At 35.3% G+C, this 57,671-nt stretch carries 56 protein-coding genes, 5 tRNA genes and 1 pseudogene; 23 read left to right on the top strand and 39 right to left on the bottom strand.

Going from position 1 to position 57,671, the window contains the following annotated elements; genetic code table 11:
- From H8B04_RS17420 to H8B04_RS04745, 11 genes are all read right to left on the bottom strand, one after another.
- On the bottom strand, nucleotides 1-96 hold a 96-nt coding region (locus H8B04_RS17420; RefSeq protein ID WP_149914989.1), incomplete at its 3' end, for a helix-turn-helix domain-containing protein.
- A 226-nt stretch (nucleotides 97-322) separates the two neighbouring features.
- Nucleotides 323-478, bottom strand: coding sequence for a hypothetical protein (locus H8B04_RS04700; protein ID WP_165290664.1), 156 nt, complete (start codon nucleotides 476-478; stop codon nucleotides 323-325).
- 327 nt (nucleotides 479-805) lie between these two features.
- The gene (locus tag H8B04_RS04705) at nucleotides 806-2,290 is read right to left on the bottom strand and encodes a calcineurin-like phosphoesterase C-terminal domain-containing protein (protein WP_190301620.1); all 1,485 of its coding nucleotides are present in this window, start codon (nucleotides 2,288-2,290) and stop codon (nucleotides 806-808) included.
- Between the two features lie 64 nt (nucleotides 2,291-2,354).
- Nucleotides 2,355-4,124, bottom strand: a complete 1,770-nt coding sequence (locus tag H8B04_RS04710; protein WP_190301621.1) for a hypothetical protein — start codon at nucleotides 4,122-4,124, stop codon at nucleotides 2,355-2,357.
- Nucleotides 4,125-4,129: 5 nt separating this feature from the next.
- Nucleotides 4,130-6,943 carry a M16 family metallopeptidase gene (locus H8B04_RS04715; protein ID WP_223815275.1) on the bottom strand — a complete coding sequence of 938 codons (2,814 nt, stop codon included), beginning with the start codon at nucleotides 6,941-6,943 and terminating at the stop codon, nucleotides 4,130-4,132.
- A gap of 1 nt (nucleotide 6,944) precedes the next feature.
- Nucleotides 6,945-7,406, bottom strand: a complete 462-nt coding sequence (locus tag H8B04_RS04720) for a hypothetical protein (RefSeq protein WP_190301622.1) — start codon at nucleotides 7,404-7,406, stop codon at nucleotides 6,945-6,947.
- A gap of 3 nt (nucleotides 7,407-7,409) precedes the next feature.
- On the bottom strand, nucleotides 7,410-8,855 hold the full coding sequence (locus H8B04_RS04725) for a RagB/SusD family nutrient uptake outer membrane protein (protein ID WP_190301623.1): 1,446 nt from the start codon (nucleotides 8,853-8,855) through the stop codon (nucleotides 7,410-7,412).
- A gap of 11 nt (nucleotides 8,856-8,866) precedes the next feature.
- Nucleotides 8,867-12,175, bottom strand: a complete 3,309-nt coding sequence (locus H8B04_RS04730) for a SusC/RagA family TonB-linked outer membrane protein (RefSeq protein WP_190301624.1) — start codon at nucleotides 12,173-12,175, stop codon at nucleotides 8,867-8,869.
- Nucleotides 12,176-12,189: 14 nt separating this feature from the next.
- Nucleotides 12,190-13,245, bottom strand: a complete 1,056-nt coding sequence (locus H8B04_RS04735; protein ID WP_190301625.1) for a FecR family protein — start codon at nucleotides 13,243-13,245, stop codon at nucleotides 12,190-12,192.
- A 51-nt stretch (nucleotides 13,246-13,296) separates the two neighbouring features.
- Nucleotides 13,297-13,869 (bottom strand): RNA polymerase sigma-70 factor, encoded by a 573-nt coding sequence (locus H8B04_RS04740; protein ID WP_190301626.1) that lies wholly within the window; start codon nucleotides 13,867-13,869, stop codon nucleotides 13,297-13,299.
- Between the two features lie 245 nt (nucleotides 13,870-14,114).
- The gene (locus tag H8B04_RS04745; RefSeq protein WP_190301627.1) at nucleotides 14,115-14,636 is read right to left on the bottom strand and encodes a DUF4372 domain-containing protein; all 522 of its coding nucleotides are present in this window, start codon (nucleotides 14,634-14,636) and stop codon (nucleotides 14,115-14,117) included.
- A 91-nt stretch (nucleotides 14,637-14,727) separates the two neighbouring features.
- Here H8B04_RS04745 and H8B04_RS17425 point away from each other — a divergent pair, with 91 nt between their 5' ends.
- The gene (locus H8B04_RS17425) at nucleotides 14,728-14,910 is read left to right on the top strand and encodes a PLDc N-terminal domain-containing protein (protein WP_190301628.1); all 183 of its coding nucleotides are present in this window, start codon (nucleotides 14,728-14,730) and stop codon (nucleotides 14,908-14,910) included.
- A gap of 125 nt (nucleotides 14,911-15,035) precedes the next feature.
- Here H8B04_RS17425 and H8B04_RS04755 read toward each other — a convergent pair whose 3' ends face one another.
- From H8B04_RS04755 to H8B04_RS04765, 3 genes are read right to left on the bottom strand one after another with little or no spacing between them, the layout of a single operon-like run.
- Nucleotides 15,036-15,512, bottom strand: coding sequence for a hypothetical protein (locus tag H8B04_RS04755; protein ID WP_190301629.1), 477 nt, complete (start codon nucleotides 15,510-15,512; stop codon nucleotides 15,036-15,038).
- A gap of 50 nt (nucleotides 15,513-15,562) precedes the next feature.
- Nucleotides 15,563-15,865 carry a winged helix-turn-helix domain-containing protein gene (locus H8B04_RS04760; RefSeq protein WP_190301630.1) on the bottom strand — a complete coding sequence of 101 codons (303 nt, stop codon included), beginning with the start codon at nucleotides 15,863-15,865 and terminating at the stop codon, nucleotides 15,563-15,565.
- The gene (locus tag H8B04_RS04765; protein WP_223815277.1) at nucleotides 15,862-16,518 is read right to left on the bottom strand and encodes a hypothetical protein; all 657 of its coding nucleotides are present in this window, start codon (nucleotides 16,516-16,518) and stop codon (nucleotides 15,862-15,864) included. Before H8B04_RS04765 ends, H8B04_RS04760 begins: the two co-directional genes overlap by 4 nt.
- A gap of 159 nt (nucleotides 16,519-16,677) precedes the next feature.
- Between H8B04_RS04765 and H8B04_RS04770 the strand changes: the two genes are divergently transcribed.
- The 3 genes from H8B04_RS04770 to H8B04_RS04780 all read left to right on the top strand — a co-directional run bounded on the left by H8B04_RS04770 (nucleotide 16,678) and on the right by H8B04_RS04780 (nucleotide 18,794).
- Nucleotides 16,678-16,759, top strand: a tRNA-Leu gene (locus tag H8B04_RS04770).
- Nucleotides 16,760-16,829: 70 nt separating this feature from the next.
- Nucleotides 16,830-18,164, top strand: coding sequence for a trigger factor (locus tag H8B04_RS04775; protein WP_165290652.1), 1,335 nt, complete (start codon nucleotides 16,830-16,832; stop codon nucleotides 18,162-18,164).
- Nucleotides 18,165-18,236: 72 nt separating this feature from the next.
- Nucleotides 18,237-18,794, top strand: coding sequence for a GNAT family N-acetyltransferase (locus H8B04_RS04780; RefSeq protein ID WP_165290651.1), 558 nt, complete (start codon nucleotides 18,237-18,239; stop codon nucleotides 18,792-18,794).
- 11 nt (nucleotides 18,795-18,805) lie between these two features.
- On the opposite strand, the gene H8B04_RS04785 is transcribed toward H8B04_RS04780, so the two are convergent.
- The 14 genes and pseudogenes from H8B04_RS04785 to H8B04_RS04845 all read right to left on the bottom strand — a co-directional run bounded on the left by H8B04_RS04785 (nucleotide 18,806) and on the right by H8B04_RS04845 (nucleotide 28,724).
- Nucleotides 18,806-20,278, bottom strand: coding sequence for a DUF3943 domain-containing protein (locus H8B04_RS04785; protein ID WP_165290650.1), 1,473 nt, complete (start codon nucleotides 20,276-20,278; stop codon nucleotides 18,806-18,808).
- Between the two features lie 138 nt (nucleotides 20,279-20,416).
- Entirely contained in the window at nucleotides 20,417-21,127 is a 711-nt protein-coding gene (locus tag H8B04_RS04790; protein WP_165290649.1) for a pirin family protein, read from the bottom strand.
- A 150-nt stretch (nucleotides 21,128-21,277) separates the two neighbouring features.
- Entirely contained in the window at nucleotides 21,278-21,886 is a 609-nt protein-coding gene (locus H8B04_RS04795; RefSeq protein ID WP_190301631.1) for a GNAT family N-acetyltransferase, read from the bottom strand.
- 101 nt (nucleotides 21,887-21,987) lie between these two features.
- A complete protein-coding gene (locus tag H8B04_RS04800) occupies nucleotides 21,988-22,404 on the bottom strand; it encodes a DinB family protein (protein ID WP_190301632.1) in 417 nt (138 codons plus the stop codon).
- Complete coding sequence (locus tag H8B04_RS04805; RefSeq protein ID WP_165290646.1) at nucleotides 22,401-22,874, bottom strand: GNAT family N-acetyltransferase; 474 nt, start codon at nucleotides 22,872-22,874, stop codon at nucleotides 22,401-22,403. The genes H8B04_RS04800 and H8B04_RS04805 overlap by 4 nt, the downstream gene beginning before the upstream one ends.
- Nucleotides 22,875-22,887: 13 nt before the next feature.
- A complete protein-coding gene (locus H8B04_RS17010; RefSeq protein ID WP_223815278.1) occupies nucleotides 22,888-23,076 on the bottom strand; it encodes a hypothetical protein in 189 nt (62 codons plus the stop codon).
- A 347-nt stretch (nucleotides 23,077-23,423) separates the two neighbouring features.
- Nucleotides 23,424-24,176: pseudogene (locus tag H8B04_RS04815) on the bottom strand (SDR family oxidoreductase).
- Nucleotides 24,177-24,190: 14 nt separating this feature from the next.
- Nucleotides 24,191-24,385: a YbhB/YbcL family Raf kinase inhibitor-like protein gene (locus tag H8B04_RS17320; protein ID WP_317170643.1), complete on the bottom strand. Its 195-nt coding sequence runs from the start codon at nucleotides 24,383-24,385 to the stop codon at nucleotides 24,191-24,193.
- Nucleotides 24,378-24,731 (bottom strand): YbhB/YbcL family Raf kinase inhibitor-like protein, encoded by a 354-nt coding sequence (locus tag H8B04_RS17255; protein ID WP_262886427.1) that lies wholly within the window; start codon nucleotides 24,729-24,731, stop codon nucleotides 24,378-24,380. The genes H8B04_RS17320 and H8B04_RS17255 overlap by 8 nt, the downstream gene beginning before the upstream one ends.
- Before the next feature lie 4 nt (nucleotides 24,732-24,735).
- The gene (locus tag H8B04_RS04825) at nucleotides 24,736-25,068 is read right to left on the bottom strand and encodes an acyl-CoA thioesterase (protein ID WP_165290666.1); all 333 of its coding nucleotides are present in this window, start codon (nucleotides 25,066-25,068) and stop codon (nucleotides 24,736-24,738) included.
- A gap of 42 nt (nucleotides 25,069-25,110) precedes the next feature.
- Nucleotides 25,111-25,224: an acyl-CoA thioesterase family protein gene (locus H8B04_RS17430; protein WP_165290645.1), complete on the bottom strand. Its 114-nt coding sequence runs from the start codon at nucleotides 25,222-25,224 to the stop codon at nucleotides 25,111-25,113.
- A gap of 58 nt (nucleotides 25,225-25,282) precedes the next feature.
- Complete coding sequence (locus H8B04_RS04835) at nucleotides 25,283-25,885, bottom strand: TetR/AcrR family transcriptional regulator (protein ID WP_165290644.1); 603 nt, start codon at nucleotides 25,883-25,885, stop codon at nucleotides 25,283-25,285.
- Nucleotides 25,886-25,967: 82 nt separating this feature from the next.
- Nucleotides 25,968-26,540 carry a Crp/Fnr family transcriptional regulator gene (locus H8B04_RS04840; protein ID WP_165290643.1) on the bottom strand — a complete coding sequence of 191 codons (573 nt, stop codon included), beginning with the start codon at nucleotides 26,538-26,540 and terminating at the stop codon, nucleotides 25,968-25,970.
- 33 nt (nucleotides 26,541-26,573) lie between these two features.
- Complete coding sequence (locus H8B04_RS04845) at nucleotides 26,574-28,724, bottom strand: prolyl oligopeptidase family serine peptidase (RefSeq protein WP_190301633.1); 2,151 nt, start codon at nucleotides 28,722-28,724, stop codon at nucleotides 26,574-26,576.
- 93 nt (nucleotides 28,725-28,817) lie between these two features.
- Between H8B04_RS04845 and H8B04_RS04850 the strand changes: the two genes are divergently transcribed.
- The 8 genes from H8B04_RS04850 (at nucleotide 28,818) to H8B04_RS04885 (ending at nucleotide 32,338) form a co-directional block, all read left to right on the top strand.
- Nucleotides 28,818-29,564, top strand: coding sequence for a UDP-2,3-diacylglucosamine diphosphatase (locus H8B04_RS04850; RefSeq protein ID WP_190301634.1), 747 nt, complete (start codon nucleotides 28,818-28,820; stop codon nucleotides 29,562-29,564).
- Entirely contained in the window at nucleotides 29,525-30,118 is a 594-nt protein-coding gene (locus H8B04_RS04855; RefSeq protein WP_190301635.1) for a Crp/Fnr family transcriptional regulator, read from the top strand. The genes H8B04_RS04850 and H8B04_RS04855 overlap by 40 nt, the downstream gene beginning before the upstream one ends.
- A 68-nt stretch (nucleotides 30,119-30,186) precedes the next feature.
- Nucleotides 30,187-30,516, top strand: coding sequence for a DMT family transporter (locus H8B04_RS04860; protein ID WP_165290639.1), 330 nt, complete (start codon nucleotides 30,187-30,189; stop codon nucleotides 30,514-30,516).
- A gap of 79 nt (nucleotides 30,517-30,595) precedes the next feature.
- Entirely contained in the window at nucleotides 30,596-31,669 is a 1,074-nt protein-coding gene (gene prfA, locus H8B04_RS04865) for a peptide chain release factor 1 (RefSeq protein WP_165290638.1), read from the top strand.
- Nucleotides 31,670-31,818: 149 nt separating this feature from the next.
- Nucleotides 31,819-31,892, top strand: a tRNA-Asp gene (locus H8B04_RS04870).
- 53 nt (nucleotides 31,893-31,945) lie between these two features.
- Nucleotides 31,946-32,022: transfer RNA gene (locus H8B04_RS04875), tRNA-Asp, on the top strand.
- 52 nt (nucleotides 32,023-32,074) lie between these two features.
- A tRNA-Asp gene (locus H8B04_RS04880) sits at nucleotides 32,075-32,148 on the top strand.
- Between the two features lie 116 nt (nucleotides 32,149-32,264).
- Nucleotides 32,265-32,338: transfer RNA gene (locus H8B04_RS04885), tRNA-Asp, on the top strand.
- Nucleotides 32,339-32,435: 97 nt separating this feature from the next.
- On the opposite strand, the gene H8B04_RS04890 is transcribed toward H8B04_RS04885, so the two are convergent.
- Nucleotides 32,436-32,678: a (4Fe-4S)-binding protein gene (locus H8B04_RS04890; protein WP_190301636.1), complete on the bottom strand. Its 243-nt coding sequence runs from the start codon at nucleotides 32,676-32,678 to the stop codon at nucleotides 32,436-32,438.
- 103 nt (nucleotides 32,679-32,781) lie between these two features.
- Nucleotides 32,782-36,843: a glycoside hydrolase family 2 TIM barrel-domain containing protein gene (locus H8B04_RS04895; RefSeq protein WP_190301637.1), complete on the bottom strand. Its 4,062-nt coding sequence runs from the start codon at nucleotides 36,841-36,843 to the stop codon at nucleotides 32,782-32,784.
- Nucleotides 36,844-37,131: 288 nt separating this feature from the next.
- Between H8B04_RS04895 and H8B04_RS04900 the strand changes: the two genes are divergently transcribed.
- Nucleotides 37,132-37,722 (top strand): RNA polymerase sigma factor, encoded by a 591-nt coding sequence (locus tag H8B04_RS04900; protein WP_317170642.1) that lies wholly within the window; start codon nucleotides 37,132-37,134, stop codon nucleotides 37,720-37,722.
- A 12-nt stretch (nucleotides 37,723-37,734) separates the two neighbouring features.
- Nucleotides 37,735-38,835: a S1C family serine protease gene (locus tag H8B04_RS04905; RefSeq protein ID WP_223815279.1), complete on the top strand. Its 1,101-nt coding sequence runs from the start codon at nucleotides 37,735-37,737 to the stop codon at nucleotides 38,833-38,835.
- A gap of 358 nt (nucleotides 38,836-39,193) precedes the next feature.
- Here H8B04_RS04905 and H8B04_RS04910 read toward each other — a convergent pair whose 3' ends face one another.
- On the bottom strand, nucleotides 39,194-39,829 hold the full coding sequence (locus tag H8B04_RS04910) for a peroxiredoxin (RefSeq protein WP_165290634.1): 636 nt from the start codon (nucleotides 39,827-39,829) through the stop codon (nucleotides 39,194-39,196).
- A 247-nt stretch (nucleotides 39,830-40,076) separates the two neighbouring features.
- Here H8B04_RS04910 and H8B04_RS04915 point away from each other — a divergent pair, with 247 nt between their 5' ends.
- Nucleotides 40,077-41,213 (top strand): acyl-CoA dehydrogenase, encoded by a 1,137-nt coding sequence (locus H8B04_RS04915; protein ID WP_165290633.1) that lies wholly within the window; start codon nucleotides 40,077-40,079, stop codon nucleotides 41,211-41,213.
- Between the two features lie 23 nt (nucleotides 41,214-41,236).
- Here H8B04_RS04915 and H8B04_RS04920 read toward each other — a convergent pair whose 3' ends face one another.
- From H8B04_RS04920 to proB, 3 genes are read right to left on the bottom strand one after another with little or no spacing between them, the layout of a single operon-like run.
- The gene (locus tag H8B04_RS04920) at nucleotides 41,237-41,623 is read right to left on the bottom strand and encodes a hypothetical protein (protein WP_190301639.1); all 387 of its coding nucleotides are present in this window, start codon (nucleotides 41,621-41,623) and stop codon (nucleotides 41,237-41,239) included.
- 3 nt (nucleotides 41,624-41,626) lie between these two features.
- Nucleotides 41,627-42,874 (bottom strand): glutamate-5-semialdehyde dehydrogenase, encoded by a 1,248-nt coding sequence (locus tag H8B04_RS04925; protein WP_190301640.1) that lies wholly within the window; start codon nucleotides 42,872-42,874, stop codon nucleotides 41,627-41,629.
- Nucleotides 42,875-42,883: 9 nt separating this feature from the next.
- A complete protein-coding gene (proB, locus tag H8B04_RS04930; RefSeq protein WP_190301641.1) occupies nucleotides 42,884-43,915 on the bottom strand; it encodes a glutamate 5-kinase in 1,032 nt (343 codons plus the stop codon).
- 156 nt (nucleotides 43,916-44,071) lie between these two features.
- Between proB and H8B04_RS04935 the strand changes: the two genes are divergently transcribed.
- Nucleotides 44,072-44,512 carry a hypothetical protein gene (locus tag H8B04_RS04935; protein ID WP_190301642.1) on the top strand — a complete coding sequence of 147 codons (441 nt, stop codon included), beginning with the start codon at nucleotides 44,072-44,074 and terminating at the stop codon, nucleotides 44,510-44,512.
- 12 nt (nucleotides 44,513-44,524) lie between these two features.
- Here the strand turns inward: H8B04_RS04935 and uvrB are convergent, their stop codons facing one another.
- On the bottom strand, nucleotides 44,525-46,555 hold the full coding sequence (gene uvrB, locus H8B04_RS04940; protein ID WP_165290628.1) for an excinuclease ABC subunit UvrB: 2,031 nt from the start codon (nucleotides 46,553-46,555) through the stop codon (nucleotides 44,525-44,527).
- Between the two features lie 122 nt (nucleotides 46,556-46,677).
- Between uvrB and upp the strand changes: the two genes are divergently transcribed.
- The 3 genes from upp (at nucleotide 46,678) to H8B04_RS04955 (ending at nucleotide 48,558) form a co-directional block, all read left to right on the top strand.
- Nucleotides 46,678-47,328, top strand: a complete 651-nt coding sequence (gene upp / locus H8B04_RS04945; RefSeq protein WP_190301643.1) for a uracil phosphoribosyltransferase — start codon at nucleotides 46,678-46,680, stop codon at nucleotides 47,326-47,328.
- A gap of 70 nt (nucleotides 47,329-47,398) precedes the next feature.
- Nucleotides 47,399-47,872: a ribonuclease H-like YkuK family protein gene (locus H8B04_RS04950; protein WP_190301644.1), complete on the top strand. Its 474-nt coding sequence runs from the start codon at nucleotides 47,399-47,401 to the stop codon at nucleotides 47,870-47,872.
- A 146-nt stretch (nucleotides 47,873-48,018) separates the two neighbouring features.
- On the top strand, nucleotides 48,019-48,558 hold the full coding sequence (locus H8B04_RS04955) for an AAA family ATPase (RefSeq protein ID WP_190301645.1): 540 nt from the start codon (nucleotides 48,019-48,021) through the stop codon (nucleotides 48,556-48,558).
- 583 nt (nucleotides 48,559-49,141) lie between these two features.
- Here H8B04_RS04955 and H8B04_RS04960 read toward each other — a convergent pair.
- A complete protein-coding gene (locus H8B04_RS04960; protein WP_190301646.1) occupies nucleotides 49,142-49,756 on the bottom strand; it encodes a S24 family peptidase in 615 nt (204 codons plus the stop codon).
- Nucleotides 49,757-49,954: 198 nt separating this feature from the next.
- On the opposite strand from H8B04_RS04960, the gene H8B04_RS04965 reads away from it, so the two are divergent.
- From H8B04_RS04965 to H8B04_RS04980, 4 genes are all read left to right on the top strand, one after another.
- Nucleotides 49,955-50,197, top strand: a complete 243-nt coding sequence (locus H8B04_RS04965) for a hypothetical protein (RefSeq protein WP_165290623.1) — start codon at nucleotides 49,955-49,957, stop codon at nucleotides 50,195-50,197.
- Between the two features lie 115 nt (nucleotides 50,198-50,312).
- Entirely contained in the window at nucleotides 50,313-53,288 is a 2,976-nt protein-coding gene (locus H8B04_RS04970) for a hypothetical protein (protein WP_190301647.1), read from the top strand.
- A 144-nt stretch (nucleotides 53,289-53,432) separates the two neighbouring features.
- On the top strand, nucleotides 53,433-54,557 hold the full coding sequence (locus tag H8B04_RS04975; RefSeq protein ID WP_190301648.1) for a clostripain-related cysteine peptidase: 1,125 nt from the start codon (nucleotides 53,433-53,435) through the stop codon (nucleotides 54,555-54,557).
- 593 nt (nucleotides 54,558-55,150) lie between these two features.
- Nucleotides 55,151-55,561, top strand: a complete 411-nt coding sequence (locus H8B04_RS04980; RefSeq protein WP_190301649.1) for a BrxA/BrxB family bacilliredoxin — start codon at nucleotides 55,151-55,153, stop codon at nucleotides 55,559-55,561.
- A gap of 59 nt (nucleotides 55,562-55,620) precedes the next feature.
- Here H8B04_RS04980 and H8B04_RS04985 read toward each other — a convergent pair whose 3' ends face one another.
- From H8B04_RS04985 to H8B04_RS04995, 3 genes are all read right to left on the bottom strand, one after another.
- Nucleotides 55,621-55,857 carry a quinol oxidase subunit 4 gene (locus H8B04_RS04985; RefSeq protein WP_190301650.1) on the bottom strand — a complete coding sequence of 79 codons (237 nt, stop codon included), beginning with the start codon at nucleotides 55,855-55,857 and terminating at the stop codon, nucleotides 55,621-55,623.
- An 86-nt stretch (nucleotides 55,858-55,943) separates the two neighbouring features.
- Complete coding sequence (locus H8B04_RS04990; protein WP_190301651.1) at nucleotides 55,944-56,777, bottom strand: glycoside hydrolase family 16 protein; 834 nt, start codon at nucleotides 56,775-56,777, stop codon at nucleotides 55,944-55,946.
- Nucleotides 56,778-57,000: 223 nt separating this feature from the next.
- On the bottom strand, nucleotides 57,001-57,435 hold the full coding sequence (locus H8B04_RS04995) for a DUF4345 domain-containing protein (protein ID WP_190301652.1): 435 nt from the start codon (nucleotides 57,433-57,435) through the stop codon (nucleotides 57,001-57,003).
- Nucleotides 57,436-57,671 lie beyond the last annotated feature (236 nt).

Raw genomic sequence — 57,671 nt, forward strand, 5'->3', positions numbered from 1 at the left:
AACGTAACGGATACATCCAAAATGCTTATCCAACAACACTTTTTGCTCTTGTGTTGGCTGCAATTCAAATTGATATGTCCGAAAAATTATCTTCATTCTACTATTAAATAGTTTTATTTTATGCAAAAAAACATTTTATTTATGCAGTCCGATACGTCTTTTGTAAATATCTCCATTTTGATTGAGAAACATTCACAAAAAACTTCGCTACTGTGTCTAAAAAAAGTAAGTACATCAGCACAAATCGTTCAAAACACTACTTAAAGTGTCATTTAATCTTCGTTTGCAAACATCAAAAATTGGCCTTTACAACCGCTTTAAGCTACTTTTGGAAATTAACCGCACAAAACAGGAGAGGCAACTTCTTTATTTGTGCAATTTTTCCTTCAGTGTCTTTTAACTGCTCTTTTGCCTGCGCAGTATCCAAATACGATGATGTCTTAATTAACTCTCCCGATTGTTGTTCTAGATTTCTCATCCAAGAGTTTACATCCATATATAACTTTTCATCTTTTGGATCATGAACTTAGGCGTGTGAAAAACTTAGTAAAGCACAAAATAAAACACTAAAAAAAAGTTTGTATTTAATTGTTTCAATCATAATAATTATCGTTTTCAAGGTAAATTCCAATAAAAATACTGATTATACTATTATTTAACAGATAACCTATTGAAAAATAAATGATAGATTTACCTAATGTCGAAATATTCAAAAGTGGTTATTTTGAATAATTTTCGCACATCATTTTCACATTGGTACATAACCTAAATAATAAGGTTAAAAAATGTGCTTTAGCTAAAAATTTTATTGAAATAAAACAAACTGCTCTTCTACCGAAAAACCAAACTTATCATAAGCTTTTATCCTTAATGTATATGGAAGTTGGCTGTTTGTGTTTGGCTTTTTAGCAGTCCAGATATGCGAAGAATTACGTTCCCTCAACGGAATAGCAGTATTTCCTTCCGTAGGATATATTTTAACTTTATACTTTTGCACGAGGCTCGAAACGTACGGGTCTGCTTTTCTTGTTTTTTTCATCATTTGCCATTCTCCATTGTTGATTTGATACTTTACCAATGTACTATCGCTACCTCCAAAAATATTAGCTATAATATCATTACTATCCAATGTAAGGCGCATTTGCTTTGATTCATCGATTCCTACAGCTTTATATTTAAAAGAATAGTTGTTCTGGTCAAAATCTATAATAAAATAACCTCTAGGACTACCACATTGCATCAAAGCATCCGGAATTCCATCGCTGTTCTTCTCCCCTCTCCACCAAGTTCCGCAAGTCGCACCAGCCCCAATCTCATGGATTGCACCATTTTTGAAAATATGTCTACTCACCACATGTGTATGTCCTGATAGAATTAATACATTCTCATATCCTTCCAACAATTGAAAAAAATCCTCACGGTTTCTAGTTCCATACATTGGGATATGCTGATTAATTACTATGGTAGTTTTTTTATCTACATGGGATAAGTCATTTTTAATAAACTGCAGTTGATCAGCAGTGATTCGCCCTTCATAAGTACGTTTACCCGTAGCAAACACATTGTTGAGTACTATAAAATGGACTTTACCATAATTGAAAGAATAAGTGTCAGCTCCAAAATGCGTATTAAATGCATGATTCATTGCATATTCCTTATCAAAATCTCTATCGTGATTGCCTGGTAATGTCCATGAAGGAATAGGAATATTTTCCAACATTTCTTTCACAGGAGTTAGCAACTTAATTTTATCATTGACTAAATCTCCCAGAAAAATATTAAAATCAATATCCTTTGCATTGGCCAATTCAGAGGCGATACTTTTGGAGGCATAAGCTAATTCGTCTTCATTGTCAATCTGTACATCCCCAATTGCTCCCACTCTAAATTTATCCGATGAAGCTTTATTATGGACTAGAAAATTAAATGGATTATTGGTATTAACTGTACTATCCGGATGAAAATAATAGTAATTAGCATTTAATATATACCGACTTTTACGCCCTGCTATTTTATAGTTTGATGGCAAAATAGGGAATAAAGACTGTCCTTTTTTTAATGGAATTTGATAGGCTCCTTTGCTGTCTGTTTTGACAATATCAACCCCATTGGATATCAAAATATTTTTTAAACCACGCTCATTTTTATCGACAATTCCATTCTTATTTTTATCCAAAAATACGTGTCCACGGATGCTGTGTATGCTGGTTAAGTCTTGCGCATATCCATTTACCAAAACAGAAAAGCCAAGAATTAGACCAATATATTTTAATAGATCACTTTTAATCATATTCAAAAATTTCAACTATACTAAAAGAGCGCAAGTAATGCGCTCTTTTAAATATAAAATTAGTTTATTGTCCTGGAATATCGTATTTGAATAAAACAGGTTTACTATCTATTACAGTAGCCAAATAAACTACCCCTTCGTCAGAAATACGCATTTCGTATTTATTACCGTTTAAAGGAGTTAATTGAGTGGCAGGATTCCAGTTACCAGTTGTTTCATTAAACGTGGTCACTTTGATACCATTATTCGCATCTCCGTACGCTAGGAATATTCTTCCATCTGGGTGTATTTTAATAGCTACATTATCTCTATTAGCAGAACTATTTGTTGTTTGTGCAAAACCATCCCCTAATTGCTTCCAAGAGGTACCATCCCAATGCATCACATAAGTAGCATAGCTTGGGCTATTAGACTGATAAGTCAAGTACAATTGACCGTCTTCTGAGGCATCTAAATCTATATTTAAGTTACCTGAATTAGAAGTTGATGGTCCTACATTCATTTGACCAACAAGCGACCAACCACCATTTACTTGTTTGTAAACAGATGGCTTACGAACACCAGAACCACTGGTTAAGTCCATTGTTAAGTAATATAATACACCATCTCTCCCTTTTACCAATTTCGACCAGAAACCTGTTGTAGAAGGATTAAGAGTTGTACCAGTCCAAGCCGAGTTAGAGAAGCTTTCCACATAAGTACCTCTATTTGGATAAGGAGCTGCTGCCCGTGCAAATATATATCCTATATAAGGAATATTATTTTTATCTACTTTAATGACCATATAATTGACACGATTGAATGAAGCTTGTTGCTCACCCACAAAAGACCAATAGCCGTTAGAATATTTCATAACCGAACCATACTGCTCTTTTCCTGTTACTTCATAATCTTTGTAAGCAGCATATAAGTCACCATTTGAGGCAAAATCCATAGAAATAGCATCTACACGTGTAGGAGAAAATCCAGTTTCAGCTCCAACTGGAACCCATGTTTTCGTTTCTGGATCATATTTACCAATTACGGCTTTACGATCAAGGTCAGCACTTCCCGAACGTTGAATCATAAAATAAGGTTGGTTAGTCAATGGATTAATCTCTATCCATGACGCTGCAGAATTAACAGTTAAGAAATCTGCCAATACTACTTCCGACCAAACTGGCGCAGTCAAGCGACCAACCGTAACTGTAAAAATTTCCTCTTCTGACATTTCGCTATCCGAAAGATTTAATTTCACTGGAATTGAATAATCTACTTTCGTTTGTTTTGATACAAAAGCAGCACCATTAAATTTCACAGTTGCGCCATCTGAAGTCGTGTAACGCGCTACCAATTCTGTGATGTCAGCATCAACTGGCAATTCTACACTAATATCCAATTTGGTTATTTTTGCCGAATAATCTCTGAATAAAACTCCAGGATTATCTTCAGCATAAAATCCAAATGACAAGATAGAAGCGCTTTGCAATCCTACTAAATTGTATTCAGACAAAGAAGATTCTGCGCTAAAGCGAATAGTAGTAGGAGCAGAAAGATCAATTACTGTAACACCCGACTCTACTACCTGATTTCCGATGAAAGCAACAAATTTGTCGTAATTTAATCTAAAGCTAGGAACCGCAGCTTTAATATCTACAGCGTTAGGCACACGGATATAAATAGTTTTGCCTTCTACTGTAGCATTTATAGTTTTAGTAAGTCCTTCATTACTGGAAGGCTCAAAACTGAAAGATTCCAAAACCATGTCATCTGTAAATGCTTCTTCTTTTTTACACGATGTAAAAACTGAAGTCACTAACAGGAACAACGTCATTGCTGTTAATAATCTTTTCATAATAATTAGTTCTTAGATTTTTCAGGCATTAAAACAGCCTTTATTTTTTTTGCTTTTAATATTTTATTCTCTACAAAATGGCTAACATCTTTAGCCGTCAATGCATCCAACATCGAATTGTACTTCGTGAAATAATCCCAAGATTTGAATCCAAAATAGATATGATTTCTTAGTTCAGCACTCCAATATGAATTTTTATCAAATTGCTTGTTGTAGTCCTGCAGCATAGCCAATTTAGCATCTTTCAATTCTTTCTCGAAATAAGCTGGATCTTTGGCAATCTTATTCAATTCTACAAATGCTTGTTCAATCAAAAAGTCCTTACGTTGAGGTTCACAAGTGAAATTGATACGCGAACGAAGTAGTGTAATAGGCTCCGAAGTTGCACTAATAGACATTCCCACGCCATATACTCCAGACTGCTCCTCACGTAAATTCTTACGCAATTTCACTTTGATAATGTTTTCTGCTAAATCTTGCAATAAAATCTGCGGATAATCATACGTATAATCTGTTGTTTGGAAAAACAAGTTTACTGTCGCTTTGTCCGCTTCACCAGCATAAAGAAGAATATCCTTATTTTCTACATTAGAATAATTTGGCACACGTTGTTGAGCTTTATACTCACCGCCTGGAATTGAAGCCATATATTTCTCTACAAAATTTTGCAACGTATCCATATTGAAATCTCCAATGATTACAAAATTGAAATCCTTCGCAGAACCGAATCTTTCCTTAAATACAGGAACAATGCCATCAGCAGTCAATTGACTTTCAATTCTATCTGCGGGCAATTCTTCACTTTCTGTAGCGTCAGAACCAATTGCTTTACTTATTTGATCCGAATATGCAGAAGTTACACTATATTGTTTGTTCTTAGCAGCATCAATCGCTTTCTTTTTGATTACATCAAACATCGCTGTGTCCACACGCGGATCAGTCCACTTCAAATGCAATAACTCAAACATCGTCTGTGCATCTTTCATGTAGGCACTAGCCGACAAACCTTCACGATGTGAAGAGATGATGAAAGAAGCAGAAGCCGTATTTCCATTCAGAAATTTTGTTAAGGAATGTCTATCAAATTCACCAGCACCACTTACTGCCAATACATTTTTAACAAATACACCGTTCACAAATTGAGCTGTATCCAGAGCTAAAAACCCTCCTTCACGGAACCCTGTTAGTTGAATATGATTTCTACGTTCCGTAGAAGGTTTGATATAAAGCGTAGCACCATTCGAAAGCTCCCATTTCTCTACATTAATACCAGCTATAGTGCTTTTACGGACTACTTTACCAGCTAAGGGCTGTTTGGATAATAATTGAGTAGGGATATTTTGTTTTTCCTGCCACTTTTCTAGAGGTGCATTTTTAGCTACCGCAAACATGGTTTTCAACTCGCTTTCGGTTGGCAAATCTTTAGCTACTCGTTCAGGTGCAGATAATAAAACCACGGTATTTCCTTCTTCGAAATAGGATCTAATGTGATTCAATATAGTCAACGAATCCAACTTCTCCACTATAGCATAAGATTTATTTCTTTTGTCTATCTTATCCATCAACACATCCCCATTGAAGAAATGATCTTTCAATTGACCTAATAGCATAGATGTATTCAGATTAGATTCAGAAGCTTCTGCTCTTTTCATTTGAGACAAAACTTGCTTTTTATAATCTGCTATTTCTGATGAATTGAAGCCATATTTCAAAATGCGTTCTTTTTCAACCAAAAATTCCTGAATACCTCTGTTGATATTATCATCATATAATGTAGCACCTCCAATAGAAAGTCCATTATTTAATAATAAATCCGAAAAGGAGATACTTGAGCTTTTGTAATGCAATTGTTTTTGAGCAATCTTCTCTAAACGTTTTTGAATTAACGAGTTGGATGAACTACGTACTAATCTTTTTTCTAAATCTTGCTCTGTACGTAAAGCAGACATAGCAGGCAATTTGGTGATATACGAAAAATCAATACTTGTTGCTTCCTTATCCGTATAGATCTTTACCAAGGTGTCCTTATGTATAGCTAACGCATAACGCTCGCGTGCGGGGGCTTTTGAGTTCTTTTTACGCTTAGAAAACAACTTCTTCACTACTTTTTCTGTTTTCTTAACATCCTGATTCGTAATAATGGCAATTCCCATCAAATCTGGTCTATACCAAGTATTGTAAAAATCTAGAATTGTAGGACGCGAAAAACTGCGCAAGATTTCCAAGGTACCAATAGGTTTACGATTCGCGTAACGGGAATTGTAGAATATCAACGGTAAGGTCTGATCACTCATACGTGCAGAAGCACCTTGTTTGGTACGCCACTCTTCAATAATGATTCCACGCTCCTTTTCGATTTCTTCAGGATCAAAACTCAAGTTGTAAGCCCAATCGTACACAATATCCAACGCCTTATACAGATTTTCTTCTGTTTTGGTTTCTAAAGTAATCTTGTAAACCGTCTCATCGTAAGAGGTATGCGCATTCAAATCAGCACCAAACTTCACACCCAATGATTCTAAGTAGGTAATAACCTCATTCTTTGGATAGTTTTTGCTACCATTGAAAGCCATATGCTCTACAAAATGAGCCAGTCCTAATTGATTTTCGTTTTCTTGTAGACTTCCAGCATTAACAAATAATTGTAACGCTGTCTGTTCTTTGCTTGCTGTATTTGGATAAATATAATATTTAAAACCATTCTTCAATACCCCCGACACCAGCCTAGCATCCTGCTTCAATGGCTGAGCGGTCAATCCGCTCCACGCCATTAAAAAGCCTAATGCCATCAACCAACCTATATGTGATGATTTCTGCATATTAAATTTTTACAATTTTAAATTCGGATTGATTTTTATCTGGACCCGGCAAACCTATCGTAATGTTTTTATCATTAGAAATCAACTTGATAGTTACGGTATTATCCTTTGCAGGATCAATTGGGTTACTTTTCCATCTAATAGAAATCGGCATCTCAAAATATCCTGGTTTGAAAACCAATTCTTTTGTAGTACTTACCAATTCAAAATCTACTCCTTCTTGTAATCCATTACCAACGATTACATCATACTTTAATGTAATAGGATCATACTGCATTTTCGTACTGAAATATACATTGTAATCAACAGTTTCATTACGTGTTGATTGTATGTTCACGCTCGATGCCTGATTGAGGTGTATATAAAAAAATGGATTATCATAAGGTGTAATCAACTCTTTATTACACGAAGTAATAAACAGTGATAAAACACTTAAGCATATTATGTTTATTATACGTTTCATATGTTAATTATTTACTGTTGGATTTGGTTTAATAAGCTCGTTTGCATCTAATTCATTCTTTGGAATAGGCATTACGAAGATATCATTGGGATAAGTGATTAAACAAGCTGTAGCATTACAGTTCTCACCTCTATTTACGGATTCTTTATATCGTAAAATATCATAGATACGGTGAGCTTCGAAACCTAATTCCTTACGACGCTCATCTTTGATTTGCTTAAATAAATCTTGTGGTGAAGTATATGTAACGGTAATAGCCTCTGGTGAAACATTATAAGCACGTGCACGTACAACTTTCAAATCCTGAACGGCTAAGTCATATTTTTGTTGCTGGTAATATGCTTCTGCTCTATTCAAATATAACTCGGCAGAGCGTACTACTTTAAATGTAATTGGCATTACTGTTCCTGCACTACCAGAACCATAATATTTCAAAGTCATGTTACCAGAATTCGTTGTAGCTATTAATGACTTTCTAACATCGTTATTTTCAAATAAAGAGAAGTAAGCAGAATTAGTCGTTCCTAAGAAATTAGTAGAACTATAGAATGAAGCCATATAAGGCGTAGATAAATTTGTCAAATTTAACTGCCACAAAACTTCACCCTTAATTGTTTTAAAATCAACAATCTGAGTACTGCTTCTATACATCTCTTGATATTCACTGGCTGGTACTAAACTATATTTACCTGTAGATAATACTTCCGTAGCATAGTTTTCAGCATTTGCATAATCACCCATGTATAAATAAATACGTGACAAAAGAGCTTTAGCGGCATCCGATGAAGCATATATCTTTTCATTAGCAACAGATGATAATATGGTTATACTTGATTTTAAATCTGATATAATCTGTGCATATGTTTCTTTCATTGTAGCACGGGGCATCTTAACACCTGGTGCTGGAGTTTTAGTAGGAATTGGAATACCCAAATGAGATCCATCAGCTGTGTAAGTATAATGCTGTGCATATACATTTGATAAAGCAAAAAACACCAACGCTCTTAATACACGCGCTTCACCCTCGTATTTGTTAAGCTGCTCTTTTTCCAATAAATTTAATGAGCTCGCACGTAATTCTTCTATACCTTCTAATACATTGTTAATATTATTTAAAGTAGCGTAGCCATCAGCCCATATATTGAAGGTTGCCCCCACTTGGTCTTCTTGATTATAGCTATAATTATATTCATTTAACATATAATTACTACCTGGAGTAACCATACGTACTACATCTTCTCCACGGATATCGCTATATATACCATATTCCGATTGTATAAATTTAGCAGTCAAATTGTAACTGCCATATAAAGCATCACGAACACCATTAGGATCTGCAAATAATTGCTCTCGCCCAAGTTGTCCAATTGGTTCTACCTCTAAGAAACCTTTACCACAGGAACCGAATAAAAGTGCGGTAGATAATAATGTATATTTAAAAAATTTCATTTTTCTTCTGATTAAAACATTACACTAATTGCAAATGAATAGTTTGCTGTTCTTACATTGGATTCTAATACCATATCATATGTATTCATCACAATAGAATTATCGTTGATAATATTAGCATTACTTCCATTTACAAAATTCTTAGCTGTACCTTTTTTATTACTATACGGTGTCCACATTCCTAGTTTTGAACCCATCGCTGTCAATGTAAGATTTGACAAATGCAATTTCTTAACTAGGTTATCATCTAACCTATAGCTAAAACTGATATTTTCCAAGGCTAAGTATGTTCTATCCTTCAAATAGCGTGTGGAGTTCATAATTGAAGAAGTCGACACATTAGATAATCTTGGGAAAGTAGCCAAATAGCCAGGATATTGCCATGCATTCAAAACATCAACACCTTGGTTTCCGTCCAAAATATTCAGACCATCCTGTCCGATATTTCTACTGATCTGGTCAAAGTAATACCCGCCTTTATTATATTTTAGAAATACGGACAAACCAAAATTCTTATAACTAAAATTATTAGTGATACCTCCATAGAAGTCAGGAGTTGGATTACCCACAATAACGCGATTAGCCGTATTGTAAACTTTAGTTATATTTCCATTTATATCATACCACATTGGATCTCCTGTAGAAGGATCGACACCTGCCCAACGTACTAGATAGTGAGACCTAGAATTATATCCTTCGCGCATAATCGTATTACCAGTTGATCTATCCAGTCCTTCGGATAATTCTAATACTTTGTTACGGTTTAGAGACAAAATCCAAGTTGTATTCCATTTAAAATTTTCTTTCTGAATATTATATGAGTTTACTGTAAGCTCAAAGCCTGAGTTCTGAAGTTTACCCACATTTTGGTAAATACGTCTGAAACCACCTACCATTGATACATAGGAATCATCAATTAAATCGTGCGTAATATTACGATAGTATTCCGCAGCAATATTCACACGTCTGAAGATATCGAAATCAATACCCGTATTTAACATATTGGTAGTTTCCCATTTTAATTTATCGTTCATACCACGTGACATTACAGCACCGGCATTACCTCCATAGGCATTATCGTCGGCATATGAATACACCCCTTTGGCATAATTTGATGAGAAACGTGAGTTACCCGTTGTACCATATGATACTTTGAATTTCAAGAAATTCATTACATCATTCTCTGGCCAAAAAGACTCATTACTTACTGTCCAAGCTGCACCTATAGAGCTAAATGTTCCCCATTTTACGTCCTTACCAAAGTTTGAACTTCCATCTTTACGGTAAGTATAATTCACATTATAGCGGTCATCAAAATTATAGCCAGCTCTTCCAAAATATGAGAGTAATGTTTGTTTAGCTCTGGATCCTATCCCAGTTCTATTTGTAGAGGACACAAATGAGATTTCACGGATATTGTCATTAGGGAAATTCCAACCGCCCGCGGATACAGAATGTCTATTCTCACGTCTAGCTTCTGTACCTACCATAATATCAAATTTACCCGAAAAGATATCCCGCATGTAATTCAACGTATTCGAAGACACCAAATTGACCACCTGATTTTGTGCCCTTGAAGCATAACCATTACTTGATCTACCTGTATAGTTATTCATAGACTCGTACTGATTCTCATTGATACTCGAAATATCAAAACCGTTATTCGTATTGAAATTTAATCCATCAATAATGCTATAATTAAATCCAGCATTACCCAATATCCAAATCGCATTTTGGTTATGATCATTTTGCTCAGCTAATCCAGGCATATTCTGTAGTAAACGACCATTTGGATCACGCTCTATATATTCACCTTTGGTGCCGTATGGACTTATAAGTGGAGAATATTGGTAATAAGCATTTCCTGGATTAAAAAGGTCATTCAAATTATAAGAACCATTAATTCCTCCAAAAACAGTCATGCGTTTACTTACATTTGCACGGAGGTTAGAATTCATCGAGTAACGCTTTGTTGTATTGCCTATAGTAATTAATTTATCGTCATAGACATTTCCAGACAAATAATAAGATATATTATCAGTACTACCACTAATACTAAGGCTATGCATCGTATTAAATCCATTTCTAAAGTAATGATCTGGCCAGTAGGTATTGACAGTAGTATCAATATTTCCTAGTCCATCCAGCATTCCCATTCTTTTCACAATAGAAAGGTATTGTGGACCATCCAAGTAGGTAAAGTTATTGCCTACTCGTTTATTCAAACCCGCTCGTAGAGAATAACTTATCTTTGGCTTTCCCTTTCCTTTTTTAGTCGTAACTAAAATTACCCCATTAGAGCCGTTTGCACCGTATATAGTCGTGGCGCTGGCATCTTTCAACACCGTTAAAGATTCTATATCATTTACATCCAAATACGTAAGGGGACTTACACTAACATCTGTTCCCGGAATAGAGTTCGTAGTACCACCTGTATACAATGGAACTCCATCCACAATCCATAAAGGCTCATTTGAAGTCGTTCCACCTAAGGTAGATGATTCACCGCGGACCCTGGTACTAAAACGAGGACGTGCAGATGCATTGGAACCTCCGTCCTGCGATTGAAATTCAACCCCCGGTACCAAACCTTCCAACAACGCATCGATACGTAAAGCCGGACGGTTTTCTATATCTTTAGCTGTAATGGTAAATGCACTACCTGTCTGGTTTTCTTTAGTCTCTTTCCGACCATATGCCATTACAACTACTTCATCGATATATTCGTTACTCAACTCCAAAACGACATTACGATTTACAGCCAAATCATTTGTGTTGACCTCTTTCTTCTTATAACCAATCAGACTAAAAACTATTTGAGAATTTAAAGGTGCATTGAGTTTATATTCCCCCGCATTATTCGTCATTACCGATTTAGATGTTCCTTTAATAGTCACACTCACCCCAGTAGCAGGTCTTGTTACTCCGTCTTCATCAAGTAAACTAACTTTTCCCGACAATTCTACTGTTTGTTGGATGGTTTTTAGGGTTACGGTCTTGTTTACAATACTGTACTCAAAACCTAATTCTTTAGACAACTTTACAAGAGAAGTCTCCACAGACGACTCATCCAAATTCAGATTAAAAATTTGAGAAGTACATAATTTTGAATCGTAAATAAACGAATACCCACTTTGTTTTTCCAACTGAGCCAAAACCGTTCTCAGATTTTGGTTCTTTACGTTCAACTGAATACGTTGAGCAAATGTATGCGCAGAGGCTATTGTTATCATCCCCGCAGTCATCAGCGTTGTCATCTTTAAGGACAACAACTCCGATTTACTTTTCGCCAAACGCTTCTTAAGACATTTGTGTTTCATATGATAAGGTTAAATTATTTCGAAAATTGAATTGTTAAAATATTATTAGAAAGCTGACACTTAGCTCCACTTAGATTTTCTAATACCAGCAAGACATCTTTTAGTTTCATTCCTTGCTCTAATTCGCCAGAGATACGCTGAACAGGAATTTCGCCCTGATACTGGATCTGAAAACCATACCAATTGGATAGTTGTTCTATAACGTCTTGGATCAGCTCTTCTTCAAATGAGAACTTCATTTGACGCCAACTTGTCGTATGTTTGACATCTTTTGCTACCTTAATCAAGTCTTCACCATCATTGGTAACAACTTCATTTGGAGCTACCATTACAGCCTTTTGTTCATTCCTTAGCTTTATTTTACCCTCATATAGAACAGTAACTGTTTCAGCTAATTTGGCGTAAGATTTCACGTTAAACTTTGTACCAAGCACTTCAATAGATTGATCCTTAGTTCGTACAATAAATTTTTGATTGTTATGTTTTTTTACATCGAAAAAAGCCTCACCATCGAGGTATACAATACGATTACCTTCCTCTCCAAAATTCTTTTTCAATTGAATTTTTGTATTACTGTTCATCGCTACCTTACTTCCATCAGGAAGGATTACTTTAATAAACTCTCCATGGCCAGTTTGAAGTACGCGGACATTTAAATCAGTGGAGTTTCCTGCAAGACCTACATATTTAGTAGAATCCAGAAAATCTTCCAAACTAGAATTTATAACACTACCATTGCCATTTTCATCAAATAATCGTACCCCAGAGGTAAGCTTATTATTTTCAGCATGACTTGGATAAAAGAAAAATCCTGCAGCGACCACAGCGGCCGCTGCAGCACTTGCTATATAAAGCTTTCTAAACTTTTTGATTTTCTCGTTAAATAACTGACCAGACACCCGGTGCCAAATAGATTCCTTTATTTGGTCAGGTGAAAATGTAGAATAAATAGTACTTTGCGTATCATCAAAACTATTGTACCAAGCTTCTAATTTATCTTTATCAGACTCCGATGCAATACCTTGGTTGATACGCTGGATTATTTCGTTAATCTCTTGATTAGGGTGCATAAAATGTTAGTTACTACTATATAGTACTACAACTAACTACCTACGCACGGTCTAAAATAAAAAAATTATAAAATTTTGAGTATTTCGTAGAATTTTTCGCAACACTTTTAGGGCTTTGCTTATTTGATTTTCAACAGTACGAGGCGAAATTTCTAATTTCTCCGCAATTTCTTTACTGTTCAAATGATCTATTCGACTATATCTAAAAATCAATTTAGTTTGCGGAGGCAACTGTTCTACGCCCTGCATTAGTATATAATGCATCTCTTTATAATTTAACGCTTCGTTCAAATCCATTTGATCTAACCTATCCAATACGCCAAACTCAAGCGGATTGATAGAATCATAACGCGAAATACGATTCAAATATTTAATTACTGAAAACTTAGTAGCTTGGAATAAATAAGCGGATAAATTTTGGATTTGTGGTAAATTAGGGTGTTGCCAAAGAGAAATAAAAATATCTTGCACAATATCTTCTGCGGCCTCCACATCTTGCAGCCTATTATTACAAGAAGCAAATATCTTATCCCAATATCTATTATACAATTCTTGAAATGCAGATTGATTTCTATCGTTGCTAATGAGGAGTTGAAGGTCGTAGTCCGATATTGAACTGTACATATAAGCAGATATTTACTAGAAATTTACTTTTCGTTAAGAAGTATATTTTCTTCACCAAAGTTATAAAAAATATCTAACTCTATTAAGAACGAAAGTCTTACATTAAATAATTATAAGCTAATTTAGAATGTATATCTCTAGTATGGCTACCTCAATAATAAATATTACTATATTCAAGAAATAAATTATACAATGACGATCTCGGGTAAAGATATAACATTGATTATCACAGCTTCTATCCACAATCACCACACAACTGTGATATGCACAAAACTGGGCATACAGCCATCATAATCAAGTATAGTATGAAGTTTCACCGCTCCCTTAGCACTGCGGAATTTACCCCAATCAAATACACTTAAGCATAAAGGAATAATAGTAGCATCCATGAGATATACTTTCCGCTTAAGTCTATTAAGCTCAGCTCGTCTAGGAGAATTTCTATTCCACAAATGTTCCAAAAGTTTGTAATAAAGATCTCGAAATAGGCGATGATCGCGATGTTTGTTGATGTAGGATAAATTGGACTTGCTGGGTGTCCGAGAGATGCCCATGTGGCTCATGTTACCTGTAGTACTACGCAGACCATTAGAAATATCACGAACGGAATCCGCAGATGAAAGATAGCAGAAAAGCATACTAACAAAGTGTGTCCAACTGTTAATTCCTTTATGATGCTTGTCGCTTTGGTACTTTTGAACCAATTTATTAAAAATGTCACGGTCAACTAGACTTAATATCTGAGAAAATACGTTTATATTTACCATGGCGGTTGGTTAATTTTAGCAAATTAAATATAGCAAACCCTGCTATATAAATCTACCGCCATTTTTTCCTTATTTACGCTTCTGATTGATTATGTATATCCTTTTAATCATAATTGCAATAAGCCTTTGGGCAAGTGCCATTTATCAGGTAGTGAAAAATCAAAATCTTTCATTCTCCCAAAAATTACTCTGGATAATTGCTTTATTGATTTTTAATGTGCTAGGAATTATTGTGTATTTTGCTATGCAATATCATCCACGAAGTTGGTATTAAGAAGAGCTAATTTAATTGCAAATTCTGTCAAAGATTTCTCTTTAAAATAAGCATCAAGATATATGTCAAATATATCTTAACACCTTCAAATCCTAACTTTATCAATTCGTTATTTGTTTCCATAGTTATATAGTCTGAAAAGTTGTTTTCCTGTAAAGCACATGTTGAATTTCAATTAAAGGTCTAGCCAAATAATCTTTGAATTCTATATGATGAAAAGTGCTTAACGATTTTCCTTTTTGGTAGCTAAACATATAATAGCGTATAAATTCGGGATAAATGAATGTTCCAATAGTAATCATAGCATACATATATAGACTGCGTTTGCCATTTCCCATCAAAAGATATTGCATCGCCACCTCGTCTTCTATTTCGGTATTGGTTTGTGTAATCACGTGAAAGACATCATGATTTTCTAGTTTGGGCATAATATCAAAACCTTTAGATCGATAAAATTCTCCCAAAGCATAGCCTAACGAATTTTCCGAATACCTCAAAAAATCATTAACCGATAATCCCCAAGCTTTTTTATTACGTTTGAAAACTTGTGCATACAGCTTAGAAGAACCATTATAAAGGAATAACATAAATTTAAGTCTCATATTAAAATTTTAAAAGTACTTTGAATTTCAAAGTTTATAGATAAAAAAATTTATTTGTACTGTTGTTTGATTAGATTTTCTAGTGCTACTAAGTGATTTTCAAAAGCTTTCTGACCTTTATCAGTCTTTCTATACTTGGTATTAGGTTTACGATCTACAAAAGACTTCTCCACGGTGATATAACCTTCTTTTTCCAAACTTTTTAGATTCGAAGCTAAATTGCCATCCGTTACTTCCAAAAGTTCCTTCAGCGAATTGAAATCGTAGTGTTCGTTTGCCACCAATACACTCATGATTTGCAAACGCACACGATTCTCTAATACTTTGTCATATAGTGATAGATCCAAACTCACTTTTCGTAACGTTGATGAACGATTAAACCATATATAATATGTAATACTCCGAACCCTACTGCCCAAAAGTAGATACCATATCCAGGAAGGCACAAAGCTAACAAACCTAAAATAATATCCAAAACGCCCAACCAACGCAATTCTTTAAAAGTAAAACTTGACGCAGCACTCAACGCCAAACCATAAAAAATCAACATCGAAGAAGCAATCATTCCATAGTTTTCTTTATATAATAATATAAATGAAAGTATCCCACCCGTTAGCAATGGAACTGCCATCGCTTTGAATAAAGCCTTACTGGTAGGATTCCAAACAGACTGACTTGATTTTTTTGCTTTCTGCTTAGCCATATAATATCCCGTACCTACTGATACCACCAATACAGCTGCAGCAATAAATATTAAAGTTGGAACGAGTTCACTATTTACATAATTATCTCTATAGCCAAATACACTATCAAATCCATATATTAATGTATATCCTACAAATGCACCTACAAGTGCATAACTACCGATTAAAACACCCGAAAGTCCACTAATCGACATAAACTTGGATGATTTTTCCATCAATGAGCGAATTTGCCCGATCTGATTAATTAAGTCTTTTTGATCCATAAAAGTACTTTGATATTCAAAGTTATAGATATTATTCATACCTGCAAATTATTTTTGAATAAAATTGCTAAAAATTAATAGTCTTGCTTTTAGTCATTTAGAAAATAAGGGACAAAATAAATGCAGTTTTTTCAAAACAAGACTTGACAAATATGGAAAATGATTCTATCTTTGTGTCACAATAAAAAAATCCTAACTGCGGAAGTGGCGTAATTGGTAGCCGCACCAGACTTAGGATCTGGCGCCGCGAGGCGTGGGGGTTCGAGTCCCTTCTTCCGCACTTGATATCCTCCCGAACAAAATGAATCGGGAGGATTTTTTTTATAATGCGAAAATAACGCTTAAAAAGTATGAATATTTCACATCAGAAAATCGACGACATCAACGCTAAAATTACCGTTGATTTAGCACCAGAAGATTATAATCCGGCAGTTGACAAAGCGATTAAAGATCAAGCTAAAAAAGCAAAATTACCTGGATTCCGTCCTGGAATGGTTCCAGTAGGTCATATCAGACGTACATTTGGTAAATCAATCCTTTTTGACGAAATCAATCGCGTAGTAAACGAAAAAATTTCAGCATATATCACAGAACAAAAATTGGAAGTATTGGGTCAACCTCTTCCTGTGGATGGGGAAGAAGATGCTAAATATAACTGGGATTTCAAAGATAACTTTAGCTTCAACTATGAAATTGGTTTAGCTCCAGAATTCGAAATTCCTTTCACAGCTGAATCAGAATTCACTGAATACGATATCAAAGCTGACGAAGCTACTTTGGCTGAACGTATCAAAAACTTACGTCGTAGCTACGGTAAAATGACTAATCCTGAGGTTTCTGAAGAAGGTGACGTATTATACGCTACATTGAAACAAGCTAAAGAAGAAGGTATTGAGCAAACAACTTCAGTTCGTACGGACATCATCGAAGACGCTGAGATTAAAAAATCATTGGCTGGTCTTAAAAAAGATGACGTAGTGAAAATCGACGTTAAAAAAGCATTTCAAGTTGCTGACTTAGCGCGTATCTTAGGTATCAACGAAGAAGAAGCTACTAATTTGGACGTTACTGAGTTCGAATTGACAGTTAAAAATATCAACCGTCTTGAGGAAGCTGACTTGAACCAAGAGTTCTTCGACAAATTATTCAATGCGGAAGAAGTTACTACTGAAGAGCAATTCAACGCTAAAGTAAAAGAAGAAGTTGAAAACTTATTCAAACAAAATTCAGCTCAAAAATTACGTAACGATATGTATACTTTCGGTATGGATAAAGTTGACGTAAAATTCCCTGAAGACTTCTTAAAAAGATGGTTAAAAGCTACAAACCCTAACTTGTCTGCTGAAGAAATCGAAGAAGGTTTCGCTGATTTCATCAATAACTTGAAATGGACTATCATCGAAAACCGTATCGTTACTGCTAACAACTTAGAAGTTAAATACGACGAGGTAGTAGATTTAGCGAAAGAACGTATCTACGCACAAATCAAAATGTACAACATCAACGAAGAGCCTACTGATGAGCAATTAGGTCAATTTGCACTTCAATTATTATCTGATAGAGAACAAGCTAACCGTTTATTCGAAGAAGTAAAAGCTTTGAAAGTATACGAACACTTGAAATCTGCTGTGAAAATCAACACAGAAGCTATCGATTACGATAAATTTCAAGAATTAGAAAAATAATATTTTTATTGATTTTTAGAATGTAAAAAGGTTAGCAAATGATTTGCTAACCTTTTTTTATTTTCACTTATTATGTTCATACGTCCTGCAAAGAAAACAGAAGCTACGCAGATAGCGGAATTGATAAATCTGGCCATGCTAGAAATCACCTATCAATTTATAGGCGAAGAAAATCGAGATAAAGCAAATGCATTTTTAGCCCATTTCGTAGCGCAAGAAAACAATCAATATTCCTATCAAAATATCTTTGTTGCAACCGAAGAAAATGGATCTATTATTGGTCAAATTTCGATTTATGACGGTGCAAAACTTCAAGAATTACGAAAACCCATTTGGGATAAAATAAAAGCGGATCGTGATGTAAAATATTGGGCAGAAGATGAAACACAAGCAGGGGAATTTTATATTGATACTTTTGCCGTTAGTCCATTAGCCCAAGGAAAAGGTGTAGGTAAGCAATTATTGCAATATGCCATTGATGAAATTGTTCATAAACAGCATCATACCTTAGGTCTTCTAGTGGATAAAGATAATCCAAATGCGAAAAGACTTTACGAAAGAATAGGTTTTAAAGTCGTGAACGATATCCACATTTTTGGAAAAGATATGGAGCATATGCAATATGCTTAATTCACATGTCCTTAAAATTGAATATTATAACCTACAGATATACGTCCAAAAGGAAATTCTCGTTGAAAATCTGGGTATTGTTGATCTCTAAAATGTCCTTGTAATCCGAAATATCCAGAAGCGACATTTAGCGAAAAGCGCTTAAATAATCGCAGACTTCCTTCCAAAGTGGCAGTATGTAGAATATAATATGATTTTGTTCCGCTGATTGTATGAAAATAACCACCATTATAATCTGCGGTAACCATTAAGCGATTTAGCAAACTTAATGCTCCTCTAAACCGATAAGAAGCTCCTGAACCATAATTGTAATTACGGCTAGCACCATATAATAAATACGGATCCGGCACCGCAGCTAATACAACAGCACCAGCTCCTATGGAAAGATTCAAGCGATTTTCTTTTTTGTATCGAAATTCCGAATTCCAATTATAAACTAAGCTTTGCGCGCCATAGAAAAAAGCATCATTATTATAAAAATCATAATGTGCATTCAAAGTTCCAAAGTGCTCGCCTTTTTTAGATTTGAAAAATTTAGCTCCAGATAATAAGGCATGCACATTCACGGATTGAATTGTCGTACTATCGCCATTAGCCAATTCAAAGTTCACGTGAAACTCATCAAAAGGCCTCTTATAATTGTGATCGCCATTGCTATAATGAAAACGCAATCTCGTATAAATAGAGTTTTTACCCTTCTGTAAAAAGTCTCCCTCTTTTGCATCAAATCGACGTAACCCCATATCAAATTCCGCACTGATATGCGAAGAATCGACGGCGTAGTAATCGTCAATTTTCTTTCCCCATTTACCGTCCAACAGACGATTCAAACTATTTACAGGATTTACCAGCAAGGCAACAATTTCATTTCCGATCATATTTTGACCGTTTTTACTGCGAGCCAAAATATTACGGGATACACGATGCGTCATTTCCCCTAAAATAATCCCTCCAAAGGTTGTATTCACTAAATCATTAATCGAAGGATGTTGCGTCTCCCCTGCCGTTTCCCAGATATAGCTACCTGCTAAAGTCGCGATACTAGACTCGTAAAAATTGTAACCGTTACTGCGGAACGAGTTAAAATACAATTGTCCATGGTAGGGATGATCAAATTGATTGGTTGTAAACTGATTATCGTCCCAGTCCCAAGCACTGAATTTTTGGTGATCAATAAAATTTTTGAAAGTGATAAAAGAATACGGATCTACAGTGATAAAGCGATTAAATGTTGCGGGAAAGGCTTGTGCTAAAAACCATTCTGTACCTGCACGCCAAAAATGTTTCTTACGCGTAGGAATCAATTCACGCTCAACACTATCTTGCCCAATGATATTAATAGGTTTCCAAAAATTACGAGGGAATCTTTGGGTTGAATCAACAGAAAACAATATGGAGTCACTTTCCAAAACTAAAGATTCATTTGCCTTTAATAATGATGGTAATAAAAGAACGAGGATTAATAATTGAATATATTTTAGCATAACGCAAAAATATGCATTTTAAGATAATTTACTTTTTCAAAAATATCTTTGTACATTCTCATTACAAAAGTGTCCTAGAAATAGAGTAGCCCTATCTTTTACAAGATAGATAGGGCTAGCCTATTTAAATATTCTATTTTATACCATCGGAACTTCCATGATCAAAACAGAAGCATTTTCTTTAGCAGTCAATGCAACTTCTGTAGTATCTGTGATTCCAATAGCGTCTCTTCTTTCCAATATTTCACCAGCAACCTCTAATTGTCCTTCCAATAAGAAAATATACACGCCTGTACCCTCACCTTTTAACGTATATTCCACAGAATTTCCTGTGTCCAAGTCCGTCAAGTGAAACCACGCATCTTGATGAATCCACGTTCCCTCGTCGTTTGGATTTGGTGAAATCACTTGCTGCAATTTATTCTTTCTATCCGCAGGATCAATTTTTATTTGATCATATCGAGGCGTTACATTTTCTTTATTCGGAAATAACCAAATTTGCAAAAACCGAACATGATCAACTTCACTTCCATTGAATTCACTATGTGCTACACCAGTTCCAGCACTCATCACTTGAATTTCATTGGGCTGAATAGTTCCTTCATTGCCCATGCTGTCGCCATGTGCTAAAGTTCCTTCCAACGGAATCGAAATAATTTCCATATTATCATGTGGATGACGACCAAAACCATTACCACCTGCAACAAAGTCATCGTTCAACACGCGCAATGCACCAAAATGCATACGTGATGGGTTATGATAACCTGCAAAACTAAACGTATGGTAGCTTTTTAACCAGCCATGATCTGCATATCCTCTGCTATCTGCTTTATGAATTATTGTTCTCATTTTATCCTCCTTAATGATTTATACAACAAAGTTATCTCCTAATCGCGGTAGAATTCTTAACCTAGATTAATAAATATTCTTTCTAGATTTCAGATCTAAATAATGATTCAATAGATAAAATTCAATCCTTTATGGCACCGAATCTTTATTTTAGCATTTACTATTGGTTCCAATCAATATTTCTAGTCTGCTTTTTACAGCTTCCCATTCGCTTTTAATAATACTGTAACAACATGTTTTCCTTCTAAATCCGTCATACATCAAAGTATGCTCTCTCAAAATCCCTTCCAATTTACCACCGATTTTTTCTACAGCTTTTCTGGATCGTATGTTGCGCTCATCCACTGAAAATTCTACGCGATGCGCTTGAAGTGTTTCAAAAGCATATTGCAGCAAAAGGTATTTACATTCGCTATTTAAACCTGTTCCCTGAAATTTTTTATCAATCCATGTAGCTCCAATTTGAAGTCTATCATCCGCATTCACAATATTTAAATAAGAGGTGCTGCCAACATAGCAATTATCAGATTTCGAAAAGATACTAAATGCATACCTTTTGTGATTTCTCCTCATATCCAAAGCATTTTCTATATATGTAGTCAATAAGGCTTTTGTATAAATCTGCTTTGGTGAATATTGAATTAATGTTTTATCAGAAGTAGCAATATATAATAGATTGTCAATATCTGACAAAGTAATGGGTTTCAGAAGCAAGTTTGAACTTTCTAAAACAATATACTTTTCAAATGCTAAATGCATTGCAACAATTTAAGATATTTTTTAAATGGGCCAACCTCATTTTTATATTGTTTTGCCAAAACCCTTGAAATCTGGTTAATATGAGTCAAATCGTGGATAGCCTAGGTCGATATAAGCTGTTTAAGATTGACTTCTTGGATTTCTGGGTGGAAGGCTGATTTTATAAAATCTAAATCATTGAGATGATAACTTTTTAGCGCTTCTATTCCATTTTTTCTGAGGGTTTCAAAATCATGAAGCAAGGAATCCAACGTATGGTGCACTGCCACATCAAAATGCGAAGTCATGCTAATTGGTTCCAATGTTTTATTTGTATTATCGAACAATATAATCTTTACTCTGGGTAACCAATTCGTTTCTTCGCAGACTATTAAATGGGCAACCGCTTGCTTGGCAGACCAAGTATTTTGACCTTCATTTCCGTTTATCCATTCTTCAGACAAACCAGAAAGTAGATTTGAAAGCACGCTAGGTGTCCTTTCAAGTATTTCTAAGGATTTTGATAAGGTAAATGTCATAGCGTGCTATTTAATGTGTTGAGAATTAATTCCATTTTTATATTGGCTCTTTTAAATTTTTGCCCATCAAGAGGAGTATTTTTAAAACCAAACTTGCGATAGATATTGATTGCTGTTTCCAATCTTGAATTGGTATACAAAATCACTTTTTCTGCATTTCGCTTTTTTGCTTCTTTAATGGCTGATGTACACAAAAATTTCCCTGCCCCTAAACCGTGATACGCTTCATCAACAGTCATTTTTGCCAATTCATAAACATTTTGCTTTACAACAACTAAAGCAACTGTACCAATAATATATCCTTGATATTCTGCAAATAAAATAGTTCCACCATCTTTAAGAATAAACTCTTCGGGATTCGATAGAAACTGAATATCAAGCGGTTCAATATCAAAATACTTACTCAACCATGCTTTATTAAGCCTTTCAAAATCATATTGATGTTCTTTCTTGTAATAAATGATTTTCATAACGAAGGTTCTTTTAGGTTTTATAATTGCAAAGCACTCGTTTTGCTTTGTTATTTTCATTGAGTTCAAAAACTTCTGCAGCAAGTCTTCCTTTTACAGATGTGTAATAAATTACAAAAGAATCTACCCCCACAAAGCAATGATGAAGTTGAAAATGCAAATCTGGATAAGCATTTAGACCTATTTCAAAATAGGTTTTCAAATCCGCTTTATTTTGGATTACGCCATCCTTATTGAAGTTAAACAAGGAAATTAAAGGAGAAACTCTACATTGTTGTCGTAATGTTCAAGTATGCTATTGATGTCGTGGCTATTCCATGCATTCAACCTTGCTCTGCAAATTCTTTTGCTGTTTCTTATGTTATCATTTTTCTTCATCTTTTGGATTTAAAAACTCATCGGTAAAATGAGCGATATCATCGTTGTACTCCTAAAACAATTTTTCATCTGGTACTTGGGCGAATGTTTTTTCACCGAGCATCTTGTATTACGCAAATTGTTTGCGGACGCTCTCTAAATATTTTGTTTTCATGAGACCACTTTTTCAAATTATCTCCCTCCTGAAACGTCAATAAACGTTCCTGTGCAATACGACGATTCATCGGAAGCAAGCCATAATATCGCTTCAGCCACTTCCTTCGCCAATCCACCTCTTCTTAATGGAATAGAATTTTTAATTCTTTCAATTCTGTCAGGTTCTCCACCAGTTTTATGAATATCTGTATAAATAAATGCTGGACGTACGGCGTTCACCCGAATACCTTCTGTAGCAACCTCTTTGGATAATCCGATAGTAAAAGTGTCTAGTGCACCTTTGCTAGAAGCATAATCAATATATTCGTCTGGCGCTCCCAATTTCGAAGCCAAAGAAGATACATTGACAATTACACCACCATTACCGCCACGGCTAAATGCCATTTGCTTAATAGCCTCCTGCGCACAAAGAAACTAGGCAAAAACATTGGTTTTGAAAACATTAACAATCCGCTCCATACTCATTTTTTCAAATCGCATTTGAGGTTTGAGTATACCGGCGTTATTTATCAATACATTTATATTACCAAATGCTTTCTTTGTTTCTCTGAACATATTTAATACCTACTTTTCTTTGGTAATATCTGCCGGAAGAGCTACTGCGACTCCTCCATCTTTTTTTATTTGCGAAACAACTCTCTCTGCTTCCGATTTATTTTTACAGTAATTCACGACTACAGCATAACCTTTTTTTGCAGCCAATATTGCTGTAGCCGCTCCGATGCCTCGACTTCCTCCAGTAATAAGTATTGTTTTCATATTTTCCATCTCTACTTTGTCAACTATCGTTTGTAAAAAAAAACTAATGAAGCCTTTTCAATAAAATTTTGCTCTAACATAAAACCAACTAAAGCAGGATTTGCCATTGCATCTAATCCCAGCTTTTCGGTTTTCAAAGCATAAATTGTAATAGTATATTTATGAGGCTTATTTCCTTCGGGAGGGCATGGTCCTCCATAACCTTGTGTTTTAAAAATCGGTCATACTTTGTATCGATCCGATTGGTGCAAGTCTCAAAGCTGTGTTGCCAGCATTTGATTTTAATTCAGTAATGTTCGCCGGAATATCAAAAATCAGCCAGTGCCACCACCCACTTCCCGTGGGTGCATCTGCATCATGAATTGTTACTGCAAGACTTTTAGTTCCTCCAGGTTGATTTTCCCAATACAGTTGTGGCGAAATGTTTTGTCCATTGCAGCCCATACTGTTTAACGCTTGTTTGTGGGTGGCTTGTCCACCGAGTTCATTACTTTTCAGCGTGAATGTTTGCGCGTTGACCAAGACAGTAGCAAACATTATTGAAATTAACAGTAATCGTTTCATAAAATTATTGGCTTAGTTGTTTTAATATTTTTACGCGATCATTAAAGTTTTTAGCGTTCTCTATTGGATAATGTATCTGTTCAAATAGATTCATGAATTCTGGCGAATGTTTGTGACTGCGTTGGGTTTTAATATTGAAGTGTACCAATTTCCCCCACATAATCGCTTTAATTTGTGATTTACTATCGTTCCACATAATCCCTTCTACTAATAAGCTGAACTCCGAAAAAGCAATAAGTCTTGTTTCTACAATCACATTTTCAAGCCATATTGCTGGACATATGTATGAAATCTGTGTTTGCGCAGCCACCCAGCCGACACCATGTTTTTGGAGTATGTCTGCCGTATTGAAATTATAATTATCTAGTAACTGCTCTGTTCATGCAGCGACAATGCAATCAATATATTTGGAGTTATTCAGGTGATTGAAAGGATCACAATCCTGATATTGGATCCGAATTTTACTTTCTACAATCTTTCTTAATGTATTCATTGTTATGTATTTAAATTTTATAAAAATATACCGAATGGTATATTTTTGAATAAAAAAATTATGTTTTTAGATTATTAATAAGTTGTGTCAAAAAATTCATGGCAATTCGTAATTCTGTTGATTTTCCAGTCACCTTAGCTTGCATTATGGCTCCTTCAATTAGCGATATTAAAATAACCGCAAATTCAGTCGGGTCGGTGTCTTGTTTAATTTCTTCTCGTTTTATACCTCTTTTAATTTGGTTTTCAATAGATGTTTTCCAAAAGGAAAGTGCATTAGTAGCGCGTTCCCTTAATTTTGGGTGTGTATCATCTGCTTCGGTAGACGTATTCAAAATGGGACAACCCGGTTGTAAAAACGGAATAATCAAAAAATCCCTATATACCTTCGGATATACCAAAAGTCGTTCTATTGAATTTTCAGTTTTTAATATTCGCTCTTTTATATAATTCGTGACACGATTAAAATTGTAGTCAAAGGCGGCAAGAGCTACTTCGTCTTTATTTTCAAAATTACCATAAATACTCCCCTTGGTCAGTCCAGTTGCATGAGTCAAATCCGTAAGCGACGTACCAGCATAACCTTTCGCATTGAAAATAGGTGCTGTTTGTTCAATAATGAATTGCTTTGTGCGCTCTGCTTTTGATAACTCTTTGCTCATACTAAAAGTAAATATAAAAATAAAATACCAATCGGTATGATAATTTATATATTTTCTCAAACTATAGATTTTTCTAATTTAATTAACTCCGCTCCGCACGCAGTTTACTTAGAAATTCCGGTGTAATACCAATGTAAGAAGCAATGGATTTCTGTGGAATAGTATGGATTAATGAGGGATATAATTCACAGAATTTTTCATAACGCATTTTAGCTGTCAAGCTCAGGTAATTGATAGTACGTTGATTGCTTGCCGCTAACGCATTTTCACTCAAAATGCGGAAATAACGTTCCAGTTTAGGTATTCGATCAAAAATAGAAAGTTGACAAGATCGACTTAATAACAACACCTTACTATCCAGTAAAGCATCAATATTCAATTCGCTTGGCTTATTTTTTACCATTGAATACATATCCGAAATCCACCAATTTTCAGGTGCAAACTGCAGAATATGCTCAAAGCCATCTCGATCAACTGTGTACGAACGTAAACATCCTTCCACCACAAAAGCAGCATAAGAAGCTAACTCTCCTGCCTGATGCAGGAATTTCTTACGAGGAATTTCCTTTTCTTTGACCAATTCTCGAACGATTACCATTTCCTCATCAGTCAGAGATACAATGCTATGAATATGTTGTATTAATTTTTCGACCATAAAAAAGGACGACCCTTTGTCGTCCTTACTAAATTAATATTTAATTTCGGTATAGCCAATCCCCATATTTTGGAACATAAAAGCCCAACGATCGGCATTTTCTTCAATCTGCATGGCTGTAGATTTGCCTGCGCCATGACCAGCTTTGGTATCAATACGAATCAACACAGGATTACTTCCCGTATGATATTCTTGCAGACGAGCAGCAAATTTGAAGGAATGCGCAGGCACCACTCGATCATCATGATCTGCTGTAGTAACCATCGTTGCAGGGTAGTTTGTTTTTGGTTTCAACGCATGATAGGGTGAATATTTGTATAAATAATCAAACATTTCTTTACTTTCATCTGCGGTACCAAAATCAAATGCCCATCCCGCTCCTGCTGTAAATTTGTGATAACGCAACATATCCAACACACCAACTGCAGGAAAAGCAACTTTGAACAATTCTGGTCTTTGCGTCATACAAGCACCAACCAAAAGCCCACCATTTGAACCTCCAGCAATCGCTAATTTTTCTGAAGAAGTATAATTTTCTTTAATAAGGTATTCTGCTGCCGCAATAAAGTCATCAAAGACATTCTGCTTTTTCAATTTTGTACCTGCTAAATGCCAGTTCTCACCATATTCTCCTCCTCCACGCAGATTAGCCACAGCATATACACCACCTTGTTCTAATAGGATCACATGAGCCAAACTAAATGATGGCGTCAAACTAATGTTAAAGCCACCATACCCATACAACAAGGTTGGATTAGTACCATCTAATTTTACACCTTTTTTGTGTGTAATAATCATCGGTATCTTCGTCCCATCTTTGGAAGTATAAAAAATTTGTTTTGACTCATATTGCGAAGGATCGAATTTCGCACCAGAGGCTTTATAAACTTCAGACTTGCCCGTAGCAATATCATATTTATAAATTGTACTTGGATGTATGTAGGAAGTAAACGAATAATACAACTCCTTATCGCCCAACTTCGCACCAAAACCTGATGCTGTACCTACCCCAGGTAATTCAATTTCACGCTCAAGCTTTCCTTTGCGATCAAACTGTTTGACTAAAGAAGTCGCATCTTTCAAATAGGAAGCAAAGATTTTTCCACCACCTGATGATGGGCTTAATACATTTTCGGTTTCTGGAATTAAGTCTTTCCAATTTTCGGGAGTTGGATTTGCAAAATCTACGGTTACGATACGACCATTCGGAGCATTCAGCTCGGTATAAATAAATAACTTGCTCCCGTCATTATCGATAATATAATGGTTCTTATCCATATTATTTACCATCGAAACAAAATTGGATTCCGGATTACTCAAATCTTTTATCCACATCTCATTACCCGATGTGGTATTGGCTGCGTTCACAATCAAGAACCTTTCATCTTCTGTCAATCCAGCTCCAATATAGCGACGTTTTAAATTTTCTCCCCCAAATACTAGTTCGTCTGAGGCTTGTGGTGTGTTCAACTTATGAAAATATAACTTATGTACATCTGTCATAGCAGATAAAGCAGAACCAGCCTTTGGCTTGTCATAAGAACTGTAATAAAAACCTTCGTTCCCTCGCCAAGCCAGTCCCGAAAACTTCACATCAATTAAGGTATCTCCTACCACAGCCTTGTCTTCCGTATTTAAAACTACTACTTTTCTCCAATCTGAGCCACCTTCGGATAATTGATAAGCCACCAGAGAACCATCTTTGCTAAAAGAAATTCCGCCTACGGAAGTAGTACCATCTTCTGAAAGTTTATCCAAATCCAAGAAAACCTCTTCTTTTCCATTTTCTCCTTTTTTACGATATAATACACCTTGGTTTTGCAATCCATCATTTTTGTACCAATAGATATACTCCCCCTCTGTAGTTGGCGCTGAATATTTTTCATAGTTCCAAATGGTCTCCAATCGTGACTTTATAGCATCACGAAAAGGAATCTGCCCTAAATAATCCTGAGTAACTTCGTTTTGCGCGGTAACCCAAGCCTTTGTTTTATCAGATAAATCATCTTCCAACCAACGGTAAGGATCTTCTACTTCTACTCCAAAGTACGTATCCTTATGCTCTATCTTCTCTGTTTGCGGGTATGGTTTAAGCGTAATATCTTTCACTGCTTCAATTTTATTTTGTGACTGACAGCTAACTATAGCTATCGACAACATTACAAAAATTAATTTTGTTTTCATAACTGGTTAGTTTTATTATCAAATCTACTAATTATTAAGCATTTACAACAATACAGTTTGTTTGCAATAGTGATTTTGGTATTTTTACCGCGTATGCAAACAAGAAACAAGATATATTTTGCTTCGGACTTCCATTTGGGGGCTTACCCATTAGAAAAATCAGAAGAACGTGAGAAAGTTATAGTTCAATGGTTAGATTCTATCAAAGCGGATGCTGCAGAACTTTATCTTGTGGGTGATATATTTGATTTTTGGTTTGAATATGCTACAGTTGTACCCAAAGGTTATATTCGCTTTTTGGGAAAGCTTGCTGAACTGGCAGATTTAGGCATTAAACTTACTTTTTTCAAAGGTAACCACGATATGTGGATGTTTGGCTATTTGAAAAAAGAGCTAAACGCCCGAATCGTTGATAATGAGTTGATTCTGAATCTCAACGGGAAATCTTTCTATATTCATCATGGTGATGGTCTTGGACCTGGTGATGCTAAATATAAATTTTTAAAGAAATTTTTTAGAAGTTCCTTCTGCCAATGGTTATTTGCCCTACTGCATCCGAATTTAGGTATTGGTATTGCCACACGTTGGTCAAAACACAGCCGCGTATCCAGCAATTCGCCCGAAACCTACTTGGGTGAAGATAAAGAATGGCTGATTCAATACAGTAAAGAAATTTTACAAGCCCAACATTATGATCATATGATTTATGGTCACCGTCATGTCCCATACGATATTATATTGAATGGAGCTACTCATGTGGTAAATTTAGGAGAATGGATAAATCATCGTACCTACGCAGTATGGGATGGGGAAAAATTAAGTTTGCAGAAATGGAATTAAAGAGAGGATTGCTTGATATATTTCCATTGCAAGATGATGAAATGGAAAAAATAATAGGATTAGCGGAAAAAGTGACGCTATCCAAAAATGAAATTCTTATCCAACAGCAACAAGTCATCAAATATATCTATTTTTTAGAAGAAGGCATTTGTCGGATTTTTTATCCAAAAGAAGAAAAAGAAGTTGTACTCGATTTTTGTTTCCCTGGAGATATCATTTTACCCCTCAACAGTTATATTCACAATCTCCCAACTTATGAAATTGTAGACACGCTTGAAGATTGTACCGTCTATCGCATTTCTATAGCTGAATTGCAATCTTTATACAGCACCTCTCTTCCTATTGCGAACTGGGGAAGAAAACTTGCCGAATTGGAAACATTGAAAATTGAATCCCGTCTGATGCAAAGTCTTTTTAAATCTGCGGCAGAGCGCTATGCTGATTTATTAGGAAAAGCACCCAAACTTTTACAGCGTATCAAACTAGGATATATTGCTAGCTATCTTGGTGTTTCACAAGTCACTTTGTCTAGAATCCGGGCAGAGATTAGATAACTTTTTAGCATTTGTAAAAATTAATTCTTTCTAAAATCCAGACCTTTGTATCAAACAATATAAAGAATATGAACTGGATATTTTTGATTTTAGGAGGTTTATTTGAAGTTGGATTTACAACTTGTCTTGGTAAAGCCAAAGAAGCAAGTGGCACGACAATGTATCTTTGGTATTTAGGATTTGTTATCTCCCTATTTGCAAGTATGGGATTACTGATTAAAGCGACTCAAACTTTACCTTTAGGCACAGCATATGCGGTATGGACAGGCATAGGCGCTGTCGGAACAGTATTAATGGGCATCTTTTTTTTCAAAGAACCCGCTGACTTTTGGCGCATATTCTTCATTTTTACGCTTATCGCTTCTATAGTTGGTCTAAAAGCGGTGTCAAGTCATTAACAAATACTACGGTTTTAACATAAATTTTCAGTAATTTTGCGTCTCCAAAAGGCAAAATTTACCTGTAGGATTTAGAATTATGTTAGAAAAATTACAAGCTATTAAGGAAAGATGGGAAGAAGTGGAAGCTGAATTAAGCAAGCCAGAAACCATCTCTGATATGAAACGATTTGCAAAATTGAACAAGGAGTACAAAGACTTGGGCAAAATCGTTGAACAATACCATATCTATAAAAACATCGTTAGCAATATGGAAGCTAACAAAGATATTCTTGTGAATGAAAAGGATCAAGAATTAAGGGAAATGGCAAAAGAGGAACAAGATCTACTTTATGCTCAAAAAGAGGAAAAAGAAGAAGAAATCCGTCTTATGTTAATTCCTAAAGATCCTGAAGATGCTAAAAATGCTATTATTGAGATTCGTGGAGGTACGGGTGGTGATGAAGCAGCGATTTTTGCAGGAGATTTGTACCGTATGTACACACGTTATTTTGAGAAAAAAGGATGGCGTAACGAAGTAATGGATGTTACGGAAGGTACTTCAGGAGGTTATAAAGAGGTAATCCTAAAAGTAATTGGTGAAGATGTTTACGGTCAATTGAAGTATGAATCGGGCGTACACCGTGTACAACGTGTACCAGATACCGAAACACAAGGTCGTGTACATACTTCTGCAGCTTCAGTAGCGGTATTGCCAGAAGCTGAGGATGTCGATGTAGAATTAAATCCTGGCGATATTGAGATGCAGACATCACGTTCAGGTGGTGCCGGTGGTCAGAACGTAAATAAAGTTGAAACCAAAGTTCAATTGACGCATAAACCTTCTGGTATTGTTGTCGTTTGTCAGGTGGAACGTTCTCAATTAGCCAACCGTGAATTGGCAATGGAAATGCTTCGTAACAAACTTTACGAAATAGAATTGAACAAAAAGAATGGTGACATCGCGGCAAAACGTAAGACTTTAGTGTCCACTGGAGACCGTTCTGCAAAAATTCGTACTTATAATTATCCACAAGGTCGCGTAACTGAACATAGAATTGGTTTGACGATGTATAACCTTCCAGCAATTATGGATGGTGATATTCAGGAGATTATCGATGCATTGCAATTTGCAGAGAATGCAGAGAAGATGAAAGAGGGTGCTGTAGAGTAATTTTTTTTCAAAAAAAGTTTGTTTTTACGCAAAACAGCCCTATATTTGCACACCTTCTCAGATGAAGGGTTTGAGTCTGAAAGCTTACAAGGGAGAGTATCCTAACAATTAAAAAAGTAGGTTGTGTGAGTGTAAGATTTAAACAAAAAGGTCTGGTAGTTCAGCTGGTTAGAATACATGCCTGTCACGCATGGGGTCGCGGGTTCGAGTCCCGTCCAGACCGCAAGAGAAAGAAAGAGTTCTTTCATCGTTCTGAAAAATATTGAAAATAATTTAGGTCTGGTAGTTCAGCTGGTTAGAATACATGCCTGTCACGCATGGGGTCGCGGGTTCGAGTCCCGTCCAGACCGCCAAATTATTTCTTATCTTTCAATCGTTCTTTAAAGCATTAAAAAAAAGATTTTAGGTCTGGTAGTTCAGCTGGTTAGAATACATGCCTGTCACGCATGGGGTCGCGGGTTCGAGTCCCGTCCAGACCGCTAAAATTCTTTTTATAAAACAACAACTAAAAATCTTAGGTCTGGTAATTCAGCTGGTTGAACATCCCGATTGTCGGGAGAGTCGCATGTCTGAGTCAAGATTTAAAACCAAAAACGGTCTGGTAGTTCAGCTGGTTAGAATACATGCCTGTCACGCATGGGGTCGCGGGTTCGAGTCCCGTCCAGACCGCTCTTAAAAGGTTATTCATTTATTTGGATAACCTTTTTTTTGATTTGTAGAATATTTATTAGACTCTAATAGCTATTCTATCAAAATAATCTCTAAGCTAAATCTCCATTTGATTATCAGGTCTCTTTAATTCATAGCCTAGCGCTCCTGATGGACATTTTTTAATCTGATTAATCAATTCTTCTACTGAAGCATTTTCGGGGTTGCACCAAGGTCTTTCTTTGGGTTTATATACTTGAGGAAGCATTTTTACACATACACCAGCATGAATACATAATTCAGGCTTCCACAACACAGTGATTTCACCATGTGGATGTGGATATTTAATAATCTTTTCCATAACACCTTATTAATAAGTATAAGTTAATAAAATTTAATTACAAACAAAAAGAGCAAAGACATAACATCTTTGCTCTTCCAATATAAGAAGTGAAACTAAACTACTAATCCGCTATAATGCCAAATTCTGCTCCTGAAGCAAAGTCAGCACCATTTTGAGAACTCAATGCTGTAAATCTCAAATAACGTCCTTTTACGGCACTTTTGAAACGAACAGTTTGTAAGCTTGGCTCACGAGAGAAACTACCATCTACTATAGTTTCTGACCAAGTTTTGCCATCTAAACTTACTTGAATCTTATAATCTTTGATACGACCATTCGGTCCATCCTGTCTAGGTAAGTATGTAAATCCTTTGATTTGCTTTTCTTCCCCCATATCGAAGTCTACCCAGTGCGGATATTGAGCAACAGTAACCGAATACATTGTATGCCAGATACTATTTACATTGCCATCTACCAAATATTTCGCTCCTTCTCCTGTTTCCTCACTTGAAGCAAATACTACACTTAAAGGTACTGTTTCTATTTTTGGGAAAACTACCGAAGTTCTAATCTTGGTATTTGCTTGATACCAAGCCGAAACCTCTCCTCCTTCTCTTAATCGGAAAGAAGAAGTATACAATTGAGGCTTTCCTTTTCCAACTTGATAAAGGATTTTAGCATCTTTATTGTCACTTGCAATAGTAACCTCACCTGCATTCGAACGTGTAACAGTCAAAGGCATTTCACCAGCCACAGCCACATTTGCCTGTGCTGTAAAATTGTTATTCACTGGACGAATAATGAAACCAATTGAATGAGTATCCGCCTTTACACGATCTGGATCCAATGGAGGACCTTGCCCACAACTGTTACCCCCTAATCCAGTTACCGCAGCATCCAAATGTAAATGTGTACCCGAACTTTTAGGTAATTCATGTGGATGGGATGCTAAAGTAACTGCTAATTCTGACCAAGGTAAAGCAGAGGTAGACAATTGATCTTTTGCAACAAAAATAACACCTTGCCCACTTGTATTTGTTAATGAAGCCCAACGTACCTCTTCGTTATTACTCATACTTTGCGGGTTAGACCAATTCACAAACTGATCTTTAACCGTGCTTTTGTGGAACTCAATATTTTGAGCAGTTTTACGGTCAGCATAGTTATTTATTGGGCCACGACCATAATAATTGTAATTGCTTAATGTTTCAGGAAGCTGCAATGCATAGCCCAATCTAGGCAATACAAAACTTGCATCATTTGATGAAATAATAGATTCTAACTCAATAGAACCATCTTGATAAACTGTCCAAATCTGATTAGTAGTAAATTTGAAATCCGAAACACCAAAAGCTCTGTCCGAATGCTCAATAATTTTATATGTACCTGAATTTCCTCCAACAATAGTTGCTGCGTTAGGCGCTTGTGATTCTACCACGAAAGATAATACCAATGCACCATCCGCTCTTTGGAAAATCGAATTTGATAAAGCTTTATGTTTTAAATTATGTAAACCTTTAGCGACCCATTGTTGGTAAGCCCAATTGTCATTATCCAATGGCGCACGGTAAGCGTCCAATTGTGGACCTTCGCCTTCACGGATAATTGTATTACCATTGTATACTAAGCTATGAATTGTTCCTTTTTGAAGATCAAATATCGCTTTAAAGCCATCACCTTCTACAGCTTTTAAATTTGCATTATCAGAAACCTTTAATGGATTTCCTTTTGCTACTGAAGAAATTAAAGGTTTGTTTGAAGCATTCTTCACTAACAACTGTTCCTCCATTTGCACGTAGCCTTTTGGCGCCCATATTTGAGCTTCTTTTTGCAAGAATTGGATCTTCACAAAATATTCAGACTGCTCTTTTAATTTATCAAAAGAAAGAGGGACACGTACAATTTGTTTTTGACGAGGACTAATAATATTCTTAGGGCCGATAAACGCAGAACTTCTTTCGATTTCTACACCATCTTCGTATAGTGCCCATTGAATATCATAATCTTCCAATGACACAAAATAATTTTTGTTGAAGATTTCGATTTCGCCTTTTTGAATATCCAAAGCTTTTACACCAACATTTTGGTAAACTTTTTTCACTTCCCAATATTGAGGTTTTTCTGTACGGTCAGCAAAGAGCAAACCATTATTCACAAAGGTCCCATCGTTTGGTGTGTCACCAAAATCACCACCATAAGCAAGGAAACGCTCTCCTGTATTCTTATCATAATAATACATAGATTGATCGATCCAATCCCAAATAGCACCTCCCATAAAGAAGTTAGTAGATTCCATAGCCTCCCAGTAATCAATTAAGTTACCGGCTGCGTTGCCCATAGAGTGCGCATACTCCGAAATATGGAAAGGATATTTCAAATTAAATTTGCCTGTCACAGCACCTTTCACCCAGCTAATAGAAGGATATTGGTTCGATCCCATATCTACAATAGCATTATTACGCTCATACTGAACAGGACGTGATGTATCAATTTTTTTAATAGCTTTATAAGCTTCTACAAAGTTATTACCTGGACCAGCCTCATTACCCAATGACCAAATCACAACTGAAGGATGATTTATACGCGCCTGTACCATTTCTACACAACGTGCTACGTGTGCATCTTTCCATTCAATAGGATGAGATAACGATGCGTCACCATAATAATACTCGTGACTTTCTATATTGGCTTCATCTTCCAAATAGATACCATATTTGTCACATAAGAAATACCAATAAGGATCATCTGGATAGTGTGAATTACGCACATGGTTGATATTAGCACGCTTCATCAATTTGATTTCATCTTCCATCTGCTCACGCGAAATCACCTTTCCTGTCTCGGGATTACTTTCATGACGATTCACACCCTTCAACTTCACAGTCTTGCCGTTAATATAATAGTAGCGACCAGCTAATCCAAACTCATCATCTTGTGCTCTGGTATCTTTAATTTCAACTTTACGGAAACCCACATACGTAGAAACTGTTTCTAAAACTTTACCTTTTTTATCTTTAAGTTCCGCTACTAAAGTATAACGGTAAGGTCTTTCTGCAGACCATAAACGTACATTCTCAATTTTCAACTGTTTTGTGGTAAAAACTGATGTTTTAGCGCTCAGCTTTGCTTCGCTTCCGTTTGTATCGTCCACTGTAGCAACAAGATTTTCTACATTATCCGAATAAAGAGCATTGGCATATAACTTGTAAGTGATGTGGAAACCTTTATACACTTTATCAAAAGCATTTTTGATATCAGCCGAAATGTTCAACACACCATCTTTGTAATTATTCACCACATCAGAAATAGCCACCAAATCTCTAAATTGAATTTTAGGTTTAGCGGTCAAGGATACCGTACGGAAAATTCCTGGAAGACGGAACATATCTTGTGCCTCTAAAAAAGAAGCATCTGAACTACGGTAAACTTCTACAGAAACAGTATTAGCCCCTTTTTCATTCAAATAAGGTGTAATATTAAATGAAGCTAAGTTTCTGGAGTTTTTCGAGAAACCAACATATTTTCCATTGATCCATAAATAAAAGAATGAATCAACCCCATCAAAATTGATATAAACTTCTTTTCCTTTCCAATCAGCAGGAACCTCAAACGACCGTTTGTAAGAACCTACCTCATTGCGATGATGATATGTTGTCCAATCTTTTCGTGGTTCTCGCATTACCCCACCTTGCCAATCTCCAACTCTTACACTGTGTTGGAAGATTACTTGTTGATTCACATAGATAGGAACACCATATTTCAGTGATCCATCTTTTTGAATTCCTAAAATATTCCAGCTCATAGGTACAGGCACATCATCCCATTTGGATACATCAAAAGAATTCTCATAGAAATTCTTAGGACGTTCATCTGGATGTTTCACCCAACTGAATTTCCAAGTACCATTTAGATTTTTGAAATAAGAACTATGTTCTGGCAATACTTTCAGAGCCTCATTCGTGTTAGCGAAAGAAAAAAAGTAAGCTTTTGGCAATTCTTTATTCAAGGAAAGGGCTTGCGGAGATTGCCATTCATCACCTGTAGGCTGGGCAGTACTAGTAAAAGCAAAACCACTTAAACTTTGGGTAAACGGCAAATTAGCGCATATTTGTTCTTGACTATTTGCATTAGTCAGCGAACAAATAACAGCTAAAAATAGAGATGTTAGCGATTTATAATTCATTTATTTAGATGTTGTAAATAACAAAAATATCATATCCAAAAGCAAATACAACATCCTACCTAAACACACACGTTTGCGGAATTTTCATTTTGTGTATTTAATCTCAAAATCATTCCGTTTCATGTGAAAACAAATCCGTTGTATCACAATAAGTTAATTCATTTTATCGTTATTTTATTAAGTTTCTTGGTTTTTCATTAAAAAATCTCCTACGTTTGAACCAATTTTTTTTCATATCTTAAATTTAATTTTTAGAGGGTTACTATTTGGATTTTAGGGTATTAATAAGTGAGTAAGATTAAGAACATATTACCAACTGACGTTTCGGACGCTGAAATCATCGAAGGCATCGCGCAGGGAGATAATAGATTCATATATAGAATTTATAAATCATTCTACCCTTCTATCGCTCATATGATCGTCAACAATAACGGAACGGATGAAGAGGCTAAAGATATTTTTCAAGAAGCCGTAATGGTATTATACGATAAGATTACTCAAAACAAGTTTGAGTTGAATAGTAAGCTCAGTACTTTTTTATATGCTGTATCTCGTCGATTGTGGTTAAAACAATTATCGAGAAAAGGTCATACTAGCAATACATCCGATATATCCGATTTTGAAGATATATTACATGTAGAAGAAGATATTCAGCAACATCAAGAGGTCGAAAATAAGTTCGATCAAATGAATGAAGCCATGAATCAGTTAGGAGAACCTTGCAAGACGTTACTGAAAGATTTTTATATCAAAAACTTGTCGATGCAAGACATCACCGAGAAGTTTGGATATACCAACAGTGATAATGCAAAGACTCAAAAGTACAAATGCTTACAACGTCTCAAAAAGATATTTTTTACGATTAAAATCAAGGAGTAAAAAAACATGCAGATGCAAAGGCATAATTTCATAGAGTGGGCAGATCAATATTTGAGAGGTGAACTTGAACCAATAGACGTTCAGGCCTTCGAAGATTTTTGCCAGTCTAATCCTGAATATGCTCAAATTTTCGAAGAACATAAGACTTTCTTAAAAACCTTCAAAGACAATGAAAGCAGAAATTTATTTAAAGCTGCTTTAGGAGAAGGTGCTGAAAAAGTAGATTTTTTCAAAACAGAAGAAGAAAAAGATTTCGGTACTAAAGTAATTTCCTTCTGGAGCAAATTACAAATCAATACAGGTATCGCTGCTGCTGTTGCTGTTATTTCTGTTTTCAGCACGCTTTGGTTTACAGGTTATTTCACAGATGTGAAAAAAGCAACTTCAGATTATAGTGCTTTGCGTCGTGAAATGAATTCCGTAAAACGTAATGTAACAGCTCAAAATAAGGTGTTACAAAACATCAATAAAAACGAAAAACCTCAAAAAGAGACTCCTTCACATTTTGGTGCAACAGGTTTCTTATTGACCAAAGATGGTTATGTCGTAACAAACTATCACGTAGTGAATGGCGCAGATTCCATCCAATTGCAAAACAACAAAGGAAAAGCTTACCGAGCAGAAATTATTCATACGGATGCGGAAAAAGATTTAGCGATTTTACTTATCTCGGACTCTAGCTTTAAAAATTCTAAACCTATACCTTATACATTCAAAAAACAACTTACGGACGTAGGTGAAGATATTTATACTATTGGTTTCCCTCGTGATGAAGCCGTATACGGACAAGGTTATTTGAGTTCGAATACAGGTTATGCAGGTGATACCATCGCTTATCAAATTTCAATTCCTGTTAACCCAGGTAATAGTGGAGGTCCTGTATTAGATGCTCAAGGCAATGTTGTAGGTATTATTTCGGGTAAACAAAAAGGAATTGACGGTGCAGCCTTTGCAATCAAATCGAAAGAATTGATTGAAACATTGAACCGCATTCCTGGTGAGTCCCTAAAAGGAAATATCGTTTTGAATAATAAAAATGCGTTGAACAAATTAAGTCGTACCGAACAAATTAAAAAGTTACAAGACTACATTTACATCGTAAAAGTTTATTAAGAAATTAGTCTAAAATCCATTATATATTAAAAGGACACAGCAATGTGTCCTTTTTTACTAAATTTTATTTGTTTGAATATTAGATATTTAATATCTTAGAACTAACATGAAAACTTTTTGGATATATTTATTCATATTCTTGTCTCTATTATTAGCAACACAAACTTTCTTGTATTTCTCAAGTAATGAGCACTATAGTTTTGACTTCGAACAGCTGGCTGTTCACATATTGATAATAGTCATATGTGCGGTGTTAGTTTCTTATATACTGAGAAAACGAAAAAACTCATACAATGAAAAAGCCAACTGATAGAGTTGGCTTTCTTGTTATATATGTTGTTTGTGCTAGTAGCGAAGATTATAGATTAGGCTGAGGTGTTACCCGCAAATAAGGTTTAATTTCTTTAAATCCTTTTGGAAATTTAGCTGGGATGTCTTCTGTCTTAATTGCAGGAACTACAATTACATCTTCCCCGTGCTTCCAATCTGCTGGTGTAGCCACAGAATAATCTGCAGTCAATTGCAACGAATCAATCACACGCAATATCTCATTGAAATTACGACCTGTTGAAGCTGGATAAGTCAATGTCAATTTGATTTTACGATCTGGACCAATTACGAATACCGAACGAACTGTCGCTGTTGCCGAAGCATTCGGATGAATCATATCATACAATTCTGCTACTTTACGATCTTTATCGGCAATGATTGGGAAATCAACAGTTGTATTTTGAGTCTCGTTAATATCTTTTACCCACTCTAAATGCTCTTCTACAGGATCAACACTTAAAGCCAAAACTTTTACATTACGTTTTTCGAATTCTGATTTCAATTGTGCAGTTCTACCCAATTCAGTGGTACATACTGGTGTAAAATCTGAAGGGTGCGAATATAATACTACCCAACTGCCTGCTGTGTAATCATAAAAATCAATCTCTCCAATTGTGGTTTGCGCTGTGAAATTTGGCGCATCATCTCCTAATCTTAAACTCATATTCCCTTTGTTTTAAATTCAAAAATCTATTAACTCTACAAATATAGTAGACTTTGATATTCTTCCAAATATTTTTTAATAAAATTCTTTATTTTCTCTGGTATATAACATATAACTGACAATTTGGTTTACAATTATCCTCCCTTTGACATTCTTTTAAAATTCTTAAAAATTAAACAATAAAAATATTATGCTAGCATAATAAAATTTTTTATATTTGGTTTACAACCATATAAACTTTACTAAAATGAATTTTGAACTATCTGAAGAACATATCATGATTCGCGACGCTGCACGTGAATTCGCCCAAGAGCTCAAAGCAGGTGTAATCGATCGTGATGAAGAAGCAAAATTTCCTTACGAATTTGTCAAGCAAATGGGCGAATTAGGTTTCATGGGTATTATGACTCCTGAACAATATGGCGGTGCAGGAATGGATACACTTGCCTATGTATTGGTGTTGGAAGAATTGGCTAAAATCGATGCCTCTGCGGCAGTGATTGTTTCCGCGCATAATTCTCTTGTGCTTTGGGGGTTGAATGAGTATGGTACAGAAGAACAAAAACAGAAATTTTTAGTACCCCTAGCAAAGGGAGAAAAACTTGGCGCTTTTGCATTGTCAGAACCCGAAGCAGGGTCTGATGCTTCTTCACAGCATACGCAAGCGGAAGACAAAGGCGATCATTATCTTTTGAATGGAACAAAAAACTGGATTACCAATGGTGGTAACGCAGATATATACCTTGTTATTGCACAAACAAATACTGAACTACGACACAAAGGAATTAATGTGCTGATTGTTGAAAAAGGAATGCCTGGTTTTACAATTGGACCAAAAGAAAATAAATTAGGTATTCGTAGTTCGGACACGCATTCACTGATGTTCTCTGATGTCAGAGTGCCTAAAGAAAATCGCATTGGTGACGATGGGTTTGGATTTAAATTTGCGATGAAGACGTTGGATGGCGGTCGTATTGGGATTGCAGCACAGGCTTTAGGCATCGCGGCTGGAGCTTATGATTTGGCATTGGCATATTCCAAAGAAAGAAAAACTTTCGGTAAACCGATTTCTAATCATCAAGCCATACAATTCAAATTAGCCGATATGGAAGTGGAAATCGAGGCCGCTAGATTGTTAACCTACAAAGCTGCCTGGACGAAAGATCAAGGTGTACCGTATGGAAAAGAAGCTGCAATGGCCAAATTACATGCTTCAGAAGTCGCGATGAAACATACCGTTGAAGCTGTACAAATTCACGGTGGCTATGGTTTTGTGAAAGAATATCACGTGGAACGCCTAATGCGCGATGCGAAAATCACTCAAATCTATGAAGGCACATCGGAAATTCAACGATTAGTAATTGCGCGAGAAATATTAAAATAGAAAAAGTCGCTTACCGACTTTTTCTATTTTAATGCTTTATCAATCTGACCTAGCAGGTCGTAATCTTCGAAAGAAAAACTTCCCGAAGATTTCATATGGTATTCAAAAAGAACTTTTGCTTTTTGCAAAATAACCTTATCTGAATTTAGCAATCCATCATACATCAGCAATTGTGCTAATGGACGAATTTGTTCAGGCTCTAAAGATGCGACGAAAATGATAAGTTCATTTTCATCCATTTTTAATAGTTCTTCACGCTCCCTTTTAAAGAATTCTTTATACCCATTTGAGATAGCTTCGGGTTCCAATTCCACCAATTCTCCTTCCCATTTGCTTACCAGCAAACGCAGGAATTTTCCCATCTCATTTATCCAATTCAGGATAGTGTCTTTTTCAAATCGTATCCCCATTTATTACCGAATTTGTCCGTCACCACGAATATACCATTTTTCGGTGACTAACTTTTCTAAGGCGAAAGGTCCACGAGCATGCAATTTTTGTGTAGAAATACCGATTTCGGCACCCAAACCAAATTCTCCACCATCGGTAAATCGAGTTGAGGCATTGGCATACACCGCCGCGGCATCCACAGCTTGTAAGAAGATATTAATATTTTGTTCATCCTGAGAAACAATACATTCCGAATGTTTGGAAGAATATATATCAATATGATCTAATGCCTCCGCTAGTCCATCCACCGTTTTGATCGAACATTTAAAATCTAAAAACTCTCGACCAAAATCTTCTTGACTTGCTTTCACTAAATAAGGATAATTCAACTGCTCAAATGCGGGATACAATTCTTCGGAAGCAAAAACTTCCACGTCAAAAGGAATAAGTGGAGTGACTAATTTTTGCACAAAGGCTTCCGCAACTTCTTTATCTACCAAAATCGTATCCAAAGCATTGCACACAGATGGTCTTGAAGTTTTAGCATTTACGACAATAGCCACGGCTTTATCCAAATCAGCAGTTTTATCCACATAGGTATGACATACTCCTGCTCCAGTTTCGATAACCGGAACTTTGGCATTCTCACGAACAAAATCAATCAAAGATTGTGAGCCTCTTGGAATAATGATATCCACATATTGCGTAGCGGTCAATAAATCGTACACCAATCCACGATCCGTTGGTAGCAATTGCACTAAATTAACATCCAAGCCTTGTGATGCTAACACATTTTGAATTAAACTCACTAAACAGGTATTTGTATATATCGCGTCAGAACCACCTCGCAACAAACATACGTTCCCCGATTGAATACACAATGCAGCTACGTCAATGGTCACATTCGGACGTGCTTCATAAATCACTCCCACTACACCTAATGCTACTGATTTTTTTTCGATCTGTAAGCCATTCGGTAACACCTTCGAAACTAAGGTAATACCTATAGGATCAGGTAAATTAGCCACGTCCAAAACACTATTGGACAAACCTATGATACGCTCTTTTGTCAGCAACAATCTATCGTATTTGGAATCAGCAGGATCCATACGATCAAGATCCTTTTTATTCTCTACTATGATACTTTCAATATTCTCCAATAAGGTTTCCGAAATCCCAATTAAAATTGCTTGCTTTTCCGCTACAGTCAACGCGTTTATTACCTTTTTCGCTTTCTGAGCTGCTTCTAATTGTGTCTGAATACTTGCCATGTTTCTTTATTATATAAGCACGATATCGTCCGCATGTGCTATTTCTACATTCTTCGCTTTACTACTTGTTTTCATTGTCAAGGAGTCTATTTTGGACTTCGCAACAGCTTGAATAGTCCCTTCTTCATCCGCAATATGAAACACCTCTCCTATTTCAAAATGCTCAATAATATCTACCACGCCGACAGCGAGTAAACTTTTACGGTTACGCAAGGCTGTTAACGCTCCTTTATCAATTGTTACCAAGCCTTTAATTAGGCTGCCACTTGCCATCCACTTTTGTTTAGAACTTACCTTTTTACCTTGTGCTCTACAAAGTGTTCCAGTTTTTCCACTGACTGCTTTGATAATATTATCCACGCCATGCATGCTGAAGATAACCACTTCAATACCCATTTGGGTAGCAAGTCGTGCGAAATTGAGCTTAGAGGTCATTCCTCCTAAACCTACAGCAGATTTATCCTTGCGTGCAAGGGATAATACACTTTTATCAATATTATCAATTTCAGTAATTACATTTCCTTCATTGTCCAAAACACCAGGTACCGACGTACACAATAGCAATTTATCCGCTCCAAAACCAGCAGCTATCAAAGTTGCCAACTCATCATTATCTGAAAATTTAAGTTCTTTGTTACTTACTACATCATTCTCATTGGCAATAGGAATAACATTGTTTTTCCATAAAGTCTCGTATGTACTTTTTAACTGCAAAAATTGTTCTCTGTTGGAGAAATGATGGCGCTCACAAAGGCTTTGTGCCAAAGCAATTTTGAAGGGTTTGAAATAGGTCGAGTATTTTCGCACTAATAGTGGGTTACCAATAGCCGCAGCTGCTTTACGCTGCTCCAAGGTCCCCTTGTATTTGGGGATATATTTTTTACCCGCAGCAACTGCACCCGATGATACAATCACAATATTGTACTGCGCTTGTAAGGCGGATACTTGTCTTGCAATTTCTAATATAATACGTTCATCAATTTCACCATCCGATGTTACCGATGCGGAACCAAATTTGATGACTAAAACACCCTTCTTCATTAACACTTTTTCAAATAGACAATTCTAAAATTATAAATTGCATAAACTTAATAATTGTTTATTACAAATAAAACAAAAAACATTTTTATAAAGCCGTTTGTTATAACTACGGAATATTTTTTGATTATTAATCTCCACTATTAACTATAGAATCACATGAAATTTAACACACTACTAGGTTTATTTACAATATTACTTTTTTGGGGATGTCAATCCAATAGAACCACATCTTCTTCTTCTACTATTAGCACAGTAGATTCAGTAAGTAATATAGGAGGAGAAAAAGATAAAAACGGTTGTCTTACTTCTGCAGGATATACTTGGTCACAATTGAAGAATGATTGCATTCGTCCTTTCGAAGACGGCATTTCATTAGATGTTCTAAATGCAGCTAATTCTTATCAAACTTCAGCATTTATACTCATTGATTCTCTACAGAAAAAAGCGGAGATATTTGTTGCAGAGGAAGATCACAGTATTATTTTGGATCAAAGCAATGATACATTATTTACCAATGGGAATTTTTATTTGACAAAAGAAAATTTCTGCTGGACGTTGAGTCTTAATAAAACTAAATTATATCAAGAAAGAAAATAAGAAAGATTTGGATTAATCAAATCTTTCTTTGTATTGTGCCTCCATCGCAAACATTTCGTCACGTAATTTTGCTGCTTCTAAGAAATCCATATCCTTAGCGGCTTTTTCCATACGTCTACGCACTGTTTCGATAGCTTTTTTAAATTCTTTTTCACCCATGTATTCCATCAATGGATCTGCAGCTACTACTGAAGAAGCATCTGGCTCAACATAAGCTTTGACTTCACCGGGCTTATAATCGGCTACTGAAGTCTGTTCTAATATTTCTTCACGCGACTTTCCTACAGTACGTGGGATAATTCCATGTTCAAGATTATATGCAATTTGCTTTTCACGACGACGATTTGTTTCATCAATTGTAATTTGCATACTATCGGTCATTTTATCAGCATACATGATCACACGGCCTTTGTCGTTACGAGCAGCACGACCTATGGTTTGTATTAATGAACGTTCCGAACGCAAAAATCCTTCTTTGTCAGCATCCAAAATAGCTACTAAAGTCACTTCTGGCAAGTCTAATCCCTCACGCAACAAATTCACTCCTACTAAAACATCAAACTCTCCTAATCGCAATCCTCTTAAGATTTCAACACGTTCGAGCGTTTTCACTTCGGAGTGAATGTATCGTACCTTGATATTCAACCTGGACATGTATTTCGTCAATTCTTCAGCCATACGTTTTGTCAACGTGGTTGCTAATACACGTCCCCCATCTTTGATGGCTTTATCAACTTCCTCCAAGAAATCATCGACCTGATTAATGGCCGGTCGCACTTCGATAATCGGATCCAACAAACCTGTAGGGCGAATTACCTGCTCTACAAAGACACCTTCTGTCTTTTGCAATTCGTAATCACCCGGTGTTGCAGATACGTATATAGTCTGATTTGTTAAAGATTCAAATTCTGGGAAATTTAATGGACGATTGTCCAATGCAGCTGGCAAACGAAAACCATGTTCTACTAAGGAAATCTTACGTGATCGGTCTCCACCATACATCGCTCTTAATTGTGGTAAAGTCACATGACTCTCATCAATAACAAGCAAATAATCATCTGGAAAATAATCTAATAAACAGAAAGGACGCATACCTGGCTGACGACCATCGAAAAATCTGGAGTAATTCTCAATACCCGAACAATAACCCAACTCTCGCATCATTTCCAAATCGTAATTCACGCGCTCTTCCAAACGTTTGGCTTCGAGCATTTTTCCTTCATCCTCCAATTGTGTTTTGCGCGCCACCAATTCCTCTTGAATCGACCAAATAGAATTTGTGAATTTATCTTTTGGGGTTACAAAAAGATTGGCTGGGAATAATGATAAGGTTTCGTGCTTTATAATCGTTTTACCCGATACAGGATCTATTTCAGATAATTCATCTATTTCATCACCAAAAAAAGACACACGATAGGCATTATCCAAATAAGCTGGATAAATATCCACCGTATCGCCCTTTACGCGAAAAGTACCTCTTTTGAAATCTGCAGTAGTACGTGAATATAAAATTTCAACCAATCGATGTAAAAAAGCGTTACGAGAAATTGTCGTACCTACTCCGAACCGAAAGATCGAACGCGAAAAATCTTCTGGATTTCCCATACCATAAATACACGATACCGAAGAAACCACAATTACATCTCTCCTGCCTGACATCAAGGCGGAAGTTGTAGCCAAACGGAGTTTTTCTATTTCTTCATTAATAGCTAAATCCTTCTCTATATACGTGTTGGTCGTCGCGATAAAAGCTTCAGGTTGATAGTAATCATAGTAAGAAACAAAATAATTCACCGAATTATTCGGAAAGAATTGTTTAAACTCACCATACAGTTGAGCAGCCAACGTTTTATTATGACTAAGAATCAATGTAGGTTTTTGGGTTTGTTGGATGACATTAGCCACTGTAAAGGTCTTTCCAGACCCCGTTACCCCCAATAATGTTTGATAAGTGTCCCCTTGTTGTACTCCCGCAACCAATTCTTTGATAGCTGCAGGTTGATCTCCCGTAGGTTGATATTCAGATGTAAGCTCAAATCTCATAAAATGCCTCTAACGTAAAAATACTATTTCTATAACCCAACTCCTAACATTACACGTATATTGTGACGTAATGTAAACATATCTGATTTTTTTTTGTTAAATTGGTTCTAAACTAGAATGCTATGATTACGATTCTAACAAAAAAAAATAGTATAGCCAATCACTATATCGCCGAGCTCCGCGATATCACTATACAACAAGATCGAATGCGTTTTCGTAGAAATCTCGAAAGATTAGGTGAAATCATTGCCTACGAGATCAGCAAAACCTTGACCTATTCTCCAGAAGAAATCGAAACGCCATTAGGCATCTCAGAAATGTATACTTTAGATGACCAGCCCGTGCTAGTCACCATTATCCGAGCTGGACTTCCATTTCATCAAGGGTTATTAAATGTTTTCGACCAAGCCGATTCAGGTTTCATCGCTGCATTCCGTCATACGAAGAAAAGTGGGGAATTTGAGATTCACAAAAAATATGAAAACACACCAGATCTTGATGACAAGATAGTCATTATAGCAGATCCAATGCTTGCCACAGGAAGAAGTTTAGTATTGTGTTGTAAGGAACTTTTAAGTCAATACAATATTAAGGAATTACATATTGCTTCGGTGATTGCATCAGAAGAAGGCGTTCAACATGTACGTGCTTTTATTCCAGAAGCACATCTATGGATTGGCGACATGGACAAGGAACTTACCAGCAAGTCTTATATTGTTCCTGGTTTGGGAGACGCGGGAGATTTAGCCTACGGAAGCAAGGATTCACATTAATTAGAAATAATAATACTTTAATATACAATGAACACTCAACTTTTAATTTTAATAAAAAACTTAACAAATTATGGGATGGCAAAAATACAATGGCGAATACCTTCGCTCATCTATCGACGATGCTGTTGAAAAAGCTATTATTAGAGAAAGACAAGTAGGAAACAAACTAAAGGTGTACATCGGCACTGATTCGCAAGTCAAACGCAACATCGTAGAGATGGCTACTGTTATTGTCTTTTTAAGAGAACATAAAGGCGGATTTATGTTTATCCAAAAAGAACGAATTACGCGCAAGATGAGCATTAAAGAAAGGATGCTACTTGAAGTCCAAAAATCCATTGAAGCCGCATATCAGCTCTGTCCTCTCCTAGACAGATACCAAGTTGATCTCGAAGTACATGCAGACATTAATACAAATCCACATTTTGAATCCAATGTTGCCTTAAAAGAAGCTATGGGCTATATTTTGGGAATGGGTTTCGTATTCAAAGCTAAACCCGAATCTTTTGCAAGTACAAACTGTGCCAACAGGATAGTACAATAAAGTAATTTAGGGTTTAAAATTGTATCTTTCAAGGTTGTTCAATTAAGCATTTTAATTGAATAGTAGAACTTTTCTCCTCTAATTTTTCCAGTTATTCTACCATCAAACACATCTTTACTTCTTAATTTTTCCGTAATATTGCAGACATGTCAACTTCAACACAGGGGATAATAAAAATCGCAGTAGTGGGACCTGAATCCACAGGAAAATCCACTATGGCTAATTTTTTGGCTCAGGAATTAAACACCTTTTGCGTACCCGAATATGCACGATATTATTGTGAAAATCTAAATAAACAATATACGGTAGAAGATGAAGTAAATATGTTTCACGGACAACGTGCCTTGGAAGAAGCTATTGCCGCTCGCGTTGCTAGTAATCTCCTGGTTTGCGACACTACGATCCTGACTGTAAAAATATGGTGCGATCATTTATTTCAATATACACCTGATATAGTTGTTAATGAAATAAAAACAAGAAAATATGATCTTTATCTATTAATGGATATCGATTTGCCTTGGGAAGATGATCCTTTGCGGGATTTTCCCGATCAACGGGAGCAATTCTTAGAAATTTGGAAAAAGGAACTTAACGCCCTAAATGCAAATTATGTATTAGTTTCTGGAATAGGTGAACAAAGACTCAACAATGGGTTACAGGCTTGCAAAGATTTTTTAAATAGATAAGTTGAAACTTAACATTAACTTAATATACGAGTATTACCTTTGAATAGTTGCAAAGACAAAGAAAATTTAACTCTGCAATTACGTTCTAATGAGCACAATTCTTTGCGCATTTACAAACACCAATCCGCACGGAAATCCGATTCCGACTCTTTGATTTTGCAAATCACAATCTATTGCCCTCATGAATGTTTAGCTTAAAAATTATTCATTCATTAGTTAAAAAGAAAATGATTACTTTATTTAAGGGTCTGGAAGTCGACACGACTCTACTATCATTTGCTGCCTTTATTTATATTTTAGCTCTTATTGCTATTTTCAAAATGCACGACAGCAAAAAAGCCTTTCTATTTTTATTATATATCTCGGCTTCTGCATTTCTAATATTTTTATTTGTTAAGTATTCTTTTATTTCTTCATTATTAGTGCTGTTTTATATTGGACATTTGTTGTACAATAATGGATCAAAGCACTCTTATGACCATGAAGAGTTTTAAAATTTAACCTATTTAACAGTAAAGCATTACATATGAAAAAAGCCCATCAATTGGGATGAGCTTTCATAAAAATATTTTTATTTACAATTTTACATTGTAACCATAGACAGTACACCTTTGACCTTATATACAGCCTTTACTGCACTTTGATCAATATAGATATCATCATAATCTGTAGAATTTTTAGCCACTAATTTCCATCTTTTATCATCTAATCCTCGCACAAAGCGGATTAAATTAATATGTTCGGAAATGATAAGGTAAATATCTCCATATATTACTGCAGATTTATCTACTTCTTTAACAAATACAACACTGGCATGTTCTATCTCAGGAGACATAGCCTCTCCTTCGTTGACAATCGCAAAATCACTGCCAGATAAAATTGGAATTTCTAATTCGTGAGCAGGAGTCATCTGAGATAGATCTGTCTTAAAATTCTCCAAACTAATATTATATAATGGAATTTTACAATAACTATCTCCATCCTTCAACATATTGCCCTCACCCGTTATTAACCAAGCTTCATTGATATCTGGAAAACGTGATGCTATAGTACCTGCCAAATTTTTACTAATGGCGTAGTTACCTCTTTTAATCTGATATAATCTTTCGGCACGATTTAAACCAATTTCCTTTGCAAATGAATTTACGTTAAATCCTAAATATTGTATGACTTTCTCAAGACGTTCCCAGTTCGACATTTTTATTTATAAGGTATGGTGTTTATACAATAATGATTCTTGTATTTCATTTGAGACAAAAATAAGACCAAAAGTTTATAAATTAAAATTTTACATCAAAAACAATAAAATAATTGTATAAAACAATTTAATATTGTATTTTTACATCTAAAATTCAATTAAACACCTTTGAAAACTAGTTAAATATTAATCTATGGAATGAAAAGCCAGCCATTAACTGCTCAGAATATTATCAAATCAGATAGTACAGATGACATTACTAAACAAGATATTATTAACCTAGCATTACTTAAAAACATAACATTTAAAGACAAAAATTACGCTAAAGAACACATTATCATCCACAAAAAGGACATTAAAACCTCTTATGAAATAGAAATAAGTGATATTGATGGGGAAAAACACCAACTAATATTTGAATTAAAAACATATGGCAAATAAATTTTAAAAAAAATTTGCCAATGCAATATTATGTTGTATTTTTACAAAATAAAATTAAGAACACCCAATAAAAAACATTAATTAAAATAATTCGAACTAATCTCAAAAAGCGAATATGAAAATTAGAAATCTATCCAAACTAGCCTTAGCCGTAGCTATTAGTAGCTCGGTAGTATTAGAAGGCTGTAAGAAGTATGATGACGACATCACACGACTTGAGCAAAGCATTGAGCAGAATACATCTGATATTGCAGCTCTGAAAACTCAATTACAATCATTAGCAGCAAACATGGTAGTTCAATCCGTTACTTCTGTAACAGGTGGATTTGATATCGTGTTTAAAAAACCTGATGGATCAACTGTAAACTATTCTATTAGAAATGGTGCTACAGGTGCTACAGGTGCTACAGGTGCACAAGGTCCTGCTGGTGCAGCTGGATCACCAGGTACACAATGGAGAATTAACCCTACAACAAATTTCTGGGAAAGTTCTACAAACGGAACAACTTGGACGGCATCTAATGTAAAAGCAACAGGTGCTAATGGTGCCGATGGAAAAAATGGTGCAACTCCAGAGATCAAACCTGAAGGTGGCAAACAATATTGGTTCATCAATGGAGTTAATACGGGTGTATTAGCATACCCAGGCGAAATTACTGTAGTAAATGTTGAAGGAGGATATAATGTTGTATTTACCGACTCAAAAGGTGCACCTAGTGACACTATATTCATAGGTAAAGAGAAAAACGCTATTACAAGTATCGCGCTATTACCAAACTTTATTGAAAATAATACCCCTGTATTAACTTTCCCTAGAATTGTTGCAAGTAGTTCAACTCATGGAACTACATTAATGCAAGGTGCTGGTTTGATTACATACAAATTAAATCCATTTGGTGTTAACCCTAACTTCTATGATATTGAAGGTTTAGTTTCTCAAACAGCAACAAATGCTCCAGTATTTAGAAGTAGCGGAGATAATTTAGCACAATTTTCTATTAATACAATTAATAAAACTTTCAGTGAAGTAACTATTGCTGCAACTCCACAAGCTAACAATTTATTCCCAGCGAATTCTTCTGCGAACAAATTACATTTAGCCTTAAGAGTATTAAACAAAAAAGCAAATCAAGCAGATGGTAGCACAGGAGAAAAACAAAGTAGAGTTGTATCTGAGTACAATTTAGCTAAAGAAGAAATCGTTTACATTAATGAAGTAACTATTGAGCGTCATGAGAAAACTACTGACGGAAAAATTATAGTTCCTCAAACTAATTTCCAAGCTATTGGTGCGTCACCAAATTATTTCACAAATGCAAATGCTAGCATTAATACAATTATTGGTGATCAAGGTGCATCTAATGGCATTTTTACTGGTGTTTCAACAGGTACCCTTAACGCTAAAACAAAAGCAAACTTCACTTTGAACATTTACGAAAATGCTGAACGTGAACTACCTGCTGCTCAACGTCCTAATTTGTCCTCATACTCTTATAAAGGTGCTATTGACTTAAATAAAGAATTGAAAGGATTTTTCGTAAGAAACTTTACAACTCCACAACTTATCTCAATGGATGATAATGGACTTAGTGGATACGTATTAAAATTCACGAAAGTTTCTCCATATGGCACAGGAGGTAATGATTACGCTGACGATATTAAATTGGATAATGGAAAAATTTCTGTAGCGGAAAGAACACCAGGATTCTACAACACAGCTGCAGCAGTTGGTAATAGAACACCAGTTGTAAAAGTTGACATGTATGCGCCAAATGGAACCACATTATTAGCAACTCGTTTTGTAAAAATCGAACTTGTTAATACTCCAGTGACTCCTGTATCTATTAATGGAACAGCTTCATTCAATATGACTGCTGTAGGTACAACTACTCCATTAAATGTAAGCTTCCAAGAGCCAAGTACATTTGATGCAGCATACAATAGATTAGGAATGAATCAAACTACATTCAACACTAATTATCCTACTTCTTCTTATAGCACTTCATCAATAACAAAAGATGGCGCTGCATATTCGGGTGTAGGAGCTGCAGCAATAACTGTAACACCAATAGCAGCTGCTATTCCTAACTCAAACAACTTCGAAATTACATTAGGCAACCAAGTGTTACCAGGTACATATGTTATCACAGGTAAATACACATCTTCTAACCCTGCTAATCCAGAAGTAAATGTTAAAATTACATTAACTGTAACTGCGAACAACATCCAATCATTAACTAAACAAGTTACATTCTGGGATAATACACAATCATTCGGTATTATTAACGGAATTAACATTGGAGGTAATAATTGGCAACTAGATGCTGACTTGTGGAATTACTGGACAAAAACTCCTGCAACTCCTGTAGCTGGTGCTGCTAATACTACATTCGAATTTAGCATCTCAGGAATCTCAGGAATTACAGTTGTAAATGGCAACTCAAATAATGCACAAATCCAATTAGATGAAACCATTCAAGCTGCTAGAAACAAAATCAATGGTGACGAAGTTAATGTAACTATCACAACTAAATTGAACGGTGCTACATACAAAACAACTACGTTCCCTGTTAAATTTAAAAATCCAGTACAACCATTGGTTATCAAAGAAAGAACTGCTGCAAACTGGGGTAAAGTACAATTAATCGATAAAGAAGTAACATCTGATAATACATCTAAATTAGATTTACGCAGAGCTGTACAAGTTCTTGACTTTAACGGAGGTAAAATCTTTGACTTTGTTAGCCCTAATTTTGTAACAACAAACTCATTGTTAACTCAATACAGTGTAGGATATGTAGGTGGAACTGAAACAGCAGCAACATTAACAAACGTAACAGTTGAAGGTGTTTATGCAGGGTTAATCTCTAACCATAACGGTTTAACTCCATTAACATTAGTTAACGCTTCTGCTTCATACGCTAACAACCAAGCTGTATGGACTAATAATGGTGCGAACATCCAACAAACTATCACAATTGTTTATAAAGTGACTGTCACTAATAAATTCAATGATGGTATTTCTGATGCTAAAGCATCTGAATGTGTTGGATATATTTATGTACCTGTTGTTAAAAACAGTGGCATTTAATATTCAATATTAAATAAAATAAAAGGGTGGCATTAGCCACCCTTTTTTATTGAACTACATTTTATAAGAAGAGGATTAATGCGTAAATTGTACTAGATTTACAAACCAATCATCATCTACTCATAATCCAACTTAACATATTCTATGAAGTTGTTCCAATCATATTATTCTACTATTATTATAATAGCATTATTTATCGGCTGTAAACCTAATTCATCTTCTCCCGATAAAGAAAAACCTTTTCGTACGGTATTGGTTTATATTGCTGCTAATAACAACCTATCACTTGACGCAAACAACAATATAGATCAGATCAAAGAGAACATTGGCGAAGTAAATGGTAATTTGTTAGTCTATGCAAAACTACCAGGTTCTAATGCTGCCCTGTATGAGATATCTAAAAAAGAAGGTAAAAGAAAAATTAAGGATTATTCAAATCACAATTCATCTGATCCAACCATTTTACGTCAAGTAATCACGGAAGTAAAAGAAAATTATGAGGCTAAATCTTATGGATTAATTTTATGGTCACATGGTACAGGATGGATTCCCGCTAATGTCGGGCCAATAAAATTAAAATCATTTGGCAATGACGGTGGCGACGAAATGGATATTAAAGAATTAAGCAGTGCCTTACCCACAAATCATTTTGATTTTATCCTATTTGATGCCTGTTCCATGGCAAGTCTAGAAGTACTCTATGAAATAAAAGATAAAGCAAAATACTTTATTGCTTCTCCCGGTGAAGTTATATCCAATGGAATGCCTTATAACAAAATTGTAAATAACTTATTTGAAGAAGGGACACAAGCTTATTCAAACATTGCTCAGAAGTACTATGAACATTATAATGCGCTATCAGGGAATTTTCAATCCGCTACTGTTTCTGTTGTAGACGCTTCGAAATTAGAAGCCATTGCCAATATCACAAAACAAGTTTTGACTGCTCAAAACCCTATTCATGAAGATTTTAATCGGGACGAAATACAACGAATGGATTTTGATCGTTTCAGTAATCCGCTTATAGCGTTTGATTTTTTAGATTTTATTGAAACCAATTATAACAATCAAAATGTTGCATCTTTAAAATCAGCAATAAATCAAGCGGTTATTTATAAAGCTAATACCGCTAAATTTAATGGATATATAATCAATAAATATTGTGGGCTCACTTGCTATATTCCGAATATAGAAAATGAAGAAAGAGTACATGATTATTACCGATCGTTAAAATGGTATTTAGCTAGTGGTTTCAATAAATTATTATAACTCATAATAAAAATTACACACAATTAGGTATTTAAAATAATCGGGGTTAGGTGGTATATTTGTATATAGTAATATAGATAGCCAATCTATTATCATACTTATGAAAAAACTTAACACAACACATCCTATTCAAGATCTTCTTGATAAAATAAATCTTGTAAAGAATAGTATTAAAGAAAATACTAGTGGTTTTTCTGTACGTTCGATGCAGGATTCGTTAATTTTTGACACCAAAGAGAATATTCAAATACGCATTCGATTATATAAATAAAATACATCTACCTAAATACAAAAAGGATATTGAAGCTCAATATCCTTTTGTTTTTTTATATACACTAGCAAATATTGAGGATCTATAAACCTCGAGTCACAAACTTTCTAAATACTCGAAAGAATCTTTTATTACTGCATTCCATACACAAAGCATTTGAATAGATCGAAATCAACAAATCATCTTTTATCCTTCAATTCTGACATTAGGTTGAGGATTGCTTCTTGCATAAACTTTTAATTCCAAGTATATTTGTACATATCAAAAATCTAAGAAGATTGGTGATATAATTATTGTTGTTAACTATTTAATTTCAAAAATAATGTATCCAGAATATTTAGTAGCTCCTATGCGTCAAGAGTTAGTTGATGCAGGCTTCCAAGAATTAAAAACAGTAAATGAAGTTGATGCAGCTATTCCTTCGGAAGGAACTGTATTTGTAGTAGTAAACTCCGTATGTGGATGTGCAGCTGCGAATGCTCGTCCTGCAGCTCGTTTCGCTGTTGAAAATGGTAAAAAACCAAGCAAATTGGTCACTGTTTTTGCAGGTATGGAAAAAGATGCTGTAGATAAAGCACGTCAATATATGTTGCCTTACCCTCCATCTTCACCAGCTATGGCATTATTTAAAGATGGAAAATTAGTTCATATGATCGAAAGACACATGATCGAAGGTCGTCCAGCTCAAATGATTGCAGATAATTTGATTGCAGCTTTTGATGAATATTGTTAATTTTTTAGTGTTCTAAAAAAGCAAGAAATCCTTTCTAAAATAGAAAGGATTTCTTGCTTTTAATACCTATATCCTGGCACATAATAGACATCGTGTTTATGATGTTTTGGCTTTTTGCTCTTCTTATTATTTTTCTTCTTTTGTCCTGGAGCATGTCTTTTAGCAGACTTGTCACCATAAATCTTTTTGGCCTGACCAGGGGGCAAATGACCATGCGCATGTCGCCCATTTGTATAACACGATGTTACGGATAATGCAATTATTGCTACTAAAGCATATGTAATAAATCTCTTCATATATTCCCTTTCTTTGGTGCTTACTTACAATAAACAGACCAAATTTTAGTAAAGGGGTTTAATTTTGGCGTAGAGATAGGTATAAATTAGTTCTTTTGATACACGCGAATATAGTCGATTAAATACTGAGCAGGCAATAAGGATTCATCAATAGTTCCGCCATTATCTCCTCCTAATGCAAAATTAACTAAGATATAATGCGGCTGCTTGAAAGGATTGAATCCCGTACCATCTTTATTCACCAATTTTTCCATAGCAACTTTATTCATTAAGACATCATCTACATACAGAGCAATTTCTTTTTCATCCCAATCCATTCTCCATACATGAAATTCATCCGCCCATTTTTTTCCACCTAAAGATTCTACAGATTTAATACCGTTGTGCCACTCTGCAGACCATCTTTTGGTAGTTCCATTTGCGATATTTGCCAATATATTTCCGCGATAATATTCCATAATATCAATTTCACCATTAGATGGCCATTCCTTATCCACCCCCAATGTCCAAAATGCAGGCCATAATCCAGAGCCCACTGCTATTTTTGCACGCATCTCGAATCTTCCGTACAGCCATTGTTTCTTCCCTGAAGTATTTAAAGAAGAAGAAGTATATTTAATCATTTTTTTTGCTTTGCTCCAAGAGGCACTTCCTTCTTCATAAGTCGGATTAGGCTTTTCTTCTTTACGAACTTCAATAATCAAATAACCATCTTTGCAATAAGCATTATCTTTTTGATACCATTGATCTTCATGATTACGCACGAAACCTCTTTCATAATTCCATGTGGATTCATCTACCTTTCCATCTTTGTTAAATTCTTCGGACCAAACTAATTTATAAGAATCTTTAGATTGTTGTTGTGCCTGCGAAGTATGGAAACCAAATAGCAAAGCAATAAAATAATAATAAATACGCATAATATAACTGTTAGTAAAGGTTTAAGTTAGTAGGAGTACGTAAGCTTACTACGAAGTAACCATCCCCCTATTTCATGTTTAAAATAGGACAATTTCTTAAAATTGTTATCATATAAATTGTAATAATCCTATTAGAAAAGAATAAAGTTCTTCTATATAAAAAGAAGAACTTTATTTTAAATCACAATCCGATAAAATCCAACATTAAGTAATCAAGAATACTTTATTGATGAGCTAAGTTATTTGACTTTTTCGGCTCTTTTTGCGTTATAACAGCCGACAACAATAGACTTAACATTCCTAAAAACAATTCTATCATTAGCCATTGTTTTCCAAAATCTCCTAAAGGTCCTTCTACCATCCATGTGACTATTCTTGATAAAGCATATAAAGACCAAAACAATCCCAACAATTGCAAACTTGTTTTAAGATTATTTTTCCAAAACCAAGCCAAAACACCAACTAAAAATAGCCCCACTCCTCCATACACACCTCGTATCGAGCTCATTGAATCGGTGTTAGATAATTTTTCTCCCACCAAAAGCATTACCTGATAAGGATTAACCCAAGCCATTAAAGCTACATAAGCCAAACTTAATAAGGACAAAGCAACTGTTACATGTCCTAAATAATTTAATATTTTACTTTCCTTCTTCATACTAGCAAAAATAGAATGGCTTTTCCTCAGAAATCTTGGTGAATACCAAGATTTGAAAACATTGGCAAGGAAAGTAAGCAAAGATGTTAAATCAGAACTTTATTGATGAGTTTGCTAAAATTCGTCGGGTCAATACCAAGATAGTTTGCCAAATAGCGATGAGGTATAATATGAAGCATGTGAGGGCTTCTTTGCATAAATAATTTGAATTTGTCCTCGGATTTCAGACTTTGAAT

The sequence above is a fragment of the Sphingobacterium litopenaei genome (genome assembly GCF_014692495.1).
GTDB classification, from domain to species: Bacteria; Bacteroidota; Bacteroidia; order Sphingobacteriales; family Sphingobacteriaceae; genus Sphingobacterium; species Sphingobacterium litopenaei.

What these genes read in the sequence shown, in the direction of transcription:
- H8B04_RS04700 (WP_165290664.1), bottom strand. Translation starts at nt 478, where the DNA reads ATGAGAAATCTAGAACAACAATCGGGAGAGTTAATTAAGACATCATCG.
- H8B04_RS04705 (WP_190301620.1), bottom strand. Translation starts at nt 2,290, where the DNA reads ATGATTAAAAGTGATCTATTAAAATATATTGGTCTAATTCTTGGCTTT.
- H8B04_RS04710 (WP_190301621.1), bottom strand. Translation starts at nt 4,124, where the DNA reads ATGAAAAGATTATTAACAGCAATGACGTTGTTCCTGTTAGTGACTTCA.
- H8B04_RS04715 (WP_223815275.1), bottom strand. Translation starts at nt 6,943, where the DNA reads ATGCAGAAATCATCACATATAGGTTGGTTGATGGCATTAGGCTTTTTA.
- H8B04_RS04720 (WP_190301622.1), bottom strand. Translation starts at nt 7,406, where the DNA reads ATGAAACGTATAATAAACATAATATGCTTAAGTGTTTTATCACTGTTT.
- H8B04_RS04725 (WP_190301623.1), bottom strand. Translation starts at nt 8,855, where the DNA reads ATGAAATTTTTTAAATATACATTATTATCTACCGCACTTTTATTCGGT.
- H8B04_RS04730 (WP_190301624.1), bottom strand. Translation starts at nt 12,175, where the DNA reads ATGAAACACAAATGTCTTAAGAAGCGTTTGGCGAAAAGTAAATCGGAG.
- H8B04_RS04735 (WP_190301625.1), bottom strand. Translation starts at nt 13,245, where the DNA reads ATGCACCCTAATCAAGAGATTAACGAAATAATCCAGCGTATCAACCAA.
- H8B04_RS04740 (WP_190301626.1), bottom strand. Translation starts at nt 13,869, where the DNA reads ATGTACAGTTCAATATCGGACTACGACCTTCAACTCCTCATTAGCAAC.
- H8B04_RS04745 (WP_190301627.1), bottom strand. Translation starts at nt 14,636, where the DNA reads ATGGTAAATATAAACGTATTTTCTCAGATATTAAGTCTAGTTGACCGT.
- H8B04_RS17425 (WP_190301628.1), top strand. Translation starts at nt 14,728, where the DNA reads ATGTATATCCTTTTAATCATAATTGCAATAAGCCTTTGGGCAAGTGCC.
- H8B04_RS04755 (WP_190301629.1), bottom strand. Translation starts at nt 15,512, where the DNA reads ATGAGACTTAAATTTATGTTATTCCTTTATAATGGTTCTTCTAAGCTG.
- H8B04_RS04765 (WP_223815277.1), bottom strand. Translation starts at nt 16,518, where the DNA reads ATGAATAATATCTATAACTTTGAATATCAAAGTACTTTTATGGATCAA.
- H8B04_RS04775 (WP_165290652.1), top strand. Translation starts at nt 16,830, where the DNA reads ATGAATATTTCACATCAGAAAATCGACGACATCAACGCTAAAATTACC.
- H8B04_RS04780 (WP_165290651.1), top strand. Translation starts at nt 18,237, where the DNA reads ATGTTCATACGTCCTGCAAAGAAAACAGAAGCTACGCAGATAGCGGAA.
- H8B04_RS04785 (WP_165290650.1), bottom strand. Translation starts at nt 20,278, where the DNA reads ATGCTAAAATATATTCAATTATTAATCCTCGTTCTTTTATTACCATCA.
- H8B04_RS04790 (WP_165290649.1), bottom strand. Translation starts at nt 21,127, where the DNA reads ATGAGAACAATAATTCATAAAGCAGATAGCAGAGGATATGCAGATCAT.
- H8B04_RS04795 (WP_190301631.1), bottom strand. Translation starts at nt 21,886, where the DNA reads ATGCATTTAGCATTTGAAAAGTATATTGTTTTAGAAAGTTCAAACTTG.
- H8B04_RS04800 (WP_190301632.1), bottom strand. Translation starts at nt 22,404, where the DNA reads ATGACATTTACCTTATCAAAATCCTTAGAAATACTTGAAAGGACACCT.
- H8B04_RS04805 (WP_165290646.1), bottom strand. Translation starts at nt 22,874, where the DNA reads ATGAAAATCATTTATTACAAGAAAGAACATCAATATGATTTTGAAAGG.
- H8B04_RS17255 (WP_262886427.1), bottom strand. Translation starts at nt 24,731, where the DNA reads ATGAAACGATTACTGTTAATTTCAATAATGTTTGCTACTGTCTTGGTC.
- H8B04_RS17430 (WP_165290645.1), bottom strand. Translation starts at nt 25,224, where the DNA reads ATGAATACATTAAGAAAGATTGTAGAAAGTAAAATTCGGATCCAATAT.
- H8B04_RS04835 (WP_165290644.1), bottom strand. Translation starts at nt 25,885, where the DNA reads ATGAGCAAAGAGTTATCAAAAGCAGAGCGCACAAAGCAATTCATTATT.
- H8B04_RS04840 (WP_165290643.1), bottom strand. Translation starts at nt 26,540, where the DNA reads ATGGTCGAAAAATTAATACAACATATTCATAGCATTGTATCTCTGACT.
- H8B04_RS04845 (WP_190301633.1), bottom strand. Translation starts at nt 28,724, where the DNA reads ATGAAAACAAAATTAATTTTTGTAATGTTGTCGATAGCTATAGTTAGC.
- H8B04_RS04850 (WP_190301634.1), top strand. Translation starts at nt 28,818, where the DNA reads ATGCAAACAAGAAACAAGATATATTTTGCTTCGGACTTCCATTTGGGG.
- H8B04_RS04855 (WP_190301635.1), top strand. Translation starts at nt 29,525, where the DNA reads ATGGGATGGGGAAAAATTAAGTTTGCAGAAATGGAATTAAAGAGAGGA.
- H8B04_RS04860 (WP_165290639.1), top strand. Translation starts at nt 30,187, where the DNA reads ATGAACTGGATATTTTTGATTTTAGGAGGTTTATTTGAAGTTGGATTT.
- prfA (WP_165290638.1), top strand. Translation starts at nt 30,596, where the DNA reads ATGTTAGAAAAATTACAAGCTATTAAGGAAAGATGGGAAGAAGTGGAA.
- H8B04_RS04890 (WP_190301636.1), bottom strand. Translation starts at nt 32,678, where the DNA reads ATGGAAAAGATTATTAAATATCCACATCCACATGGTGAAATCACTGTG.
- H8B04_RS04895 (WP_190301637.1), bottom strand. Translation starts at nt 36,843, where the DNA reads ATGAATTATAAATCGCTAACATCTCTATTTTTAGCTGTTATTTGTTCG.
- H8B04_RS04905 (WP_223815279.1), top strand. Translation starts at nt 37,735, where the DNA reads ATGCAAAGGCATAATTTCATAGAGTGGGCAGATCAATATTTGAGAGGT.
- H8B04_RS04910 (WP_165290634.1), bottom strand. Translation starts at nt 39,829, where the DNA reads ATGAGTTTAAGATTAGGAGATGATGCGCCAAATTTCACAGCGCAAACC.
- H8B04_RS04915 (WP_165290633.1), top strand. Translation starts at nt 40,077, where the DNA reads ATGAATTTTGAACTATCTGAAGAACATATCATGATTCGCGACGCTGCA.
- H8B04_RS04920 (WP_190301639.1), bottom strand. Translation starts at nt 41,623, where the DNA reads ATGGGGATACGATTTGAAAAAGACACTATCCTGAATTGGATAAATGAG.
- H8B04_RS04925 (WP_190301640.1), bottom strand. Translation starts at nt 42,874, where the DNA reads ATGGCAAGTATTCAGACACAATTAGAAGCAGCTCAGAAAGCGAAAAAG.
- proB (WP_190301641.1), bottom strand. Translation starts at nt 43,915, where the DNA reads ATGAAGAAGGGTGTTTTAGTCATCAAATTTGGTTCCGCATCGGTAACA.
- H8B04_RS04935 (WP_190301642.1), top strand. Translation starts at nt 44,072, where the DNA reads ATGAAATTTAACACACTACTAGGTTTATTTACAATATTACTTTTTTGG.
- uvrB (WP_165290628.1), bottom strand. Translation starts at nt 46,555, where the DNA reads ATGAGATTTGAGCTTACATCTGAATATCAACCTACGGGAGATCAACCT.
- upp (WP_190301643.1), top strand. Translation starts at nt 46,678, where the DNA reads ATGATTACGATTCTAACAAAAAAAAATAGTATAGCCAATCACTATATC.
- H8B04_RS04950 (WP_190301644.1), top strand. Translation starts at nt 47,399, where the DNA reads ATGGGATGGCAAAAATACAATGGCGAATACCTTCGCTCATCTATCGAC.
- H8B04_RS04955 (WP_190301645.1), top strand. Translation starts at nt 48,019, where the DNA reads ATGTCAACTTCAACACAGGGGATAATAAAAATCGCAGTAGTGGGACCT.
- H8B04_RS04960 (WP_190301646.1), bottom strand. Translation starts at nt 49,756, where the DNA reads ATGTCGAACTGGGAACGTCTTGAGAAAGTCATACAATATTTAGGATTT.
- H8B04_RS04965 (WP_165290623.1), top strand. Translation starts at nt 49,955, where the DNA reads ATGAAAAGCCAGCCATTAACTGCTCAGAATATTATCAAATCAGATAGT.
- H8B04_RS04970 (WP_190301647.1), top strand. Translation starts at nt 50,313, where the DNA reads ATGAAAATTAGAAATCTATCCAAACTAGCCTTAGCCGTAGCTATTAGT.
- H8B04_RS04975 (WP_190301648.1), top strand. Translation starts at nt 53,433, where the DNA reads ATGAAGTTGTTCCAATCATATTATTCTACTATTATTATAATAGCATTA.
- H8B04_RS04980 (WP_190301649.1), top strand. Translation starts at nt 55,151, where the DNA reads ATGTATCCAGAATATTTAGTAGCTCCTATGCGTCAAGAGTTAGTTGAT.
- H8B04_RS04985 (WP_190301650.1), bottom strand. Translation starts at nt 55,857, where the DNA reads ATGAAGAGATTTATTACATATGCTTTAGTAGCAATAATTGCATTATCC.
- H8B04_RS04990 (WP_190301651.1), bottom strand. Translation starts at nt 56,777, where the DNA reads ATGCGTATTTATTATTATTTTATTGCTTTGCTATTTGGTTTCCATACT.
- H8B04_RS04995 (WP_190301652.1), bottom strand. Translation starts at nt 57,435, where the DNA reads ATGAAGAAGGAAAGTAAAATATTAAATTATTTAGGACATGTAACAGTT.